At 63.8% G+C, this 56,787-nt stretch carries 51 protein-coding genes (1 of these 51 only partly in view); 27 read left to right on the top strand and 24 right to left on the bottom strand.

Annotated elements, in window-relative coordinates; genetic code table 11:
- The 3 genes from guaD to NKG99_RS15735 form a co-directional block, all read left to right on the top strand.
- Positions 1–150: the end of a guanine deaminase gene (guaD, locus tag NKG99_RS15745; RefSeq protein ID WP_352869257.1), read on the top strand. Its footprint begins 1,164 nt before the window's first position; the window shows 150 of its 1,314 coding nt (coding positions 1,165–1,314); the start codon falls outside the window, past its left edge; the stop codon is at positions 148–150.
- A 65-nt stretch (positions 151–215) separates the two neighbouring features.
- Positions 216–719: a heme-degrading domain-containing protein gene (locus NKG99_RS15740; protein ID WP_352869254.1), complete on the top strand. Its 504-nt coding sequence runs from the start codon at positions 216–218 to the stop codon at positions 717–719.
- Positions 716–1,975: a glycerate kinase type-2 family protein gene (locus NKG99_RS15735; RefSeq protein WP_352869253.1), complete on the top strand. Its 1,260-nt coding sequence runs from the start codon at positions 716–718 to the stop codon at positions 1,973–1,975. The genes NKG99_RS15740 and NKG99_RS15735 overlap by 4 nt, the downstream gene beginning before the upstream one ends.
- Positions 1,976–1,977: 2 nt before the next feature.
- Here the strand turns inward: NKG99_RS15735 and NKG99_RS15730 are convergent, their stop codons facing one another.
- From NKG99_RS15730 to NKG99_RS15720, 3 genes are read right to left on the bottom strand one after another with little or no spacing between them, the layout of a single operon-like run.
- On the bottom strand, positions 1,978–2,658 hold the full coding sequence (locus NKG99_RS15730; protein WP_352869394.1) for a UdgX family uracil-DNA binding protein: 681 nt from the start codon (positions 2,656–2,658) through the stop codon (positions 1,978–1,980).
- Positions 2,659–2,716: 58 nt separating this feature from the next.
- The gene (locus tag NKG99_RS15725) at positions 2,717–4,102 is read right to left on the bottom strand and encodes a glutamine synthetase family protein (protein ID WP_502910890.1); all 1,386 of its coding nucleotides are present in this window, start codon (positions 4,100–4,102) and stop codon (positions 2,717–2,719) included.
- A 32-nt stretch (positions 4,103–4,134) separates the two neighbouring features.
- Complete coding sequence (locus NKG99_RS15720) at positions 4,135–5,514, bottom strand: aspartate aminotransferase family protein (RefSeq protein WP_352869249.1); 1,380 nt, start codon at positions 5,512–5,514, stop codon at positions 4,135–4,137.
- Positions 5,515–5,671: 157 nt separating this feature from the next.
- Between NKG99_RS15720 and NKG99_RS15715 the strand changes: the two genes are divergently transcribed.
- Positions 5,672–6,124 carry a hypothetical protein gene (locus NKG99_RS15715; RefSeq protein WP_352869247.1) on the top strand — a complete coding sequence of 151 codons (453 nt, stop codon included), beginning with the start codon at positions 5,672–5,674 and terminating at the stop codon, positions 6,122–6,124.
- 8 nt (positions 6,125–6,132) lie between these two features.
- On the opposite strand, the gene NKG99_RS15710 is transcribed toward NKG99_RS15715, so the two are convergent.
- The 4 genes from NKG99_RS15710 to NKG99_RS15695 all read right to left on the bottom strand — a co-directional run bounded on the left by NKG99_RS15710 (position 6,133) and on the right by NKG99_RS15695 (position 9,160).
- Complete coding sequence (locus tag NKG99_RS15710; protein ID WP_352869245.1) at positions 6,133–7,107, bottom strand: WD40 repeat domain-containing protein; 975 nt, start codon at positions 7,105–7,107, stop codon at positions 6,133–6,135.
- Between the two features lie 106 nt (positions 7,108–7,213).
- Positions 7,214–7,741: a GNAT family N-acetyltransferase gene (locus NKG99_RS15705; protein WP_352869243.1), complete on the bottom strand. Its 528-nt coding sequence runs from the start codon at positions 7,739–7,741 to the stop codon at positions 7,214–7,216.
- Positions 7,738–8,016 carry a type II toxin-antitoxin system TacA family antitoxin gene (locus NKG99_RS15700; protein WP_352869241.1) on the bottom strand — a complete coding sequence of 93 codons (279 nt, stop codon included), beginning with the start codon at positions 8,014–8,016 and terminating at the stop codon, positions 7,738–7,740. Before NKG99_RS15700 ends, NKG99_RS15705 begins: the two co-directional genes overlap by 4 nt.
- Before the next feature lie 91 nt (positions 8,017–8,107).
- On the bottom strand, positions 8,108–9,160 hold the full coding sequence (locus tag NKG99_RS15695; RefSeq protein ID WP_352869239.1) for a CobW family GTP-binding protein: 1,053 nt from the start codon (positions 9,158–9,160) through the stop codon (positions 8,108–8,110).
- A 200-nt stretch (positions 9,161–9,360) separates the two neighbouring features.
- Between NKG99_RS15695 and NKG99_RS15690 the strand changes: the two genes are divergently transcribed.
- The gene (locus NKG99_RS15690) at positions 9,361–10,107 is read left to right on the top strand and encodes an intradiol ring-cleavage dioxygenase (RefSeq protein ID WP_352869236.1); all 747 of its coding nucleotides are present in this window, start codon (positions 9,361–9,363) and stop codon (positions 10,105–10,107) included.
- Between the two features lie 218 nt (positions 10,108–10,325).
- On the top strand, positions 10,326–10,796 hold the full coding sequence (locus NKG99_RS15685; RefSeq protein ID WP_352869234.1) for a MarR family winged helix-turn-helix transcriptional regulator: 471 nt from the start codon (positions 10,326–10,328) through the stop codon (positions 10,794–10,796).
- Between the two features lie 15 nt (positions 10,797–10,811).
- On the opposite strand, the gene NKG99_RS15680 is transcribed toward NKG99_RS15685, so the two are convergent.
- Positions 10,812–11,684 carry an AraC family transcriptional regulator gene (locus tag NKG99_RS15680; protein WP_352869232.1) on the bottom strand — a complete coding sequence of 291 codons (873 nt, stop codon included), beginning with the start codon at positions 11,682–11,684 and terminating at the stop codon, positions 10,812–10,814.
- Between the two features lie 52 nt (positions 11,685–11,736).
- Here NKG99_RS15680 and NKG99_RS15675 point away from each other — a divergent pair, with 52 nt between their 5' ends.
- The 5 genes from NKG99_RS15675 (at position 11,737) to NKG99_RS15655 (ending at position 15,774) form a co-directional block, all read left to right on the top strand.
- Positions 11,737–12,144, top strand: coding sequence for a DUF2000 family protein (locus NKG99_RS15675; protein WP_352869392.1), 408 nt, complete (start codon positions 11,737–11,739; stop codon positions 12,142–12,144).
- 177 nt (positions 12,145–12,321) lie between these two features.
- Complete coding sequence (locus NKG99_RS15670; protein ID WP_352869230.1) at positions 12,322–13,206, top strand: DMT family transporter; 885 nt, start codon at positions 12,322–12,324, stop codon at positions 13,204–13,206.
- Positions 13,207–13,284: 78 nt separating this feature from the next.
- Positions 13,285–14,307, top strand: a complete 1,023-nt coding sequence (locus tag NKG99_RS15665) for a LacI family DNA-binding transcriptional regulator (RefSeq protein ID WP_352869391.1) — start codon at positions 13,285–13,287, stop codon at positions 14,305–14,307.
- Positions 14,304–15,287: a 2-hydroxyacid dehydrogenase gene (locus tag NKG99_RS15660; protein WP_352869228.1), complete on the top strand. Its 984-nt coding sequence runs from the start codon at positions 14,304–14,306 to the stop codon at positions 15,285–15,287. Before NKG99_RS15665 ends, NKG99_RS15660 begins: the two co-directional genes overlap by 4 nt.
- Before the next feature lie 82 nt (positions 15,288–15,369).
- On the top strand, positions 15,370–15,774 hold the full coding sequence (locus tag NKG99_RS15655) for a hypothetical protein (protein ID WP_352869390.1): 405 nt from the start codon (positions 15,370–15,372) through the stop codon (positions 15,772–15,774).
- On the opposite strand, the gene NKG99_RS15650 is transcribed toward NKG99_RS15655, so the two are convergent.
- On the bottom strand, positions 15,775–16,548 hold the full coding sequence (locus NKG99_RS15650; protein ID WP_352869225.1) for a gamma-glutamyl-gamma-aminobutyrate hydrolase family protein: 774 nt from the start codon (positions 16,546–16,548) through the stop codon (positions 15,775–15,777). It lies immediately after the preceding gene.
- Between the two features lie 267 nt (positions 16,549–16,815).
- Between NKG99_RS15650 and NKG99_RS15645 the strand changes: the two genes are divergently transcribed.
- Positions 16,816–17,925, top strand: coding sequence for a TRAP transporter substrate-binding protein (locus NKG99_RS15645; protein ID WP_126067370.1), 1,110 nt, complete (start codon positions 16,816–16,818; stop codon positions 17,923–17,925).
- Positions 17,926–18,183: 258 nt separating this feature from the next.
- On the opposite strand, the gene NKG99_RS15640 is transcribed toward NKG99_RS15645, so the two are convergent.
- From NKG99_RS15640 to NKG99_RS15625, 4 genes are all read right to left on the bottom strand, one after another.
- The gene (locus tag NKG99_RS15640) at positions 18,184–19,212 is read right to left on the bottom strand and encodes a zinc-dependent alcohol dehydrogenase family protein (RefSeq protein WP_352869389.1); all 1,029 of its coding nucleotides are present in this window, start codon (positions 19,210–19,212) and stop codon (positions 18,184–18,186) included.
- Between the two features lie 19 nt (positions 19,213–19,231).
- Complete coding sequence (locus NKG99_RS15635; protein ID WP_352869388.1) at positions 19,232–21,004, bottom strand: TRAP transporter large permease; 1,773 nt, start codon at positions 21,002–21,004, stop codon at positions 19,232–19,234.
- On the bottom strand, positions 21,004–21,588 hold the full coding sequence (locus NKG99_RS15630; RefSeq protein WP_352869223.1) for a TRAP transporter small permease subunit: 585 nt from the start codon (positions 21,586–21,588) through the stop codon (positions 21,004–21,006). Before NKG99_RS15630 ends, NKG99_RS15635 begins: the two co-directional genes overlap by 1 nt.
- A 190-nt stretch (positions 21,589–21,778) precedes the next feature.
- Entirely contained in the window at positions 21,779–22,684 is a 906-nt protein-coding gene (locus tag NKG99_RS15625; RefSeq protein WP_352869220.1) for a branched-chain amino acid ABC transporter permease, read from the bottom strand.
- A gap of 148 nt (positions 22,685–22,832) precedes the next feature.
- On the opposite strand from NKG99_RS15625, the gene NKG99_RS15620 reads away from it, so the two are divergent.
- From NKG99_RS15620 to NKG99_RS15570, 11 genes are all read left to right on the top strand, one after another.
- The gene (locus tag NKG99_RS15620) at positions 22,833–23,444 is read left to right on the top strand and encodes a CGNR zinc finger domain-containing protein (protein WP_352869218.1); all 612 of its coding nucleotides are present in this window, start codon (positions 22,833–22,835) and stop codon (positions 23,442–23,444) included.
- Positions 23,437–23,985 carry a hypothetical protein gene (locus NKG99_RS15615; protein WP_352869216.1) on the top strand — a complete coding sequence of 183 codons (549 nt, stop codon included), beginning with the start codon at positions 23,437–23,439 and terminating at the stop codon, positions 23,983–23,985. Before NKG99_RS15620 ends, NKG99_RS15615 begins: the two co-directional genes overlap by 8 nt.
- A 185-nt stretch (positions 23,986–24,170) precedes the next feature.
- Positions 24,171–27,665 carry an indolepyruvate ferredoxin oxidoreductase family protein gene (locus NKG99_RS15610; RefSeq protein WP_352869213.1) on the top strand — a complete coding sequence of 1,165 codons (3,495 nt, stop codon included), beginning with the start codon at positions 24,171–24,173 and terminating at the stop codon, positions 27,663–27,665.
- Positions 27,666–27,801: 136 nt separating this feature from the next.
- Positions 27,802–30,117, top strand: a complete 2,316-nt coding sequence (locus NKG99_RS15605) for a putative bifunctional diguanylate cyclase/phosphodiesterase (protein ID WP_352869210.1) — start codon at positions 27,802–27,804, stop codon at positions 30,115–30,117.
- 235 nt (positions 30,118–30,352) lie between these two features.
- Entirely contained in the window at positions 30,353–31,123 is a 771-nt protein-coding gene (locus NKG99_RS15600) for an N-acyl amino acid synthase FeeM domain-containing protein (RefSeq protein ID WP_352869208.1), read from the top strand.
- A 115-nt stretch (positions 31,124–31,238) separates the two neighbouring features.
- Positions 31,239–31,388 carry a DUF3096 domain-containing protein gene (locus NKG99_RS15595; protein WP_013528205.1) on the top strand — a complete coding sequence of 50 codons (150 nt, stop codon included), beginning with the start codon at positions 31,239–31,241 and terminating at the stop codon, positions 31,386–31,388.
- A gap of 216 nt (positions 31,389–31,604) precedes the next feature.
- The gene (locus NKG99_RS15590; RefSeq protein WP_352869205.1) at positions 31,605–31,829 is read left to right on the top strand and encodes an aa3-type cytochrome c oxidase subunit IV; all 225 of its coding nucleotides are present in this window, start codon (positions 31,605–31,607) and stop codon (positions 31,827–31,829) included.
- An 84-nt stretch (positions 31,830–31,913) separates the two neighbouring features.
- Positions 31,914–33,200 carry a Re/Si-specific NAD(P)(+) transhydrogenase subunit alpha gene (locus NKG99_RS15585; RefSeq protein WP_352869203.1) on the top strand — a complete coding sequence of 429 codons (1,287 nt, stop codon included), beginning with the start codon at positions 31,914–31,916 and terminating at the stop codon, positions 33,198–33,200.
- The gene (locus tag NKG99_RS15580) at positions 33,200–33,625 is read left to right on the top strand and encodes a proton-translocating transhydrogenase family protein (RefSeq protein ID WP_502910889.1); all 426 of its coding nucleotides are present in this window, start codon (positions 33,200–33,202) and stop codon (positions 33,623–33,625) included. The genes NKG99_RS15585 and NKG99_RS15580 overlap by 1 nt, the downstream gene beginning before the upstream one ends.
- Positions 33,626–33,631: 6 nt before the next feature.
- The gene (locus tag NKG99_RS15575; protein ID WP_352869199.1) at positions 33,632–35,029 is read left to right on the top strand and encodes an NAD(P)(+) transhydrogenase (Re/Si-specific) subunit beta; all 1,398 of its coding nucleotides are present in this window, start codon (positions 33,632–33,634) and stop codon (positions 35,027–35,029) included.
- A 133-nt stretch (positions 35,030–35,162) separates the two neighbouring features.
- Positions 35,163–36,614, top strand: a complete 1,452-nt coding sequence (locus NKG99_RS15570; protein WP_352869196.1) for a hypothetical protein — start codon at positions 35,163–35,165, stop codon at positions 36,612–36,614.
- Positions 36,615–36,658: 44 nt separating this feature from the next.
- Here NKG99_RS15570 and gyrB read toward each other — a convergent pair whose 3' ends face one another.
- The 3 genes from gyrB to NKG99_RS15555 form a co-directional block, all read right to left on the bottom strand.
- The gene (gyrB, locus tag NKG99_RS15565) at positions 36,659–39,130 is read right to left on the bottom strand and encodes a DNA topoisomerase (ATP-hydrolyzing) subunit B (RefSeq protein WP_352869195.1); all 2,472 of its coding nucleotides are present in this window, start codon (positions 39,128–39,130) and stop codon (positions 36,659–36,661) included.
- A 161-nt stretch (positions 39,131–39,291) separates the two neighbouring features.
- Positions 39,292–41,910 (bottom strand): caspase family protein, encoded by a 2,619-nt coding sequence (locus tag NKG99_RS15560; protein ID WP_352869193.1) that lies wholly within the window; start codon positions 41,908–41,910, stop codon positions 39,292–39,294.
- A gap of 91 nt (positions 41,911–42,001) precedes the next feature.
- On the bottom strand, positions 42,002–42,571 hold the full coding sequence (locus NKG99_RS15555; RefSeq protein WP_352869190.1) for an NADPH-dependent FMN reductase: 570 nt from the start codon (positions 42,569–42,571) through the stop codon (positions 42,002–42,004).
- Between the two features lie 211 nt (positions 42,572–42,782).
- Here NKG99_RS15555 and NKG99_RS15550 point away from each other — a divergent pair, with 211 nt between their 5' ends.
- The gene (locus tag NKG99_RS15550; RefSeq protein WP_352869189.1) at positions 42,783–44,159 is read left to right on the top strand and encodes a cytochrome P450; all 1,377 of its coding nucleotides are present in this window, start codon (positions 42,783–42,785) and stop codon (positions 44,157–44,159) included.
- A gap of 108 nt (positions 44,160–44,267) precedes the next feature.
- Here NKG99_RS15550 and NKG99_RS15545 read toward each other — a convergent pair whose 3' ends face one another.
- The 6 genes from NKG99_RS15545 to NKG99_RS15520 all read right to left on the bottom strand — a co-directional run bounded on the left by NKG99_RS15545 (position 44,268) and on the right by NKG99_RS15520 (position 50,236).
- Positions 44,268–45,245, bottom strand: coding sequence for a complex I NDUFA9 subunit family protein (locus NKG99_RS15545; RefSeq protein WP_352869187.1), 978 nt, complete (start codon positions 45,243–45,245; stop codon positions 44,268–44,270).
- Between the two features lie 536 nt (positions 45,246–45,781).
- Positions 45,782–46,783, bottom strand: coding sequence for an Ldh family oxidoreductase (locus tag NKG99_RS15540; RefSeq protein WP_352869185.1), 1,002 nt, complete (start codon positions 46,781–46,783; stop codon positions 45,782–45,784).
- Positions 46,784–46,885: 102 nt separating this feature from the next.
- Positions 46,886–47,695, bottom strand: coding sequence for an ABC transporter permease (locus tag NKG99_RS15535; protein WP_352869183.1), 810 nt, complete (start codon positions 47,693–47,695; stop codon positions 46,886–46,888).
- Positions 47,695–48,360 carry an ABC transporter permease gene (locus tag NKG99_RS15530; protein ID WP_352869387.1) on the bottom strand — a complete coding sequence of 222 codons (666 nt, stop codon included), beginning with the start codon at positions 48,358–48,360 and terminating at the stop codon, positions 47,695–47,697. The genes NKG99_RS15535 and NKG99_RS15530 overlap by 1 nt, the downstream gene beginning before the upstream one ends.
- 208 nt (positions 48,361–48,568) lie before the next feature.
- Positions 48,569–49,366: a transporter substrate-binding domain-containing protein gene (locus NKG99_RS15525; protein WP_352869181.1), complete on the bottom strand. Its 798-nt coding sequence runs from the start codon at positions 49,364–49,366 to the stop codon at positions 48,569–48,571.
- 54 nt (positions 49,367–49,420) lie between these two features.
- The gene (locus NKG99_RS15520; RefSeq protein WP_352869385.1) at positions 49,421–50,236 is read right to left on the bottom strand and encodes an ABC transporter ATP-binding protein; all 816 of its coding nucleotides are present in this window, start codon (positions 50,234–50,236) and stop codon (positions 49,421–49,423) included.
- A gap of 244 nt (positions 50,237–50,480) precedes the next feature.
- Between NKG99_RS15520 and NKG99_RS15515 the strand changes: the two genes are divergently transcribed.
- The 3 genes from NKG99_RS15515 (at position 50,481) to NKG99_RS15505 (ending at position 53,817) form a co-directional block, all read left to right on the top strand.
- Positions 50,481–51,329 carry a dimethylarginine dimethylaminohydrolase family protein gene (locus tag NKG99_RS15515; protein WP_352869383.1) on the top strand — a complete coding sequence of 283 codons (849 nt, stop codon included), beginning with the start codon at positions 50,481–50,483 and terminating at the stop codon, positions 51,327–51,329.
- Positions 51,326–52,927, top strand: a complete 1,602-nt coding sequence (locus NKG99_RS15510; protein WP_352869178.1) for a 5-guanidino-2-oxopentanoate decarboxylase — start codon at positions 51,326–51,328, stop codon at positions 52,925–52,927. The genes NKG99_RS15515 and NKG99_RS15510 overlap by 4 nt, the downstream gene beginning before the upstream one ends.
- A 182-nt stretch (positions 52,928–53,109) precedes the next feature.
- The gene (locus NKG99_RS15505) at positions 53,110–53,817 is read left to right on the top strand and encodes an SDR family NAD(P)-dependent oxidoreductase (protein WP_352869175.1); all 708 of its coding nucleotides are present in this window, start codon (positions 53,110–53,112) and stop codon (positions 53,815–53,817) included.
- A gap of 106 nt (positions 53,818–53,923) precedes the next feature.
- Here NKG99_RS15505 and rpsA read toward each other — a convergent pair whose 3' ends face one another.
- Positions 53,924–55,621: a 30S ribosomal protein S1 gene (gene rpsA, locus NKG99_RS15500; RefSeq protein ID WP_023811516.1), complete on the bottom strand. Its 1,698-nt coding sequence runs from the start codon at positions 55,619–55,621 to the stop codon at positions 53,924–53,926.
- 208 nt (positions 55,622–55,829) lie between these two features.
- Positions 55,830–56,480 (bottom strand): (d)CMP kinase, encoded by a 651-nt coding sequence (cmk, locus tag NKG99_RS15495; RefSeq protein ID WP_352869381.1) that lies wholly within the window; start codon positions 56,478–56,480, stop codon positions 55,830–55,832.
- Positions 56,481–56,787: the final 307 nt, after the last annotated feature.

Genomic DNA, 56,787 nt, shown 5'->3' with positions numbered 1-56,787 from the left:
GCCAGGGCCACGCCTGCGATGCGGCTCAGGATGGAAACGGTCGAGACACTGGCGCAGGAATTGTTCCTGCTACAAACGCTGGGCGACGACCGCGCCGTGCGCGAGGTCTATGTGGCCGGCCGTCCGGCCAAGACTGATATTGCAATTTAGAATCCTTGCTTGACCCCACGGCAGCCATCGGTCAAAGCGTGCGGCGAAGTTGACAGGGGAACGACATGGCCGTTGCTGACGACATCGCTTTGATCAAGAGACAGGAAGAGACCCTTGTTTTTCCGGCCTTTGACGAGGCCGTCGCGTTCAAGCTCGGTTCGGCCATCCGCGACCGGGCACTGGCCGAGAACCTGCCTGTTATCGTCGATATCAGGACCTTCGACCGGCCGCTTTTCTATGCCGCGATGCCGGGCTCGAACGCTTCCAATCCCGACTGGGCGCGACGCAAGATCAATGTCGTGAAGCGGTTCCTGAAAAGCACTTATCGGATGGTGCTGGAACAGCAGCGCCCTGACCGCACCTTCAAGATCGGTGAGGGCCTCGACATCGCTGACTACGTGCTCGCCGGCGGCGGTTTTCCGGTCACGGTTGAAGGCGCCGGGGTCATTGGTGTGATCGCCGTCTCCGGCCTGCCGGAGCGCCAGGATCACGGCGTCGTCGTCGAGGCACTGTGCGATCATTTGGGCATCGACAAGCTCGGGCTGGTACTGCCCCCGGAAGAAAAATGAGCGACCCCAAATCGTTCCTCACCGCCATCTTCAACGCGGCCGTCGCCGCCGCCGATCCGGAACGAACCATCCGGGATCATTTGCCGGCCAAGCCCAAGGGCCGCACCATCGTCATTGGCGCCGGAAAAGGCTCGGCGCAGATGGCGGCGGCGTTCGAGAAGGTGTGGGACGGCCCGATCGAAGGGCTGGTCGTCACCCGCTATGGTTATGGCGCGACCTGCGAGCGTATCGAGATCATCGAAGCGGCGCATCCGGTGCCGGATGCAGCCGGGCTTGAAGCCTCGCGCCGCCTGCTCGCGAAGGTCCAGGGACTGACGGCGGACGACCTGGTCGTGGCGCTGATTTCGGGCGGCGGCTCGGCGCTGCTGCCGTCGCCGGCCGGCACCCTGACGCTGGCCGACGAGATCGCCGTCAACGAGGCGCTGCTCGCCTCCGGTGCGCCGATCGCGGCGATGAACACCATCCGCAAGCATCTTTCGACCATCAAGGGCGGTCGGCTGGCGGCTGCCGCCTGGCCGGCCAAGGTGGTGTCGCTGGTCGTTTCCGACATTCCCGGCGACAATCCGGCGCTCGTCGCCTCCGGCCCGACGGTGCCGGATACCGGCAGCCGCGCAGACGCACTGGCCTCGATATCAACCTATGGCATGAAGCTGCCGGCCTCGGTGATGGCGCATATCAATTCGCCGGCCGCCGATGCGCCAGACCCGGATGATGAACGCTTTTCGCGCAACGAGGTCCATCTGATCGCCTCGGCCGGCGTATCGCTCGAGGCAGCGGCCGCGGAAGCGAAACGACAGGGCGTCGAGGCCGTCATCCTTTCCGATGCGATCGAGGGTGAGGCGCGCGAGATCGGCGGCGTCCACGCGGCAATCGCCCGCGAAGTGACGACGCGCAACCGCCCATTTCCAAAGCCGGTGCTGATCCTGTCGGGCGGTGAAACCACTGTGACACTTCGTGCCAAGGGCAAGGGCGGCCGCAATTCGGAATTCCTGCTCGCCTTCGCCATCGGCATCAGCGGCGTCGAAGGCATTCACGCACTGGCCGCCGACACCGACGGCATCGACGGTTCGGAAGACAATGCCGGCGCCTTTGCCGACGCTTCGACCGTATCGCGCATGCGGGCAGCCGGGGTCGATGCCAAGGCCATGCTGGCCGGCAACAATGCCTGGACGGCCTTCAATGCGATTGGCGATCTTTTTGTGCCGGGCCCGACCGGCACGAATGTCAACGATCTCAGGGCGATCCTGATCAGGTAGCTTCAGGCGGCCATCAGCCGCTTCACCTTTCTGATATCGTCCAGGAACCGCTCGCGTTCGGCTTGCTTGTCCGCCGGCTCACGAATGCGCAGGATGAGGGAGGGATGGATAGTGACAAAGACGCGCAAACCGTCCTCGCGCTCGATCACCTGGCCGCGCATCTTCATTACCGGGATCGCCTTGCCCAGCAGCGACGTCGCCGCTGTCGCGCCGAGTGCCACCGCGATGTTCGGCTTGATCAGCTCGAACTCCTGGTCGATCCACCAGCGGCAGGCCTGAATCTCGCCGGCATTCGGCTTGGAATGGATGCGCCGCTTGCCTCGGGGTTCGAATTTGAAGTGCTTGACCGCGTTGGTGACGTAAACTTTCTGACGGTCGACCCCAGCGTCATCAAGGATGGCGTCGAACACCCTGCCCGCGGGCCCGACGAAAGGCTTGCCGGCGAGATCCTCCTGATCACCCGGCTGCTCGCCGACGAAGATCACCTTGGCATTGTCCGGTCCTTCGCCGAACACGGTCTGCGTCGCATGACGCCAGAGCGGGCAGCGGCGGCAGCCATTCGCGGCCTCTTGCAGTTCCGTGATCGAGCTGGCTTTAGCCTCGTCCGCTATCGGCTCCGCACGCGCTATGGAAACACGCCGGGCTGGGATCTTCGCTTCGTGCGGAAGGCCCGTGCTCGCCATCATCTTGCCTCGTCCATTTCGATATTGAAATGAACGAGATCGACGATGGTTCCTTTCCTTACACCTCGTGCAGATAGAGGTGGTAATCCAGTTCGCTGACCGTGCGCGCCACGCGCAGATATTCCGACTGCTTGATCGCCACGAAGGTCCGGTGCAGGTCTTCGCCGAGCGCGCCCTTCAGGAAGCTGGATGCTCGCGCGGCTTCGATCGCGGCGCGCCAATCGACAGGCATGGTCGTGCGCGTGACTGGCGCCTCGTAGCCGTTGCCGGTGGTTTCGGGACCAGGGTCGAGACCGTCGTCGAGCCCTTTGGTTATAGCGGCCAGCACCGTTGCCGCGATCAGATAGGGGTTGGCATCGACGCCGGATGGCCGATGCTCGATGCGCCGATTTTTCGCGTCGCCCGCCGGCACGCGCAGCGCCACCGAACGATTGTTCACGCCCCAGGTCGGCGCCACCGGCGCATAGGATTGCGAGACGAAGCGCCGCCAGGAATTGGCGTGCGGCGCAAACACCAGCATCGATTCCGCCATCGTCTGGATCAGGCCGCCAAGCCCCTGGAGCAGCGGCAGCGACCAACTCTCGCCGCCGGCTTCGGCAAAGACGTTTCGGCCAGCCTTGTCCTGCAGCGAGACATGGAAATGCATGCCCGAGCCGGCATATTTCTCGATCGGCTTGGCCATGAAGCAGGCGGTGACGCCATGGCGGCGCGCCTGCGCCCGCACCAGGCGCTTCAGCATGACCAGGTCGTCGGCGGCCCTCATCACGTCCTTGCGGTAGTTCAGCGTCAATTCGTACTGGCCGGGCGCATATTCGGAAATCACCGTCTCGGCCGGAATGCCTTGTGCCTTGGCCGCGGCATAGATGTCGGAAAACAGCGGCTCCATGCCGTGCAGGTGATCGACGGAATAGACCTCGGTCTTGCCCGAGACGCGGCCGTCGAGCACGGCGCGCGCCGGCTGCACCTTGCCGTCGGCATCGCGCTCATTGGCAAGGAGAAAAAATTCGAGTTCGAAGGCGCCGGCCGGATAGAGACCCTTGGCCGCCAGTATGTCGACCTGCCGTGCCAGCGCCAGCCGCGGATCCGATGACATCGGCCGGCCGTCGAGCTGGTACATGGCCATCAGCAACTGGCCGCGCGGCGGGTTCGTGCCGTAGAGCGGCACCAGCGTGCCGGGGATCGGCCAAGCCCTGAGGTCGCCGTCGCCGGTCGTCCAGATCAGCCCGGTCTCGTGCACATCCTCGCCGGTGATATCGAGGCCGAGGATCGAGATCGGCATATGGCGGCCGCCCTCGAAGATGCTTTTCAGCTCATGCCGGCGCACGATCTTGCCGCGGCCGACGCCATTGGCATCGGTCAGCACGATATCGAAGGCTTCGATCTCGGGATGGGCGTCGAGAAAGGCTTGCGCCTCGGTGGGCGTCGAGCCCGAAGGTGAGGTCATCATGGCATTGGGGTTGTCCATCGCCGCTTGTCTCATGCCGCAAGCTTTGCCGCAACCGCGCCGAAGGCGGCAATCAGCCGGTTGACCTGGGCTCCTGAAGTCGCCGGCGAGATCAGCATCATGTTGTGGAACGGGGCGATCAGCACGCCGCGATTGACCAGCGCGACATGGATGGCCGCCTCCAGTTCCGGCGCATGCGCCACTTCCGCCTCGGCGCCATTCCTCAACGGGCCGGGCGCGCAGATGAACTCGACGCGCGCGCCGACGCGGGAAACATGCCAGGGCAGGCGGTAGCGGTCGATCACGCCGGTCAGCCCGGCATCGAGCCGCCGCGCCAGATGATCCATGCGGTCATAATTTTCTTCAGTCATCACCTCTTCGAGCGTGGCGCGCATCGCCGCGAACTGCAGCGGGTTGGCCGACAGCGTCGTGCCCATGCCGGAATAGCCCGGCTCCTTGGTCCTGTTGTAATCCGCGTAGCGCGAGGCGACGTCGTCGCTCATACCCCACACACTTGCCGGCACGCCGCCGGCGATCGGCTTGCCCAGCACGAAAAAATCCGGCTCCAGTCCGTATTTCCTGGTGTAACCGCCCGGACCGGTCGAGATCGTGTGCGTCTCGTCGATCAGAAGCAGTGTGCCGGCTTGGTGCGTTAGTTTGCGCAGCGCGTCATGGTAGCCCGGATCGGCCACCACCATGCAGGAATTGGTCAGCACCGGTTCGGCGATAACGCAGGCGACGTCCTTATTCCCAAGCGCGGCTTCGAGTGCTGGAACATCGTTGAACTCGATGACCTTGGCCGTGCGCGTCAGGTCGCGGAACTCGCCCGCCAGCCCCGGCCGGTTGACGGGCTTGCCGTCGATCAGCCGCACCATCGTCTCATCGACCGAGCCGTGATAGCAGCCATTGAAGACCAGGATATTCTCCCGGCCGGTGACGGCGCGGGCGACGCGCAACGCAAAGCGGTTGGCGTCGGTCGCCGTCGTCGCGATCTGCCAGAACGGCAGGCCGAAACGCTGCCGCAGCAGCGGCCCGATCGCGAGCGCGTCTTTCGAAGGCAGCATATAGGTCAGGCCGCGTCCGGCCTGGCGGCGGATGGCGCGCGCCACCGGCGTCGGCGAATGGCCGAACATCGAGCCGGTGTCGCCAAGGCAGAAATCGTCGAGCCTGATACCGTCGATATCGGTGATGGTCGCGCCCCTGGCGCTGTCGACCAGGATGGGAAACGGCGTCGGCCAGTCGTTCATCCAGTGCATCGGCACGCCGCCGAAGAAGCCGGGCAGGCCATTGCCGGCCTTGGCTTGCGACTTTGGCCGGGCCTTGCGGAAGGCCGCGCCCTCGGTCTCGCGCAATTCGGCAATGCGGTCGCGGCCGATGCCGCCGATGGCCATCTTGGAAGTGTCGCTGTGCATGAAAACCCCTCTGGTCTGTCCCTCTTAGCCAATCCATGTCCGCAACCGCAATTGGCCGCGCATCTGTCCTGCATTGGCTCAGCCCTTGGCAGCGGCGCTTGACCGTGCCGCCGAAGTCAGCGCCAATATGAGCGGGAACCAAGGTAGGGGAGCAAATATGCGGACGATCATCTGTGTGGCGACGCTTCTGTCGTCGGCCAGCGCGGCTTTCGCCTCAGGCGGCATCTGGTGCAACGTTGACGATGCCGCTGTGACATTCGACGTCGGTGCCGGCGTCACCAGAGGCATGGGCGGCCCGACCTTCAACTTTCGCGGCGATCTCGAAATCAAGGCGAGGCCAGTTGGCGATCATCTGCGCAAGACGGTGTTCGAGGATTCCAACCTCACCCAGTACTGGCTGGACGGCAAGGAATTGCGGCTGAACATCTACCGCGAGCATCAGCTCGCGGATACCTACAACTATGTCGAGCTGACGATCCTGACCAAGACCAGCGACGAAGGCGTCTATGACGGCCAGTACACGCTCGCCGTCTATGACCATGCCGCCGACACGGACAAGGACGGCAAGACGGTCGAACTGACCGGAAAGGTCTCCTGCGGGGCCGAATGAACCTGAAATTACGCCGTGATGTCGATGACGCCGCAATCTCCGGCCGCACTGCCGAAAGCGACGCGGCGTTCTTCCTTGTCCCACATCATCGAGGTGATGGCGCCCTTGCCCGGCCGCCGCAACAGCACTTCCTTGGCGTCGGCAAAACGCACCGCCATCACCATGCCGTCATCATAGCCGACGGCGACGACATCCTGGCTCGGGTGGCAGGCGACAGCCGTCACCATGGCGTTGCCGCGCGTGCCGAGTTCCAGCGGTGCCTTGCCCATCGGACCGTCCTTGCCTGAAAACGGCCAGACGATCGCCGCCGGCGCGCCGGAACTCGCCAGCCACTTGCCCTTCGCGCTCCACGACAGACTCTTGACCTTGGCGGGATAACCGCTCATGCGCATGTGCTTGCCGTCGGCGAGCTTCCAGCCGTGCAATGCGTTTTCCTGCATGGTGGTGACCAGGAAGGCGCCATCCGGCGAGAAGGTGATGCCGGTGTGGGCGCCGGCCCATTCGAGCTCCACCGGCTTGCCCTCGGCGGCCGGGAAATGCAGCGTCGCGCCATTGTAGCGGGCAACGCCGAAGCGCATGCCCTTGGGCGAGAACGCCAGCCCCTCGACCGAGCGCGGATGGACGAATTCCCGGGTCTTGCCGTCGGCGAAGCGCACGTAGGCGGTCTTGCCGGTCGCATAGGCGATGGCGCCTTGCGGTCCGGCGGCAACGCTGGTGATCCACTTCTTGGCCGCGCTTGCCAATTCCGTGGCCTCGCCGCCCGCTTTCACGGCAAACACCTTGCCGTCCTCGCCGCCGGTGATCAGCCGGTCATTGGGGGCATCGTGAAAGGCGGCTAGCAGCCCGTCATTGGCCTGCACCGTCTTGTGGCCATGGTCCAGCCGGTGGATGGCGCCGTCGGCCATCGCGAAATGCGGCACGTCGCCGAGGAAGACGGCGGCGATGCAATGGCCTTCGAGATCAAGCGGGGCGACTGTGGGCATGACTATTCTATTCACCTGGACGAGATTGTAGAAACAGCCCGGGCGGCTTACTCGACGTTTGCGGTTCCGGCAACCATGAGGTTCGGCAAGTCCCGAGAGGCGATTGTCAAAGCAGTCCTTTCTCCCGCAGATCGGTTGCAAACGTCGCCAGGGGCATCACCAGGGTCAAATCCGATTCTTGGAGGGGCTCGGCGCCATAGCTGGCATACCACCTTGCCGCTCGCTCGCTCTTGGCGTCGATGATGAGCAGGATACCGCCGCCCTCGCCAGCAAGTCGCAGGCAGCGCAACGCCGCGGCAGCAAGCAACTGGCCGCCGAGCCCTTGCCCTGCGACGGTGCGGTCGGTCGCGAGCCGTGCAAGCTTGAAGCCGGAAACCTCGTGTCGGGCTAAGCCTCTCGTCATGTCTTCGGGCACGGTTTCGTAGGCGATTGCAGACGGTGCGATCGTATAGAAACCGAAGATATGTTCCGAAGCCGCGTCATCGACCGCACAGAAGGTCTTGGCTGCATTCTGATCGTGGCTCTGTCGCGCGAAACGCCGTAGAAAATCGTTCATCTGCGCGTCGCCGCAATCGAAGGAAGCCCGATCATGACGTTTCGCAATCGGTTCTTCGTGCCAGGATGGAAGCGTCACAGAGTAGCCGGCAAGGCAGCGATCGCGGCCCTGAGCTTGGCGTTTGGCTTTGGCGGGTGCTCCAACAGGTCGAGGATGCGCGAGAAATCGCGACCGGACACCTTCGTCACCTCCGCTGCTTCGATCACGGCCTGCGCTTCGGGCACGACCTTGTCGAGGATAAAGTCGGCCATATCCTTGTGCGACAGCGCTGCGGCGCGGGAGATCATCGCCTTTTGCTCAGCCGGAATGCGGATTTGGTAGCGCTCGGTCTTGTTGTCGGCTGATCTAGGCATAGGTCACTCCTCGCCGCTAATATCGTGTACACATGATATGTGTACACGAGGAGATATTCAACCCGCAATGAGCAGCGCTACGAAGGATGACCTAGGCCTGGCAGGCGTCAAAGCTCTTCTTCAGCCGCTCGGCGTCGAGTTCGCGGCCGATGAACACCAGCCGGCTTTCATGCTTCTCGCCGTCCTTCCAGGCGCGCTGGTGGTCGCCCTCGATGATCATGTGCACGCCCTGGATGACATAGCGCTCGTCATCGCCCTTGAGCGCGATGATGCCCTTCAGCCGCAGGATGTTGGGGCCTTCCATCTGGGTGATCTTCTCGATCCACGGGAAGAATTTCTTCGGGTCCATCTCGCCGCCGCGCAGCGACACCGACTGCACGGTCACGTCATGGATGTCGGAAGGATGCGCGTGATGGTGGTGATCGTGTCCGTCATGATCATGATGATCGTGGCCGTCATGGTCGTGGTCATGATGGTCGTGATCGTCATGCGCCTCGAGGAAATGCGGATCGTTTTCCAGTGCCCTGGACAGGTCGAAGGCGCCGCGGTCGAGCACTTCGGACAAAGCGACGCCGGCTCGTGTCGTGCGATGGATCTTCGCCGCCGGATTGATGGCGCGGATCGTCGCCTCGACCTTGGCAAGCTCTTCGGTGGTGACGAGGTCGGTCTTGTTGAGCACGACGACGTCGGCGAAAGCAATCTGGTCCTCGGCTTCCCTGGAATCCTTGAGCCGCAGCGGCAGATGCTTGGCGTCGACCAGCGCCACCACCGCGTCGAGCCTGGTCTTGGAGCGCACGTCGTCGTCCATGAAGAAGGTCTGCGCCACCGGCACCGGATCGGCGAGCCCGGTGGTCTCGACCACGATGGCGTCGAAGCGGCCGGGCCGGCGCATCAGGCCCTCGACGACGCGGATCAGGTCGCCGCGCACCGTGCAGCAGACGCAGCCATTGTTCATCTCGTAGATTTCCTCGTCGGATTCCACGATCAGGTCATTGTCGATGCCGATTTCGCCGAACTCGTTGACGATGACGGCGTAGCGCTTGCCGTGGTTTTCCGACAGGATGCGGTTGAGCAGCGTCGTCTTGCCGGCGCCGAGATAGCCGGTGAGAACGGTTACGGGAATCTGCGTCTGTGCGTCGCTCATGGGTTGCCTCGAACTATCTGGGCCGCGAAAGATCCGGCCATCGAAATGAGATTGTCGGCTCCATATAGGATGTGCGCCGGGCTTTTGCACGAGGCAAACCGATGGGCCAAACAAGCTGCTGCCATTACCGAATTTTGACTGGCGAGAGCCGCTGTGACCGCCTAGATCAGGATACGGGAGGCCAATTCGAGAGGCAGGATATGTCCGGCAAGCCATCCTCCTTCCCATTGAGCCGGCGCCAGGCGCTCGGCTTGATCGCGGTCACGGCCGGCGGTGGTGCCTTCCTGCCCGCCTCCGCGATGGCCGCCCAATCTTCGGCTACCCAAGTTTCACCCTATGCCGGACTGGCTCTGTTCGAAACCGGCGCGGGCGTGTGCGTCATTACGCCTGAGGTGACCGAGGGGCCGTTCTATTTCGACCCGAAACTCGAACGTGCCGATGTCACCGAAGGCAAGAAGGGCATTGCTCTTGCTGTCCGGCTGCAGGTCGTCGACGCTGCCTGCCGCCCGCTTGCCGGCGCTCGCGTCGATATCTGGCATTGCGACGCCCAAGGTGCCTATTCGGGCTATCCGGGACAAGGTGACGGCAGGGATGTCGATACATCGGGCCAGACCTTCCTGCGCGGTTGGCAGAAGACCGATGCAAGCGGCATCGTTTCCTTCGCCACCATCTATCCCGGCTGGTATCGCGGTCGCACCACCCATATCCATTTCAAGGTTTTCCCCGACGACAGTTCGGTGATGACCGGCCAGTTGTTTTTCCCCGACGGTCTCAGCGAGCAGATATTCACCACGGTCGCACCCTACAATGACCGGCCCCGCAAGCGTGACACCTCGAACACCAGCGACGGCATCGCCAGGCAGGCCGGACCGCTGTCGCAGGCCGCACTGCGCGAGGTGGAGGATGTCTATCAGGCGCTGATGATCGTCGCGGTGAAGCCCATCTGAGCGGCATTCCCTCACGCACCCTGCCCACGGCGAAAACTCCGGCCGCGAAAACTCGTTTGTCATCTAACTGAAATAAACATCTGGCATTAGCCACGGCGGACACCACAATTGCTTGCCGGCAAAGCTGTTTGAAGCGCCGGAATCTTTTTGATCGTCGATTGCCAACCGGCCGGCTGCCTCTATGCTACCCGCACCGGTACGGCCGAAGAGGGATGACCATGGCCAAGGCGGACAAGACTGCGACAATGAGCCGGCTGCATTCGGCGGCAAGGCTGGCAAGAACCGCGCTGGCGGCACGGCTTCTGGCGCACGGCTTCTATGCCGGCCAGGACCAGATCATGCTGTCGCTCGACCGTGAAGATGGCCAGACGCCTGGCAATCTGGCAGGACGCCTCGGCGTGCGCCCGCCCACCATTACCAAGACCATCAACCGGCTTCAGGCCCAGGGTTTCCTGGAGAAGCGCGCCTCCGAGGCCGATGCCCGCCAGGCGCATATCTTCCTCACCGACACCGGGCGCGACATCATTCACGCTATCGAGAAATCGGTGAAGAAGACGGAAAAGCAGGCGCTGAAAGGCCTCGACAAGAAGGACCAGAAGACGCTGTTCAAGCTGCTCGCCCGCATCGAGGCCAACCTCTCGAACGAAGAACTGGCGTTGATCGACGACGACGCCGAGCTGGACGACTGATCGTACGGCAGGCGTTCAAGCCGCCGCTGCGGCCGATCCACGGATCAGCGAAGACCAGCGTCCCGGCGTCATGCCGAACGCCTTCTTGAATTGTCTTATGAAATGGCTTTGGTCGCTGAAGCCGGCGTCGACGGCGATCTGCGCCAATGGTTCGCCGGCGGCGATCATCCGCCGCGCGCGCTGAAGCCGGCGCATCACCAGGAAGCGATGCGGGCTGGTCGAGAAGGCGGCGCGGAAATGCCGTGACAAGGCATAGCGGTCGAGCCCGGTGACCGCTTCCAGTTCGCCCGAACGCACCGGCCGGGCGAGGTTTTCCGTAAGATAGTCGCGCGCCAGCATAGCCGCCCGCCACGCCGTTCTGGCCATTGGCTTGGCAGGTTGGCCGGCATGCCGTGTCAGGCTTTGCATCAGTTGCGTCAGGAAGTCGTCGACGAACAATTCGTCGAGTTCCTGCTCCAGCGGCCCCAGCGCCGAAAGCAGCATTGCGCGGAAAGCCGCGTCCGTCACCACGCCATCCCCAACAAAAGGCAGCGAAGCGCCGCCAAGGCAGTCGAGCATCAACGACGGCTCCAGGTAGAGCATTCGGTAGCGCAGGCCGTCCTCGGTGCCCGCGCCGCCGTCATGCAACTCGTCGGGATGCAGCACGATGATCTGGCCGGGCAGGCTGTGGCGCGTCTCGCCGAGATAGCGAAACGTCTGCACCCCGTGCAGCGTCACGCCGATCGCATAGGTATCGTGACGATGCAGGTCGAAGGCGCTGCCATGGAACCGCGCCTCGATGCGCTCCATGCCGGCGGGGTCGGGGGCGGAGATGATGCAGTTTTCCGCCGCATCGACGCACAAACGTCCAAGACCTCTAAAGGCCTGGCTGTCTAGATCGTGAGACATCGTCTCCTTCAGTCCCGAAACCGGGGCGCAACCTCGAATGGTCTATTTTCTCATGTTCGATACGAAATTTGCAATCGTGCTCAGGCAGGATCTGCCGGTCTGGCAGAAACTCAACGTCACCGCCTTCCTGACCAGCGGCATCGCCGCGCAGTTTCCGGACATCATCGGCGAGCCCTATCGCGACCGCGCTGGCAATCTCTACAACCCGCTGTCTATCCAGCCCGTCATCGTGCTGTCGGTCGACCATGCGACGCTGGCCACCATCCACAGGCGCACGCTGGAGCGCGGCGTGACCACCTCGCTCTATGTCGAGGAGATGTTTTCGACCGGCTTCGACGCCGCCAACCGCGCCGTCTTCGCCGAGTTCGCGCCCGAAGACGCCAAGGTGGTCGGTATTGCGCTTCGCGCCGAGAAGAAGCTGGTCGACAAGATCACCAAGGGTGCCCGCATGCACGCCTAGCTTTCCGACGCATGGACCAAGCCTGTCGCCGCGTCTTGTTGTGCCAGGCGCTTTTGGCTTGCCGGGAGCCGGCAATTCCCGCAAAGGTGGGCTTCAGCCAGCTTCCCACCCGGCCTGCAAGTGAGTGCTCCCCAAAGATATCCAGAAAGCGCGACGCCCCCGGTGGCGATCCTGTGCATGCTTTCCACCTATGTCTGCTTCACCTTCCTCGACACCAGCAGCAAGTATCTCGTCCTGGCCGGCGTTTCCGTGCTGATCGTCGCCTGGGTGCGCTTTGCCGTGCATGTGGTGCTGGTCGGCACGCTGCTGCGCGGCTGGCGCCAGCCGGCGCGATTTCGCCCGGTCAATCTGCCGGCACATGTCCTGCGCGGCCTGTTCCTGTTTGGATCGACCATATTCAACGTCCTGGCGCTGCGGTCCCTGCAACTGGCCGAGACCACCTCGATCTATTTCTTCGGGCCGATGGTGATCACGGCGCTGGCCGGTCCGCTGCTTGGTGAGTGGGCCGGCTGGCGCCGCTGGCTGGCGATCCTGGCGGCCTTTGCGGGGGTTCTCATCATCACCCGGCCAGGCGTCGGGGTTTTCGGCATCGGGCATCTCTTCGCGCTCGGCTCGATGCTGTCGAACTGCTTCTACGTCATCATGACGCGCCGCATGTCGGCGACCGAGACGCCGGAGAGCCTGATCCTGTTCTCGGCGCTGGCGCCGGCGCTGCTGCTGTTGCCCTTGCTGCCGTTTTCGTTTTCGCTCCCACATGACGGCTGGCACTGGTTCGTGCTGCTCATGCTTGGCGTGTTCGGCGGCGTCGGCCACTGGCTGCTGGTTCAGGCCTACCGGCTGGCGACGACCACGGCATTGGCGCCCTATACCTATTCCCAGATGGTGTGGATGATCATTTCCGGCTGGATCGTCTTCAAGCAGTTTCCCGACCGCTGGACGCTGGTCGGAGCCGCCATCATCGTCGCCAGCGGCCTCTACATCGTCCACCGCGAGCACCGGCTTCGGCTGCAGAGCCGCGCGGCCTCGGATGTCGAGGCGGAAGCGCTGGCAAAAAAACTTTGATTTGCCTCCGATCGGTGGCATAACGCCGCCTTTAAACAGTTTAGGTCTGAATTCAGGTCGTTCGGGGGGCGCAAGGCGCTGGCACAGAAAATCAAGCTTTCGACGATCGCGGATGCGCTCGGCGTGTCCACGGCCACGGTCTCGCTGGCGCTGCGCGACAGCCCTCTGGTTGCCGGAATCACCCGCGACCGCATCAAGGAACACGCCCGCGCCATCGGCTATATCTACAACCGCCGCGCCGCCAGCCTGCGCACCTCGCGGTCGGGCATTGTCGGCGTTGTCGTCCACGACATCATGAACCCGTTCTTCGCCGAGATCCTGCGCTCGATCGAAAGCGAGCTCGACCGCAGCCGGCAGACCTTCATCCTGTCCAACCACTATGATCAGCTCGAAAAGCAGCGCACTTTCATCGACACGCTTTTGCAGCTCGGCGCCGACGGGGTCATCATGTCGCCGGCCATCGGCACACCGGCCTCCGACATCGTGATGGCCGAGGAGAATGGCCTGCCGGCGGTGCTGATCGCGCGCACCGTCGAGGGCGCCGACGTGCCGGTCTTTCGCGGCGACGATGCCTATGGCACCGGGCTCGCCACCAACCATCTGATCTCGCTCGGCCACAAGCGCATCGCCATGATCGGCGGCACCGACCAGACCTCGACCGGCCGCGACCGTTACCAGGGCTACGTCAATGCCATGGACGCGGCCGGGCTGGAAGTCAGGCCGTCCTGGCGCATCGCCGGCCCGCGCACCAAGCAGGCCGGCTTCGAGGCAGCCGGCCAGTTCCTGGCGCTGAAGGACAGACCGACGGCTGCCTGCTGCTGGAACGACCTTGTCGCCATCGGCCTCATGAACGGCATTGCCCGCGCCGGCCTGGTGCCCGGCGTCGATATCTCCGTCACCGGCTATGACGATCTCGAAGAGGCGGCGATCGCGACGCCGGCGCTGACCACCGTCTGGAACGGACAGCGCGAGGTTGGCCGCCGCGCCGCCAGCGCGCTGCTCGACAAGCTCAACGGGCAGATGGTGCGGCCCTCGCAGGAATTGATCAAGCCGGAACTGCATGTGCGTCAGTCGACCGGCAAGCCGGTGGAGCGTGCATGACCAAGGCCGAACAGCTGCAAACCGTCGCCATCCTGGTGCCGGGCGATTTCAACGATCATGCGATCGACCGCATCAACCGCACATTCAGACGTGTCACAATCGAACGCGCCGATCCCTCCCTGGTCACCGACGAGATGCGCGGCAACGTGCGTGGCATCGCTTCGTTTGCCGGCATCAACGCGGCGATGATGGATGCCCTGCCCAATCTCGAACTCATCGCTTCCTTCGGCGTCGGCTATGATTCAGTCGATGTCGGCCATGCGGCGGCGAAAAACATCATGGTCACCAACACCCCCGACGTGCTGACCGAGGAGGTTGCCGACACCGCCATCGGGCTGCTGATCAACACTGTCCGCGACCTGCCGCGCGCCGAAGCCTGGCTGCGAGACGGCAGTTGGGTGCGCAAGGGCAACTATCCGCTGAGCCGGCTGACCTTGCGCGGGCGCAGTGTGGGTATTTTTGGCATGGGCCGCATCGGGCAAGCCATCGCCCGGCGGCTCGAAGCTTTCGGCCTGCCGGTTTCCTACCACAACCGGCGCCAGGTTGAAGGCTTGAGTTATCAGTATCACCCGACGCTGAAAGGGCTTGCCGAAGCCGTCGATACCCTGATTTCGGTGGCACCTGGCGGAGCTTCGACGGAGAAGGCGGTCAATGCCGAGATCCTGTCGGCGCTCGGCGCCGACGGCGTCTTCGTCAACATCGGCCGTGGCAGCACGGTCGATGAGTCGGCGCTTGCGGCATCACTCGCCAACGGCATCATCGCCGCTGCCGGCCTCGATGTCTTTGCCGACGAGCCGAACGTGCCCAAGGCGTTGCTCGACGCGCCAAACACCTCGCTGTTGCCGCATGTCGGCTCGGCTTCGGACCACACCCGCCGCGCCATGGCCGACCTGTGCGTCGACAATCTGGTGTCCTGGTTCACCGAGCGCCGCCCGCTGACGCCGGTGCCCGAGACGGCTGGGGTCAGGGCTCGTGGCTGAGCCGCGGCTGCCACACTTATTAACGTCAGCTTAACCCTTTGGAATCATTCTTTATCCTGTGCGTGTGCGTGGATGAAGAATGATGAAAGCACTTTCCGCATTGATCGCTGCCGCAGCGCTGTTTGGCGGCATTCAGCTGTTTCACGGTGGCAGCGGTGAAAGTGCCGCCGACGAAGTCGCGCCGTCCAACAGCTACAGGTTGGTCGCCAATGGCCATGAGGCGGCCTGTGCGGTCAGCCGCGGGGCCGAAATTTCGGATGGCTTGGCCCTGCTCACCGTTGCTCCGAAATGCCGCCGGCTCTTGCCGGGCATAGAGCAGGCGAAGTTCTGGCGCGAGCAAAACGACGGCACGGTCGCCTTCAGCGCCAACGGTGTCGATGCGATCGTCACATTCGCGGCTGCCGACGGCGACGGCTATGAATCCTATGCCCCGGCCGCGCCACTTCTGTCGCTGGCGGCTACCGGTGATTCGAAATCCGGCGATTGATTATTCGGCCGCGGCCCGCGCGCCAGCCTTCGCCGCGGCGTGCAGGCGAACCGCATCGCCGAAGGCACGGAATATTTTCGTCGAGTTGCTGTCCGAATTGACCCAATATTCCGGATGCCATTGCACGCCGACGGCGAAGGCGCGGGCATCCCTGACCGACACCGCCTCGACCGTGCCGTCGCTGGCGACGGCCTCGATCTGCAGCTTCGGGCCGAGCCGGTCGACGGCTTGGCGGTGTACGGAATTGACCATGATATCACCCTCGCCGAACACACCGGCCAGGCAGCTTCCGGGCTTGATCGTCACCTTTTGCCGGATACCGAAGCGTTCGTCCTGATTGTCGCTCACCGGCGCACGGTGATCGAGCGAACCCTCACGCTCCTGGATCTCGGTGCCGAGCGTGCCGCCCAGCGCCACGTTCATCTCCTGGATGCCGCGGCAGATGGCGAGCAGCGGCACGCCGCGCTCGATCGCCTGGCGGATCAGCGGCAGCGTCGTGGCGTCGCGCGCCGGGTCATAGGGGCCGTTGGCTTCGCTGGCATCGCCGCCATAGAGCGAAGGATGCACATTGGATTTCGAGCCGGTGACCATGACGCCGTCGACCGACGACAGAAGTTCGCCGAAGTCGAGCCGGTCGCCGAATGATGGCACAAGCACCGGGAACACGCCGGCGCCGGTGATCGCCGCTTCCAGATATTGCTGCGGGGCGGCATGCCAGGTGTAGTTGTCGAACTGACGGACGTCGGTCGATATGGCGACGAGCGGCTGATGCATTTTGGCTCTGTGTTCCATCTGGGCAAGGGAATGTCCTGCCTCTAAAATAGGCGATCCCCGGCTATTTTTCCATGCCAAGTTTCAGCGTGTCGCATGGGCCACGAAACGGCCTGTTAGACTATAGTTGCAGGGCAGCTGGGCTTCGCCGTCAAATCGGGCCGCCGTGCTGGACTCGACTTCTTGCCCGTGTATTGTTTCGAGCGAACCGATATGGGAATCGAGGATATCCCCGAACATCGGTCTGTTGATCCGAAAGGGAGGAACTTCATGGATCGTCGTTCATTCATTCGCAAGGCCGGTGTCACCGGCGTCGGTGCCGCGGCGGCGGCGGCCACGCTGGCGGCGCCAGCAATCGCTCAGTCCAATCCCAAGGTGACGTGGCGGCTGGCATCGTCCTTCCCGAAGTCGCTCGACACTATCTATGGCGGCGCCGAGGTGTTCTCCAAGATGCTGTCGGAGGCCACCGACGGCAATTTTCAGATCCAGGTCTTCGCCGCCGGCGAACTGGTGCCGGGCCTCCAGGCCGCCGACGCCACCACGGCCGGCACGGTCGAGGCCTGCCACACGGTGGCATATTATTACTGGGGCAAGGACCCGACATGGGCGCTTGGCGCGGCGGTTCCCTTCTCGCTCAACGCACGTGGCATGAATGCCTGGCACTACCATGGCGGCGGTATCGACCTGTTCAACGAGTTTCTCGCCACGCAGGGCCTTTTCGGCCTGCCGGGCGGCAACACCGGTGTGCAGATGGGCGGCTGGTTCCGCAAGGAAATCAACACGGTGGCCGACCTTTCCGGCCTCAAGATGCGTATCGGCGGCTTTGCCGGCAAGGTGGTGCAGAAGCTCGGCGTCGTGCCGCAGCAGATCGCCGGCGGCGATATCTACCCGGCGCTGGAAAAAGGCACTATCGACGCAGCCGAATGGGTCGGCCCCTATGACGACGAGAAGCTCGGCTTCTACAAGGTCGCACCCTACTACTACTATCCCGGCTGGTGGGAAGGCGGCCCGACCGTCCACCTGATGTTCAACAAGGCGAAATACGACGAGCTTTCGCCGACGTACAAGTCGCTGCTGCGCACCGCGGCACAAGCCGCCGATGCCAACATGCTGCAGAAATACGATTATTTGAACCCCGCGGCGGTCAAGCGGCTGGTGGCCGGCGGCGCGAAACTGCGCCCGTTCAGCCAGGAGATCATGGCCGCCTGTTTCGAAAAGGCCAACGAGGTCTATGCCGAAATGGAAGCCTCCAACGCCCCGTTCAAGAAGATCTGGGAATCGATCAAGGGCTTCCGCAAGGAGCACTATCTCTGGGCGCAGGTGGCCGAATACAACTACGACACCTTCATGATGGTCCAGCAACGCAACGGCAAGCTGTAGCCCTATCTTATAGATGGATTGCGCCGGCTAAGGACTGAAAGTCCGCGCCGCCCCTCATCCGCCTGCCGGCACCTTCTCCCCGTATAGAGACGGGGAGAAGAGAAACTGGCACCGGCCGCGGCGCCCTGCAACGCGGATGATTGGCGAAATCGGCGATGAAAGCATCCTTCTCCCCGTCACTATACGGGGAGAAGTGCCCGGCAGGGCGATGAGGGGCGGCGCGGACGCTTGTAACTAACAATCTGGGGCGGTAGCCACTCAGCTCCGGCCTGGCACCACCAGCACCTTTACCTCGCCGGGCGCCGGTGGATTGGCAATCACCGCGGCCGCGTCCTCGAGGGCCACCTGCCTGGAGATCAGCCTGTCGATCTCGATGGCACCCGATGCGATGAGTTCGGCGGCGCGGCGATGGGTGTACGGATTGAGGAAGGAACCGAGCACCCTCAGTTCCCGGAACAAAAGGTCGAAGGGCTCGAATTCCGCTTTCATGCCTTGCGGCGTCACGCCGACGATGACGACGGTGCCGCCGGCGCGGGCCAGCCGCATCGATTGCTCGACGGTCTCTCGCACGCCCGCGCATTCGAACACCACGTCGGCTCCGCCCGGCACCATGCCCGCCGGTCCGGCGATGGCTTCGATGACATCGGCGGCGGTCGGATCGACCGTCGCCGTGGCACCGAGTTCCTCGGCGAGCGCGCGCCGCGAGGCTTGCCTGGTCGACAGAATGACGGTGGTGGCGCCTGCCTGTCTTGCCAGTTGCACGGTGAGCAGGCCGATCACGCCGCCGCCCAGAACGACCACCGAGCTGCCCGGTTTGATCCCGGCAAGGTCCACGCCATGCAGACAACAACCGAGCGGCTCGCAGAATGCACCGTGCATCGGATCCAGGCCCACAGGCAGGACAAAAGCCTGCTTCTGCGGCAAGGCAAGGTATTCGGCAAAGCCGCCGTCGCGATGGATGCCGATGGCTTGCAGATTGCTGCAGAGGTTGACCCGTCCGGCATGACAATGCGCGCAACGCCCGCAGGCGATGTTGGGGTCGCCGGTGACACGATCGCCAATGGCAAAGCCGGATACGGATGTTCCGATCGCCTCGACGATGCCGGAGAATTCGTGGCCGGGAGTCACCGGCGGCGTGCAAGGAAATTCGCCGTGAAACAGATGCCGGTCTGTACCGCAGACGCCACAGGCTTCGACACGCACCAGAAGCTCGTCCGGCCCGATATCAGGCTTGTCGACTTCGCGCAGCGCGATGCTGCCCACCGCTTCCAGCCGAACCGCCTTCATGATCTTGCTCATGCCGGGTTCAGTTGAAGCTTGGCGGCTGCGACAGATCCGGCTGCGGTGCTGCCGGTTGGGCCGGCGCCGGTTCGCCGAAGTTCGGCGGCTGCGACAGATCATCGGGCGCGGCGGGAGCGGCTGGTGCCGTGCCGCCCGCAGATGGTGTGCCGAGCGGCGACAGGCCGGGTGCCTCCGGCACCTTGTAATCGATCGTGCCCGGATCGACGGTCGTTCCCTTGTAGTGCATCACCATTTGCGGGAAGGCGATGGTCAGCCCGATCATGATCACCTGAATACAGACGAAGGGCACCGCGCCCCAATAGATCTGTCCGGTGGTCACGGGTGCGATCTGTTTGCCGGTCAGGCGGTCGAGATAGGGCACGCGGGCGGCCACCGAACGCAGGTAGAACAGCGCGAAGCCGAAGGGCGGGTGCATGAAGCTGGTCTGCATGTTGACGCCCAGAAGCACGCCGAACCAGATCAGGTCGATGCCGAGCTTGTCGGCGGCCGGCGCCAGCAGCGGCACGATGATGAAGGCGAGCTCGAAGAAGTCGAGGAAGAAGGCGAGGAAGAAGACGAGCAGGTTGACGCCGATCAGGAAGCCGACTTCGCCGCCCGGCAGCGAGGTCAGCAGGTGTTCGACCCAGATGTGGCCGTTGACGCCGTAGAAGGTCAGCGAGAACACCCGCGCGCCGATCAGGATGAACAGCACGAAGGACGACAGCCGCGTCGTCGAGGTCAGCGCCTGCTTGACCACGTCAAGCGACAGCCGGCCCTTTGCCGCCGCCATGATCAAGGCGCCGACGGAGCCCATGGCGCCGCCCTCGGTCGGGGTGGCGATGCCGAGGAAGATGGTGCCCAGAACCAGGAAGATCAGCGCCAGCGGCGGGATCAGCACGATGATCACCTGTTGCGCGAGCCTGGACATCATGTTGAAGTTCAAGCCTTTGTCGGCAATGGCCACGACGTAGATGAAGAACACGCCGGCAGTGGCGCCCAGAATGTCGGCATTGTCGCCATGGGCCGGCGCGAGATAGCGATACGCCGCGTAGGAAACCGCTGATGTGACCGCCAGCGCCACCAGCAAGGACATCACGCCATGGCCGAGCTTGCGGGCCTCGAGCGGCAGCGCCGGCATCGAGTTCGGCCGGATGATCGACATGATCAGGATGTAGAGCATGTAGAGGCCCGTGAGTACGAGGCCCGGGATCAGCGCGCCCGCATACATGTCGCCGACCGAACGGCCGAGCTGGTCGGCGAGTACGATCAGCACCAGCGATGGCGGGATGATCTGGGCGAGCGTGCCCGACGCCGCGATGACGCCGGCCGCCACGCGCCGGTCATAGCCGTAACGCAGCATGATCGGCAGCGAGATCAGGCCCATGGCAATGACGGATGCCGCCACCACGCCGGTGGTCGCCGCCAACAGCGCGCCGACGAAGATCACCGCATAGGCGAGGCCACCGCGGATCGGCCCGAACAGCTGGCCTATCGTGTCGAGCAGATCTTCGGCCATGCCCGATCGTTCAAGCACGATGCCCATGAAGGTGAAGAACGGAATGGCCAGCAGCGTGTCGTTCGACATCACCCGGCTGCCGTAGAAATTATCCGGCAGTGCGTGCAGAAGCGGCCAGGCGAGATTGATCGATCCACCGGAATAGGGCGAGAGGAGCACGCCGATGAAGAAGAACATCAAGCCGTTCGCGGCCAGTGAAAAGGCGACTGGATAGCCGATCAGCATGAACAGGATCAGCGAAGCGAACATGATCGGCGCCATGTTCTGGGCGATGAACTCCATCACGAGCGCACCTCGTCGGCCAGCGCCTTGGCTTCGAGCTCGGCCTGCTCATGCACCGATATGAAGGGATTGGGGTCGTCCATGTCGCCGCGCATGATGGCGATCTTCTTGATGATCTCGGAGATGCCTTGAAGTGCGAGCAGGAAAAAGCCGACCAGCAGGATGGCCTTGGCCGGCCAGATGATCAGCCCGCCGGAGTTGTTGGACATCTCGCCGCTGCGAAACGACAGCGACACATAGGGAACGAAATAGATCACCATCAGCGTCACGAACGGCATCAGGAAGAGGATATGGCCAAGCAGGTCGATCCAGTGCTGCATGCGGCGCGAAAACAGGCCGTAGACGACGTCGATGCGGATATGTTCGTTCTGCTTCAGCGTATAGGCGGCGGCCAGCATGAAGGCGGCGCCGAACAGATACCACTGCAGCTCGAGCCAGGCGTTCGAGGATATGTCGAACACCTTGCGGATGATGGCGTTGGCTGCGCTCACCAGGATCGCCAGCAGGATCAGCCACGAGACCCATTTGCCAATGAACTCATTCGCGCGATCGATGGTCCTGGATAGAGCGAGAAGCCCTGCCATGCATTCCTCCCTGTGTGTCGGAGGCGTGCCGGCTCCCCCTTATTGCCCGTCACGCCGCGTGGTCCAACGGTATGCCGCGCGTGGACTGACGGGTCAACAAGGATAGCGGCGGCAAAATATCATTGCACGGGAGAGCTGGGCGGATACCGGCTCTCTGCCCGCGCGTCATTCAACCAAAGTCTGATGCGGTTCAGCCGATTTTGCCGGTGTCGCGGCCGGCGCCGATCAGCACCAGGATCGCGACCAGGAACAGATACATCCACGCATCGCGCCATTCGACCGGGAAATAGCCGGCCCACAGCGATTCGGCCATGCCGAAAGCGGCCGCGCCGAGCGCCGCCCGCGGCGGCGAGAGATAGCCGCCGACCGCCGTCACGAACAGGATCTTCAGCCCGTAGACGAGGCCGGAGCCGAAGCTGACATTGCCGTAATAGAGGCCGGCCATGACGCCGGCCAGCGCGGCGCAGAAACCGCCGAACAGCACAGCATGCCGTAACACCGCGCGCACGTCGACGCCGCACATCGCGGCTGCCTTGGGATCGTCGGAGACGGCGCGCCACTGCCGGCCGAAGCTCGAACGGGCAAACGTCCAGCTGGCCAGCGCGATTGCCGCCAGTACCAGCGCGCAGTCGATGAGCTGGATAAGCGTCAGCGTCGCCTTGAAGGTCGCGCCCTGCGCGAAAATGACAGGCTGTGCCAGCATCGGCGGCAGCCACAGATCGTGCGTGTCGGCCGCAATGCGGCTCGCCTCGGACAACAGCAGCAGGATGCCGAGCGTCGTCACCACGATCGCGTTGGGTGTACGGTCGGCCAATGGTTCGAAGACGCTGCGCGACAGCACGTGGCTGAGCAGCGCGGCATAGAGGAAAGCCGCGACGACGCCGAGCGCCACCGCCGCAAGCAGTGTCAGCCAAAGCACCTGATAGCCGAAGGCCGCGGTGAGGATCATCGTTTGTCCGCAAAAGGCGAACAGCGCGCCATAGGCGAGGTTGGTGCGATGCAGGATGCCGTTGGTCAGCACATAGCCGAAGGCGAGCAGCGCATAGAGCGCGCCCGAATGCAGTCCGCTCAGGACCTGCTGGAAGAAGTAGAGCATGCAAGAACCTCGGAACATGTCGCCCAAAAAAGCGAAGTGGTTTTGTGACGACGACATGCTCAAAAGGCTGCGGAGACCGCATCCTGCGGTAAGGTTTGCATCGTCGAATCTAACTTGTCAAATGCGATTTATCGGTTAGATTTCCGATATGACGGTATCCTGGACCCCGCACCGCTTCACCGGCGGCCTGCTTGCGCTCGACACGGCCAACACCGTCGTGCTGCGCGGCGATCCGCGGAGGTCTTTCGACCGCTTCGACGATCCAGCCGAGATTGCCCGCTTCGCCGATGCGGCGAGCCGCTTTCGCGCAGCCGAGCTTGGCGGCAGACCGCTGGCGGCACCGTCACCGGCGACGATTGCACCCGTCGTGCTATCGATCCGCGAGGCGACAGACCGGCTGTTTCGTGGCGCGGTGTCGAAGGGTTCTATTACAGCCTCCGATTTGCCGGGCTTCCTCAAAGCCTGCTCCGATGGCCTGGACGGTAGCCGGACCGAGATCGGTGCGCCGGGAAGGCCGTTCGGCGATCCGGTGACGCCGATCGCCTTCGAGACGGCGCTGGCGGTTTCGGCGCTCTCGCTGCTGTGCGACGACACCGCCGCAAGGCTCAGAATTTGTCCCAACTGCACCTGGCTGTTCGTCGACAGAAGCCGCAATTCCAGCCGCCTTTGGTGCGACATGGCGGTGTGCGGCAACAGGCAGAAGGCTAGGCGTCACTATCGTCGCCGCCGCATGGCGGAAAATGAGGTCAAGAATGCCTAGGGGTCTTTCCCGTTCGATCGTCGTCGGTGCGGCACTCATTGCCGCCGTTGCGCTCGGCGCCTGCCGTGACACCGGCCGCGATACCGGTGAAGACGAAGGCAAGCTGTTCGAGATTTCCGGCAAGATATTCGTCTTCAATTACCGCCTCGCCAGGGCGACCTATGTCGTGACGCTGCGGCCGCTGAAGCCGATGGGAGAAGGCCAGGTAGCGATCGCCAACTTCCAGGATCCCGCCGGCGGCGCGCCATTGGTGGTCGAGCAGAAGGTGTGGCCGAAGCTCGACAAGGTGACGCTGGAGAGCCCGGCACTGACCTGCGTCGTCAAGAACAAGCCCTATGCGATCTCCATCAGCATCAAGGGAGCCGACGGTGCGGTCCTGCAGGAGATCGACACCACGCTGATGTCGACGGAAGACCAGTCGATCCTGCCCGACCGGCCGCTGGTCATCGACCAACTCTATACGGCCAATCCCGATCTCGCCGGCCATCCCGACGGCAAGCTGCCGGGCGAGCCGAAGCCGGATTGCTCGAAGGGCACCTGACGCGTCGCTGCCAGCCCGGCTACAGCGCCGTGCAATGCCCGCGGCGATGGTCGCCGACTGTTCGTCGTGCGTTGCCCGGCACCTGCGATTTTGTTTGACCTGCCTTGCAAGGGAAGAAAGGATGCGTCATCCGACCCCGACGTTGGCTGCCTGCCCCCGCGCGGCCTCCGCAGAGGAAATTCCTGATGACGCTGCATGACGTCGCGCTCGACGATAAGTTCGACCTCGCAAAGGAGCGCATCTTCCTGTCGGGCGCGCAGGCGGTCATCCGCATGCTCCTGATGCAGCGCGAGCGTGACCGCCGCGCCGGCTTGAACACGGCCGGTTTCGTCTCCGGCTATCGCGGCTCGCCGCTCGGCGGCCTCGACATGCAGCTGTGGAAGGCCAAGAAACAGCTCGCTCAGGCCGACATCGTCTTCCAGCCAGGCCTCAACGAGGAGCTGGCCGCCACCGCTTGCTGGGGCGCGCAGCAGACGGAGCTGCTGGGCGAGGGCACCCATGACGGCGTCTTTTCGGTCTGGTACGGCAAGGGGCCGGGCGTCGATCGCTCCGGCGATGTGTTCCGCCATGCCAATCTCGCCGGCTCGTCCAAGCATGGCGGCGTGCTCGCCCTGATGGGCGACGATCATATGGCCGAATCCTCGACGAACGCGCATGCCACCGAATTCCTGTTCGTCGACACCATGGTGCCGATCCTCAACCCGGCCGGTGTCCAGGAGGTCATCGATTACGGGCTCTACGGCTTTGCCATGTCGCGCTTTGCCGGCACCTGGGCGGCGATCAAATGCGTCAAGGACAACATCGAATCGACGGCCTCGGTCGATGCCTCGCTCGAGCGGTTGAACATCGTCGTGCCGGATTTCGACATGCCGCCCGGCGGTCTCAACATCCGCCACGAGATCGATATGCTCGGCCAGGAGGAGCGGCTGCATGAGCATAAGCGCGCCGCGGCTTCCGCCTTTATCCATGCCAACGGGCTGAACCGCATCGTCTATTCGGGCGGCCGCAACCCCAAGATCGGCATCATCACGCTGGGCAAGAGCTATCTCGACGTCCGCCAGGCGCTGGAGGACATCGGCATCGACGAGGCGGCCGCCAACCGCATCGGCGTGCGGCTGTTCAAGGTCGGCTGCCCCTGGCCGCTCGACTTGCATCACATCGCCGACTTCGCCCGCGGCCTCGACACCATCGTCGTCGTCGAGGAGAAACGCTCGCTGATCGAGGTGCAGCTGCGCGAGAGCCTTTACGGCACCGCCACGCAGCCGGTCATTGTCGGCAAGAAGGACGAGCGCGGCGACTGGCTATTCCCGGCCAAGGGCGCGCTCGACCCCAACGAGATCGCCATCGCGCTTGGCGAGAGGATCATCAGGACCATCGGTCCGTCCGAGGAGATTTCGGCACGGGTGGCCAAGCTGCGTCAGTTCCAGGCAATGCTCGCCGACGCCACCGACATCGGCTCGCGCACGCCGTTCTTCTGTTCCGGCTGCCCGCACAATTCGTCGACCAAGGTGCCGGACGGCTCGATTGCCGGGGCCGGCATTGGTTGCCATTTCATGGCGCTGTGGATGGACCGCAACACCGTCGGGTTCACGGCCATGGGCGGCGAGGGCGCGCAATGGGTCGGCCAGGCGCCGTTCTCGAAGCGTGGCCACATCTTCCAGAATCTCGGCGACGGCACCTACAACCATTCCGGCACGCTGGCGATCCGCTTCGCGCTGTCGACCGACGCCAACATCACCTACAAGATCCTCTACAACGACGCCGTCGCCATGACCGGCGGCCAGCCGCACGAAGGCGGTCTGACCGTCGATATGATCGCCAGGCAGGTGCGGGCCGAGGGCGTCGATCGCATCGCCATCGTCACCGACGAACCCGACAAATATGCCGGTAAGGCCGAATTCCCGGCCGGCGCCACCATCCATCACCGCGACGATCTCGATCTCGTCCAGCGCGAACTGCGGGACGTCAAGGGCGTATCGGTCTTGCTCTACGACCAGACCTGCGCCGCCGAAAAACGCCGCCGCCGCAAGCGCGGCACCTTTCCCGATCCCGACAAGCGCGTCTTCATCAACGAACTTGTCTGCGAAGGCTGCGGCGATTGCGGCGTGCAGTCGAACTGCGTCTCGATCCAGCCGGTCGAGACCGAATTCGGCCGCAAGCGCAGGATCGACCAGTCGAGCTGCAACAAGGACTTCTCCTGCGTCAACGGCTTCTGCCCGTCCTTCGTCACCGTGCATGGTGCCAAGATTCGCAAGGCCGAAGGCCTTGCCGGCAAGGCCAACCCGCTCGACGGCGTGCCGACGCCCGCCGAATTCCCGCTGGGCGAGCAAGGCTGGGCAGCGATCATCGATGGCGTCGGCGGCACCGGTGTCGTCACTGTCGGTGCCGTGCTCGGCATGGCCGCCCATCTCGAGGACAAGGGTTGCGGCATGATCGACATGGCCGGTCTTGCCCAGAAGGGCGGTTCGGTGTTCACCCATGTCCGTATCGCCCGTACTCCGGACGACATCCATGCCATCCGCGTTTCGGCGGGAAAGGCCGATCTCGTGCTTGGCTGCGATCTCGTCGTGTCGGGCGCCAAGAAGGTGCTGACCGCGGTGCGCGAGGGCCATACCATCTTCCTCGCCAACACCGCCGAGATCATGCCCGGCGAATTTGCCCGTTCGGCCGATTTCTCGTTGCCGACAGAGCGCCTGAAGAAGGCGATCCGCACCGCTGCCGGGGACGACAAGGCGCATTTCTTCGACGCCACCCGCACCGCCACGGCACTGTTCGGCAACTCGCTCGGCGCCAACATGTTCATGCTCGGTTTTGCCTTCCAGCATGGCGGCTTGCCGCTCTCAGCCGAAGCCGTCGAGAAGGCGATCGAGCTCAATGGCGAAGCCGTGGCGATGAACATCGCCGCCTTCCGCTGGGGCCGTCGGGCCGCCCACCAGCCGGACTTCGTGCGCGGCCTTGTCGCCCAGCCGGGCCCAACCGTCGCTGGAAAGACCGGCCAGGCCGCCGATGTCGCCGAGACCCTGGACGACATCATTGCCCGTCGCGTGGCATTCCTGACCGCCTATCAGAACGGCGCCTATGGCAGGCGTTATGCCGAAAGACTGGCCCTATTGCGCGCCGCAGAAGCGAAGGCCGTGCCCGGTTCGACCGCGGTGTCGGAAGCCGCCGCCAGGAACCTGTTCAAGCTGATGGCGATCAAGGACGAGTACGAGGTGGCGCGGCTCTATACCGACGGCTCGTTCGCCGCCGAATTGGGCAAGCAGTTCCAGAGCTACGACAAACTCGAATTCCACCTTGCGCCGCCGATCATGGGCCGCCGCGGCAATGACGGCAAACCGAGGAAATCGAGCTTCGGCCCCTGGATGATGAAGGGATTTCGCCTGCTGGCGGCGATGAAGGGCCTGCGCGGCACCGCCTTCGACCCGTTCGGCTACACCGCCGAGCGGCGCATGGAGCGGCAGCTCCTGGCACAGTACGAGGCGGATCTGGAGCTAATCGCCGGGGCGCTGGCGCCGGCCAGGGTCGATGCGGCGGTTGCCCTTGCCTCGGTGCCCAGCCTCATTCGCGGCTATGGACACGTACGGCAGGCCAGCGCCGAAAAGGCAGCCGGCGAGCGCTCCCGGTTGCTCCAGCGCCTCGCAAACGCACCGGCGGGGGCGGCACTTCAGGCCGCCGAGTGAAGGCCTTGTTTACCTGAAGCTTGATTTTCCGGTCTGTCCTGCTTTTGCGCTCCTTCGGCAACCGGGCCAAAGCCACTGTTCTAAGCCTTTCTTAAGGCGGATGTGGGATGACGAGGCCTAGCGTTGGGCCGACGATATGGGCAGAACAAAGACCGAAAACATCCCGGCGGATGTTTATATCCAGTTTGTGCGGTCGTTGTTCGACAACGCTCACATGCTGGTGATTGGCGGCGTGTGCTACTGGATCCTCGGATTCATGATCTACTTGCGCACGCACAATTCATTGTTCCTGGCTTTCTCTTTTAGTCTGCTGTCCATCAGCCTTTTCCGCTACTTCGGCATTCGCGACTTCCGGAAGGCGGGCGGTGTAATAGCCAATGTCCAAGAGGCGCGGCGGTGGGAGCGCAATTATATCCTCAAGGGCAGCCTGCAGGGCCTCGGCCTGGGCGCGCTGTGCTTCATATCGATCTATGTCTATCCCGATCCCTTTGCCGAACTGGCCGCGACGTCGCTGGCCATCGCAACCTTGGTGACGGTTGTTGGCCGGAACTACGGATCTCCGCTCATGGTGCGGATTTTTTCCGTGACCTTCATTGGTCCGGCAGCACTTGCACTCTTGCTGCGCATGGATATCCCCTCGGTCGTTCTGGGGCTGATGATCATCCCGTTGACGTTTATCACGATCAACAGCGCCGACCACGTCCGCGACGTGCTTTTCTCGGCGGTCATCGGCCACAAGGAAGCAAAGAAGCTCGCGCACAGGTTCGATCGCGCCCTCAACACCATGTCACACGGCCTGGTCATGCTCGGCCCCAACGGCCGCGTGGCGGTAGCCAATGCCGAAGCCGCCCATCTGATGTCGCTCAAGTCCGGGGATGCGCTGCTTGGGCGGTCCATCCACGGTCTTTTGATGCGCGGCGTCGCCGCCGGCATGTTGGCACCGAAGGATTGCCGCTACATCGAGGCCCAATTGACGCGCGCGCTGCGCGAGGGCCGCGACCGCAAGGTGCTGGTTTCCCTCGCCAACGGCCAGCACTATGAATTCTCGGCTCGCGAAGGCAGCCAGGAGCTGGGCGTCATCACCTTCGAGGACGTGACGGCGCGCGTCGAGGCGGAAGACAAGATCCGCTTCATGGCGCGTTACGACAATCTTACCGGCCTGCCCAACCGTGCCTATTTCCACGAGTTGATCGGCGAGGCCATGGCGTCCGGCGATCGCGACCGGCTCTGCGGCCTGGCGGTACTCGACCTCGACGATTTCAAGAGCGTCAACGACACGCTCGGCCATCCGATCGGCGACGGCTTGATCTACGCCGTTGCCGAGCGGCTTGCCGCCATTGCCGGGCAAGGCATAACGGTCAGTCGTTTCGGCGGCGACGAGTTCATGATCTTCTTCGACCGCGTCGAGGATGAGAGCCATCTGACCAGCCAGCTCGACGAGATTTTCGCCGGCCTGCAAGGAGAAGTCGACGTCGCCGGTCACGGCCTGCGGGTCCAGGCCAGCGGCGGCGCCGTGCTGTCGCGGGTGAAGGATACCGATGTCGACGCCATGATCGTCAAGGCGGACCTGGCGCTCTACAAGGCCAAGGAGCTCGGCAAGAACGGCTGGCGGCTGTTCGAGGCGGCAATGGACGCCGCGTTCCGCAACCGTCAGCTGATGAAGGCGGATCTGCGCAGCGCGGTGGAAAGCAAGGAATTGCGGGTAGTCTACCAGCCGATCGTGGCAATGAACACGATGCGCATCGCCGGTTGCGAGGCGCTGTGCCGCTGGGACCATCCCGATCTCGGGCCGATCTCGCCCAGCATCTTCATTCCGCTGGCCGAGGAAATGGGCATCATTTCCGAGATCAGCACCTTCGTGCTGCAGGCAGCCTGTACCGAATGCGCCAACTGGCCCGACCAGACCAGCGTCTCGGTCAATCTCTCCGCCAAGGATTTCCGCAGCCGCGATGTCATCCAGAAGGTTCGCGACGCGCTGGCGAGTTCCGGTCTCGCCGCTGGCCGGCTGGAAATCGAGGTCACCGAAACGGCGCTGCTCGACGACAAGTCGCTGACACGCCAGTACATCGAGGAATTGAAGCAGATTGGCGTGCGCATCGCGCTCGACGATTTCGGCACGGGCTATTCGAGCCTGAGCTATCTGCATAAGCTGCCGCTCGACAAGATCAAAATCGACCGCTCGTTCCTGATGGACGTTACCCAGAACCCGCGTTCATTGGAACTGCTCAAGGGCATCGTCAACCTGTCGCGGCCGCTGGGACTTTCCGTGACCGTCGAAGGCGTCGAGACCTTCGAACAACTCAAGATCCTGGCCTCGCAGGTCAAACCCGATCTCGTGCAGGGCTTCCTGTTCGGTGCCGCGCTCAGTGCGTCGGGTATCGAGACGATGTCGAATGTCACTTGGCCCTTCGCCGCTGACCTGCGTCTCATCGGCAAGCGGACAGCCATTTAGCGCCGTGACCGACAGCTCAAGCGTTGGCTTAGCTCACGCACCTTTATTGACGGGGTGCGATGCCTTGGAGGCAATGATCCAAATCCTTTTCGGGGCGTAATCCCCACTAAGACGTTCTCAAAGGGGCGGGTCCGGCTGTTAAGGTTAACAGAAGGTAAATCAACAACATCCAAATTTCAGCTTGTGTCTCACTTCCACTCGAATAGCTTGTCCGTAGGCGGAATTTCGAGGACAGATGATGGATGCTGCAAGGGGTGCAAGGAATGCGCCGGGCGCGATCAGCGCGGCCGGGGATTCGGTGCTGAACCGATCGATCATGCAACAGCTGGAGCATGTCGATTATCGCCTCATTACCGGAGGCGAGGATCTGGAGGCGATTTACCGGCTTCGCTATAAATCCTACCTGCGCTCAGGCATGTGCGGCCCAATCGCCAGCGGAATGTTCGAGGACCGTTGGGACGATCTGCCCAATTCCTACCGGTTCGGTGTCTATTGCTATGGCGAATTGGTCAGCACGATCCGCTTCCATTACATTTCCAGCGAGCACCCGCATTCGCCCTCCGTCGATGCCTATCCGGAAGTGCTGATCGAGCGACTTGCCCGCGGAGAAACCTTCATAGACGGAACCCGCTTCGCAACCGATCCCGACAGTGCACCGGCGCCCGGAGTGTTGCCTTTCCTGACACTCAGGCTTGCCATGGTGGCCTCGCGCTACTTTGGCCAGAACTCGGTCCTTACGCCGGTCAAGATCGAGCATTCCAATTTTTATTCCCGTTACTTCAATGCCGTGCAGAGAACCGAGGGAAAAGTATTTCCGGGCGTTCTTGCCCCGATCGCTCTGTTCGAAATCCCCGCCGGCGAGAATATGCGACTGACGCTCGAACGGTTCCCATTCTTCAGGTCGACGTCGACGGAACAGCGGCTGATGTTTGCCAATCCGGCCATCAACGGACTGACACCCCTGTCCATCGTGCCGACAGCGAAATATTATCGCGACGCCGCCTGAGGCTTCCGATTTTTGCGGAGCGTCTGGAGCTTTCCAGCCGGACAGGCGTTCTGATGATGGCGCGTTTTGACGCTCGGCATCTGCATTTCGACGGATCTCCCAGAAGGAACCCGACATGACCATTTCCACGCTTGCGCTCACCCCGCTCATCTCGCTGATCGCCGGCGTGCTGATCCTCGTCATGCCAAGGCTATTGAACTACATCGTCGCGCTCTATCTGATTGTCGTCGGACTGCTCGGGCTTTTCCCGCACCTTGCCGGCTGACAGCGCCACTTGAGGCAGCGCAACCGTCTGCCTCGACCCCCTTTCTGAGCATCTTCGCATCAGGCGCCCGAATCCGGGGTCGGGCTCCGGCGTCATGTCGGCACCGGCTTCAAATTTCCGTTGAGGCAGTTGTCGCTGCGATGCGGCAATAGCGCCATTGCTCTCGGCCCGGCTTTTCGCTATGTGCCTGAAAGATGTCTTCGAAGGGGTATTCCTATGGCTGATCACTCGCCGACCGGTCCTGTCGAACTGGGCGCGAAGATGGACTATGCCGAGCATGACCGCACCTATGCGGGCTTCCTCATGCTGGCCAAATACGGATCACTTTTCTGCGGAGCCCTGCTCCTGGCGATGGCCTTCGGCTTCTTCGCGGGCGGCTTCTTCTCGGCGACCATCCTGTTCGTGCTGATTATGGCCGCCGGCGCCTTTATCCTCCGATAGATTTTCCGACACCTTGTCCACGCCGCCGCCGCGAGGCCGGCCGGCATCTTGCGGGAACGAGCTTCCCGCCGAAAGGATCACGCGGTGGGACAGACGGTATTCATCCCTCGTGAACTCGATGCCAACGAGCCGCGCGTCGCAGCCTCGCCCGATACGGTGAAACGGCTGGCGGCGCTGGGCTTCGAAATCGTCGTCGAGACCGGTGCCGGCACCCGGTCGCGCATCCCCGACGAGGAATTCGCCAAGGCCGGTGCCGCCGTCGGCAAGGTTTCGGATGTCGCCAAGGCCGATGTCGTGCTGAAGGTGCGTCGACCGACGGATGCCGAGCTGAAGAGCTACAAGCCGGGCACAGCGGTCATCGCAATCATGGATCCCTATGGCAACGACGCCGCCGTGGCAGCCCTGGCCAAGGCCGGCGTCACTGCTTTCTCGATGGAATTCATGCCGCGTATCACCCGGGCGCAGTCGATGGATGTTCTGTCCTCGCAGGCCAACCTGGCTGGCTACCAGGCGGTCATCGACGGCGCTTCGGAATATGACCGGGCGCTGCCGATGATGATGACCGCGGCCGGCACGGTGCCGGCGGCAAAGGTCTTCGTCATGGGCGTCGGTGTTGCCGGCCTGCAGGCGATCGCCACCGCGCGTCGGCTTGGCGCGGTCGTCACCGCCACCGACGTTCGCCCCGCCGCCAAGGAACAGGTCGCCTCGCTTGGCGCGAAGTTCCTCGCGGTCGAGGACGAGGAGTTCAAGGCTGCCGAGACGGCCGGTGGCTACGCCAAGGAAATGTCGAAGGAATACCAGGCCAAGCAGGCGGCCCTCACCGCCGAGCATATCGCCAAGCAGGATATCGTCATCACCACGGCGCTGATCCCCGGCCGTCCGGCGCCGAAGCTGGTTTCGGCGGCGATGGTTGCCTCGATGAAGCCGGGCTCGGTGCTCGTCGACCTGGCGCTCGAGCGCGGCGGTAATGTCGAGGGCGCCGTGTCAGGCCAGGTCGTCACCACGGCCAACAACGTCAAGATCGTCGGCCATCTCAATGTGCCCGGCCGCATCGCGGCGTCGGCATCGCTGCTTTACGCCAGGAACCTGTTCGCCTTCCTCGAGACGCTGGTCGACAAGGCGACCAAGACGCTTGCCATCAATCGAGACGACGACCTGGTCAAGGCGACGATGCTGACCGATGGCGGCAAGGTGGTTCATCCGGCCTTCGCCAAGGCCGACCAGCAGCCGCCAAAGGGCCAATATGTCGAGCCGGCGGCAATTACGGCCAAGACCATGGTCGCCGACGCTTCGGCCAAACCGAAGAAGGCCGCTCCCAAGAAGGCAGCCGCGTCCAAGTCGCCTTCGTCGAAGTCGAAAGGCATTGCGTGATGGATCAGACCCTGCAGAAAGCCCTCGATCAGCTCGACCAGGCCTCCGCCGCCGTTCGGCTGGCGGTGCACAATATGGCGACCGCGCCTGGTGGCGCCGAGGCGGCGGGTGATGCCGCGCACGCTTTGTCCGGCGGCGCCATCGATCCCTTCGTCTTCCGATTCGCCATTTTCGTGCTGGCGATCTTCGTCGGCTATTATGTCGTCTGGTCGGTGACCCCCGCTTTGCACACGCCGCTGATGGCCGTCACCAACGCCATCTCCTCGGTCATCGTCGTCGGCGCATTGCTTGCCGTCGGCATCGCGGCCTCCGGCATCGCCGCGGGCTTCGGCTTCGTCGCCTTGATGCTGGTTTCGGTCAACATCTTCGGCGGCTTCCTCGTCACCCAGCGCATGCTGGCCATGTACAAGAAGAAGGACAAGTAGAGCGCCATGAACGCCAACTTCGCGTCCTTCCTCTACCTTGTTTCCGGCGTCCTGTTCATCATGGCGCTACGCGGGCTGTCGCACCCGACCACCAGCCGCCAGGGCAACCTCTACGGCATGATCGGCATGGGCATTGCCATCGCCACCACGCTGGCGCTGGCGACCCCTTCGGCCGGACGCTTCGGCCTGATCGTGCTCGGTCTTGCCCTTGGCGGCGGTGTCGGCGCCGTCACCGCGCGCCGCATCGCCATGACCTCGATGCCGCAGCTTGTCGCCGCCTTCCACTCGCTCGTCGGCCTTGCCGCCGTGATGGTGGCGGCTGCGGCGATCTATGCGCCTGAGAGTTTCGGTATCGGCACGGTCGCCGACATCCACGCCCAGGCGCTGATTGAGATGAGCCTCGGCGTCGCCATCGGCGCCATCACCTTCACCGGCTCGGTCATCGCCTTCCTCAAGCTCGATGGCCGCATGTCGGGCAAGCCGATCATGATCGGCGGCCGCCACTTCATCAACGCAGCGCTTGGCGTGGCACTCATCGTGCTGATCGTGCTCCTGGTCACCACCGAGTCGAAGCTGGTGTTCTGGCTGATCGTCGTGGCCTCGCTCGTCCTGGGGGTCCTTCTCATCATCCCGATCGGCGGCGCCGACATGCCGGTCGTCGTCTCGATGCTGAACTCCTATTCCGGCTGGGCGGCGGCGGCCCTCGGCTTCACGCTCGGCAATCTGGCGCTGATCATCACCGGCGCGCTGGTCGGCTCGTCCGGCGCGATCCTGTCCTACATCATGTGCAAGGGCATGAACCGAAGCTTCATCTCCGTCATCCTTGGCGGCTTCGGCGGCGAGACGGCAGCCGCGGCCGACGACGGCCTCGAGCGCACGGTCAAGCAGGGGTCGGCCGACGACGCCGCCTACCTGATGATGAACGCGCAGAAGGTCATTATCGTGCCGGGCTACGGCATGGCGGTCGCCCAGGCCCAGCACGCGCTGCGCGAAATGGCCGACAAGCTCAAGGCCAATGGCGTCGACGTGAAGTACGCCATTCATCCGGTCGCCGGCCGCATGCCTGGCCACATGAACGTGCTGCTCGCCGAAGCCAATGTGCCCTACGACGAAGTGTTCGAGCTCGAGGACATCAACTCCGAATTCGCGCAGGCGGACGTCGCCTATGTCATCGGCGCCAACGACGTCACCAACCCTTCGGCCCGTGACGACAAGTCGTCGCCGATCTACGGCATGCCGATCCTCGACGTCGACAAGGCCCGTACCTGCCTGTTCGTCAAGCGCTCGCTCGGCTCCGGCTACGCCGGCATCGACAACACGCTGTTCTACAAGGACGGCACGATGATGCTGCTCGGCGATGCCAAGAAAATGACCGAAGAGATCGTCAAAGCGATGGATCACTGATCGGGAATCAGCACCGAGACACGCCAAGGAACGCCCGGCTCGCGCCGGGCTTTTTCTTGGCTTGACGGCGATTTCCAGGCTACGATGACGAAATCCCGTCTCGCTGACGGGATTGTCGTCAACGGAGACGTTGGTGCCCGACCCCATCGCATCGCCGCCCACCGGGAAAGCGCCGCGCAAGCCCAGTCAGGCGGTGGTGATCGTGCATGGCATGGGCGAACAGCGGCCGATGGATACGCTGCGCGGCTTTGTCCAGGCTGTCTGGAGCCACGATCCCGCCCGCGCGCCGTTCTATGCCCATGTCGCCGATCCGGCCGACCCCGCCGGCGCGAAGATCAACCGGAGCTGGATCACACCCGACAGCCGGACCAATTCATACGAACTTCGCCGCATCACCACGCCCTACGACGTCGATGGCCGCCGTACCGATTTCTACGAGCTTTACTGGGCCGACATCACGCAGGGCACGACGCGGGGCCGGCTTGCCGCCTGGGTGACGAATCTGCTGTGGCGCAAGCCCACCGACATTCCGCGCGACGCCCGCAAGCTCTATCTCGTCACGCTTCTTGCCGTCATCGTCGTCCTGTGCGCGGCGCTCGCGCTCGCGACGTCGGTTTGGCAGCAGTATATCTCCTTGGCCGCCGGCCTGCTCGTCACCATCCTGGCCTCATTCATCATCTGGGCGGTGGACCGGTTTGGTCTTCCCTATTTCGGCGATGTCGCTGCCTATGTGCGCGCGGAAGCGGCGACGGTCGAGAAGCGGGCGCTGATCCGCGACCGCGGCCTGAGGCTGCTGAAAGGGCTGATGATGGACGATGCCTACGACCGGATCGTGCTGGTGTCGCACAGCCTTGGATCGATGATCGCCTACGATCTGTTGCAGATATTATGGGCCGATTTCAGACCCCGAAAACTGGAGGCCATCCGCGACAAGACGAAACTGAAGGCCATCCACGCCATCGACAAGGCCACGCTTATTGCCGACGGTTCGGCATGGCCTGACAGGCTGGACGACCTCGCCGGCTTCCGGCGCGACCAATGGGAGCTCTACCGACAACTGCGCACTGGCGATGCCGACCATCCGTTGCCATGGAAGATCAGCGATTTCATCACGCTAGGCAGTCCGCTGACCCATAGCGAGTTTCTGGTGACGCATGATCTCGCCGAATTCAGGCGCGGTATCGCCGAGCGGCTGTTCTCGGCATGCCCGCCGATCGCTGACACGGCAGCCGGCGGGATCGTGCCTTATCAGGAAGGGCGCAGCCGTTCAGGCAAACCACAGCGGGCGGCGCATCATGGCGCGGTGTTCGCCGCGACGCGCTGGACTAACATCTTCGACCACGGCAATGGCTGGCTGACAGGTGACCCGATCTCCGGCCCGATGACGGAAAATTTCGGCCCGGGCGTGGAGAATATCCAGGTCGAGCTGCGCGGCTCCCGCGGCCGCATCTTCACCCACACGCTCTATTGGTCGTTGGCGGCGACCGGTGTCGAGGTCACCGCGCCGGCCGGCGTTGCGCCGCGCTCGCATCTGGAGGTGTTGCGCGACGCTATCGACCTCGGCCGCAAGCTGGAGCCGAGCTAGGCGGCTCCGGCGGCGAGCCCGCAAGCGTAGAAGCGGATCGGGGCTCAGATATCCAGGTTGGCGACCGACAGCGCGTTGTCCTGGATGAATTCGCGCCTCGGTTCGACTTCATCGCCCATCAGCCGCGAGAACAGACTGTCCGCATCCGTCGCGTCGTTGACCTTGACCTGCAGCAGCGAGCGCACGTTCGGATCGAGCGTGGTTTCCCACAGCTGTTCGGCGTTCATCTCGCCGAGACCCTTGTAGCGCTGCATGGTCAGGCCCTTGCGGCCGGTCGCAAAGACGGCGTTGAGCAACGCCAGCGGCCCCGAGATGGTTTCGGAGACATCCTTGCGGCGCAGCACCGGCGGCGACCCGTAGACGTCGCTAAGACGTTGTGCGTAGCGGTCGAGCTGGCGTGCATCGGCCGAGTTGATCAGCGCCAGATCGAGATGCGCGTATTCCTTGACGCTGCGCACCGTGCGCTCGAACACATAGCCGCCGACGCCTTCGTTCGAGGTCGACATACGGCCGGTCCAGCCGCGCTCGGTGTCCTCGGCGATGATGTCGAGGCGTTTTGCGACCCGGTCGGCCATGGCGTTGGCGCGGCCAAGATCGGTGAAGACGTCCGGGTTGAGCCCGCCGGCGATCGCCGCCTGTTCGACCACGCCTCTGTTGTAGCGTGTGTGCAGGCCGTTGATCAGCTGACGCACGGCCAGCGCGTCGTCGATGGCGCCGCGCAAATCCTGCCCGGCACGAACCTCGCCCGATCCGAGCGAAAGCGATGCTTCTTCCAGCCCCGAGCCGATCAGGAATTCCTCGAAGGCGCTCTCGTCCTTGATGTATTGCGAACTCTTGCCGCGCGTCACTTTGTAGAGCGGCGGCTGGGCGATATAGAGATGGCCGCGCTCGATCAGCTCCGGCATCTGCCGGAAGAAGAAGGTGAGCAGCAAGGTGCGGATGTGGGCGCCGTCGACGTCGGCGTCGGTCATCAGGATGATCTTGTGGTAGCGCAGCTTGTCGGCGTTGAATTCATCCTTGCCGATCGAGGTGCCGAGCGCGGTGATCAGCGTGCCGATCATGTCGGAGCCGAGCATGCGGTCGAAGCGCGCCCGTTCGACATTGAGGATCTTGCCGCGCAACGGCAGGATCGCCTGGTTCTGGCGCGACCGGCCACCCTTGGCCGAGCCGCCGGCGGAATCACCCTCGACGATGAAGATTTCGGATTTCGCCGGGTCGCGTTCCTGGCAGTCGGCCAGCTTGCCGGGCAGCGAGGTGACGCCGAGCGAGCTCTTGCGGGTGATGTCGCGTGCCTTGCGCGCCGCTTCACGCGCCGCCGCCGCCTGGATCACCTTGTCGACGACCACCTTGCCCTCTGCAGGGTGCTCCTCCAGCCAGGTGCCGAGCGCTTCGTTGACCAAGCCTTCGACGACGGGGCGGACTTCCGACGAAACCAGCTTGTCCTTGGTCTGCGAGGAGAACTTCGGATCGGGAACCTTGACCGAAAGCACCGCCGTCAGGCCTTCGCGGCAGTCATCGCCGATCAGCGAGACTTTTTCCTTCTTGGTCAGGCCCGAGGATTCGCCATAGCCGGTGATCTGGCGCGTCAGTGCGCCGCGGAAGCCGGCCAGATGGGTGCCGCCGTCGCGTTGTGGGATGTTGTTGGTGAAGGCCAGCACGTTCTCGTGGTAGCTGTCGTTCCACCACATCGCCACTTCGACGGTTATCCCGTCGCGCTCGGCCTTGATAGCGATCGGCTTGTCGATCAGCGGCTTCTTGACCCGGTCGAGATATTTGACGAATTCTTCCAGCCCGCCATCATAGTGCAGTTCATGGCGCACGACGTCGGCGTGACGGGCATCGGTCAGGACGATGCGCACGCCGGAATTGAGGAAAGCAAGCTCACGCAGCCGGTGTTCCAGCGTCCCGAAGTCGAATTCGACCATGGTGAAGGTCTCGGTCGACGGGAAGAAGGTGATCTCGCTGCCGCTGCGCCCTTCATAGGTGCCCGGCTGCTTGTCCTGTTTATAGCTGCCTGTCGCCTTCAGCGGCGCGTCGGCATTGCCATGCGTGAAGCTCATTTCGAAGATCTGGCCGTTACGGCGGATTTTCAGTTTCAACCAGGCCGAAAGCGCATTGACCACCGAGACGCCGACGCCATGCAGGCCGCCCGAGACCTTGTAGGAATTCTGGTCGAACTTGCCGCCGGCATGCAGCTGAGTCATGATCACTTCAGCCGCCGAAATGCCTTCTCCGGTGTGGATATCGGTCGGAATGCCGCGCCCATTGTCGATCACGGTGACCGAACCGTCGGGGTTCAGCGTCACGGTGACGAGGTCGGCGTGACCGGCCAGCGCCTCGTCGATCGCATTGTCGACCACCTCATAGACCATGTGATGCAGGCCAGAACCGTCGTCGGTGTCGCCGATATACATGCCGGGGCGTTTGCGCACGGCATCCAACCCCTTCAAAACCTTGATGGAATCGGCGCCGTATTCGGCTTCAGCGCCGTTGATGTTGTCGATCTGATCGCTCATGAAAACCTGTTGTCTGGATGCCGCTCGCACGGCGCGAAAAATCGGCCCCGAATCGCGCCTCTAATATACATTAGATATAGGCGCTAAAGGCGGTTTTTCCAAGGTTTGCAGGCATTTCCCCGGGAACGGGCCGGCTGTCCATGACGCGCTCTCTCCAGGCCTTATCTGGCCTTGGCCAGCCGGTCCCTGAGAAACTTGATCATGAACTTGTATCGCGGCGCCAGCCGCCCGGTCCGATCAAGTTCCAGCGTCATGTCGAGCGCCTGGGAAAGCACCGCCTTGGGGTTCTTGGCGACCTGAGCATAGTCGATCATGGCCACCACAAGGTCGCGCTGCCAGGTGGCATTGTTGGGGTCGGACTGGGCAAGCTGCTGGCGGATGTCGAGGCTGTCCTGGAAGGCCCGCCGCGCGCCCTTGAAGTCGCGCTGCTTGCCCTTGAGCATGCCGATTTCGGACAGCGTGATCGACAGGTCGCGCTGCCAGTCGGCATTGGCAGGATCGAGCTTGGCCAGCCGGTCGGCGATGACGAAACTGTCGGTGTAGGCCTTGAGCGCGCCCGCCCGGTCGCCTCGTATTTCCAGAATGCCGGCGACCTTTTCGAGGCTGACGGAGAGGTCGCGCTGCCAATCCGTATTGTTCGGGTCGCCGGCCGCCAGCACGCGGGCCAACGAGAGGGCTTGCCTGTAAGCCGACAGCGCATCCGGCCATTTTTCCTGGTCGCTCAGCGCATTGCCGATCTTGGCATTGCCGACAGACAGGTCGCGCTTCAGCTCGGTGTTGTCCGGGTCGCGGTCCACCAATCGTTCGACAATCGCCTGGCTTGCCCGATAGGCCGCGAGTGCGCCCACCGCATCGCTCCGCTCGCGCTTGAGGTTGCCGATCGTCGTATGGCTGACCGAGACATCGCGCTGCCGCTCGGCATCCTGCGGCTTCTTTTCGGCCAGCGCCAATCGGACCTTCAGGCTCTCTTCATAGGCCGCCTGGGCGTTGTCCAACTGGCCGGCGGTGCGCGCCAGCGCGCCGATCTCGTCATAGCTGATGGTCAGGTCGCGCTGCAGCTCGGCGCGCTCGGGTTCGTTGTCGGCAAGCTGCTTCTTGATCGACAGGCTTTCCTGGTAGACCCGCGAAGCTCCAGCCAGATCGCCTTGCGTCACCAGCACATCGCCGATCTTGTCGTCGGCCATGGCGAAGTCGCCGAACCACGGCAGACGATCGGGCTCGGCCGCAGTCAAATCCCTGAGCATGGTTCTGGCGGTCTGATAGTTCTCAAGCGCTTCCGGCAGGTCGCCCTGCGCCAGCCTGATGTTGCCGAGCTTGATGTGGCTGACGGCGAAATCGCGCTTGACGCTCGGATCGGTTTCCTGGGCCGAACGCAGCTCGAGATTGGATACCAGTGCCGCAAAGGCGCGGCCTGCCGCATCGGTGTTGCCGATAAGGGTGTAGAGCTTGCCAAGGTCGTCCAGCGTCCGGATCTGGCGATCGGCGTCGTCCAGCGTCAGCGAGGTCTGTCCGGCCTCGCCGTAAAGGGCCAGCACCGATTCATAGTCCTTGATGGCCGTGGCGTAGTCGAGATCGGCGCGTGCCGCACCGCCGGACAGAAAACGCGTCGCCGCCTCCGACAGCGTGCGGCTGACGAAATTGACCTTCAAGGCGTTGCGCGAGACATTGTCGATGTCGGCGGCCCTGGCGAGGATGGCGCGCGCGCCATCGAAGGCGCCGAGCGATAGCTGCACCTCGGCCTGCCGGCGCAGTTCCGTCACTTGCGGATCGTCGGAGGCGAGCGTCCTCATCTCGCCGCGCACCTTGACGAAGGCGTCGGCCGCCTCGTGCAGCCTGGCATTCAGGCTGTCCGCCGAGAGGTGGCTGGCGTCGGAGCTGATCAGCGCGCCATAGAGTGGCGCCAGCGGCATGTCGGCATCGCTGGCAATCTGCTCGACCTCGCCGCGCATTTCCGGTGTCACGTCGGCCATGGCGAGCAGCAGGCGCTCGCGCTCAGGCAGCTGTTCCTTGGCCGATGCGGCAAAGAACAGCTTCGGCAGGCCACTCTCGACATAGGGTAGCTGTTTGCCGCGAGACAGGTCATAGACCTCCTGCTGCACCAGTGTCAGCACCGAGCGGATCTCGAGCCCGTCGGTGCCGAGATATTTGGTCAGCGCTGTCGTGAACGGCGAATTCTGGCCGGTCCCGTCGGCCGCCGTCTCGCCCGGTGCGGCCGAGAACGCGAACAGGATGTTTTCGGCGCGGCCAATCCGGCCGAGACCCGGCCGGACTTTTTCCGCGACATCCTTTGCCAGCGATGTCGCGCCTCGCCCTTCGCCCATCGTGCCCGAAAACGGATCGCTGCGGCAGGCATCGAGCATGATCAGGCCGACCTTGGCAGTGGCCGCCACGGTGTCGCGCACCTCTTCCAGCGGCAGGCTGGTCTTCTCCAGCGCATCGAGCGAGGAGGCGTCGGCGTCGACCGGCAGCAGCCGGTTGTCGCCCGAGATTTCGACGCCGTGGCCGGAGAAATAGACGAGCGCCACGTCGGCGCCTCTGGCATCCTCGCGAAAATCGTCGAGCGCGCGGCGCATCCGTCGCAGATCGCGATTGGTTTCGAGGACGACCTCGAAGCCGAGCTTCTTCAATGCCGCTCCCATCGCCTCGCCGTCATGGACCGGATTGGCGAGTGGCCGGACCAGGCGGTAGTCGTCATCGGCGATGACCAGCGCCACGCGCCGCTCCGCCACCGCGGCGGCGGTGGCCGTGAGCATCAGCAGCAAGGCAAACAGCAAGCGCAAGTCGAACTGCCCCCCGGCTCGTTCATTTGCGCGAACATTCCACCTCTTTATGGCATGAGCAAGCCAAGCTTTTGGCGGAAAGCCGATGCTTTCAGGCAGCCCGCATCGGCTTCAAGGCCTCGCTCCAGCGCGACAGCTCGTCCAGCATGGTCTTGGCGCCGCCGCGCACCTGCTCGCTGGCGCTGAAAGCGCCTTTCTCGTCGAGCAGTTTCTGATACATCGGCAGCGCGACACCTTCCGGGATCGGCATGACGCCCACCGAGGTCAGCAATGGCTTCAGCGCCTGCGCCGCGCGCAGACCGCCGGAGACGCCGCCATAGCTGAAAATGCCGGCGGGCTTGTATTTCCATTCGCGCAAGAGATAGTCGATCGCGTTGACGATCGCCGGCGCCACGAAATAATTGTATTCCGGCGCGACGAAGACAAAGGCGTCGGCGGCATCGATCGCCTTGGACCAGGCCTTGGTATGGTCGTTCTGGTAGTTGCCAAGCCTTGGATGGTGCGGTTCGTCCAGCACCGGAAGCTTGAACGTATCGATGTCGGTCAGCACCGGCTCGAATTTTCCATGCTCGCGCGCGAACCTCTCCAGCCACTCGGCGAAAACCGGTCCGGCGCGGCCGGGCCGCGTGCTGCCGATGATGATGTTCAACTGGTGCTTCAAGGCGGGCTCCTTCGTTTGGCGGTATCTGTTGGTGACCGTGACCTACGGCAGGCCATGGCCGCGGACAAGGCGACACCGCCAGGGAGGCGGTCACAATTGCCTGAACGGACTGTCTGCCGCACGTCCCGGGTCGCATGGTTCGTGCCTGCCGTTCGGTCCCATGGACGCCCGGATTGCCAGCCACTACATTGGTGTATCAGCGGAGCAGCCCATGGACATCCAGCCCGCCCCCTTCGTCCCCCCGGCGCCAAAGCCGCGCACGACGCCTCCCTCGACGCTGGAGATGATCCGCATCGTCTACCGCAACCCGCTCGAACTGTGGGGGGAGCATACCTACAACGAGCCCTGGATCTCGGCGAGTGGCGTTGGTGGACATCTCATCGTTGCCAACGATCCGGGCCTGATCCGCCACGTGCTGGTCGACAACGCCAAGAACTACAAGATGGCGACGGTGCGCCAGAAAATCCTGCGGCCGATCTTGCGCGACGGCCTGCTGACCGCCGAGGGCGAGGTCTGGAAACGGTCGCGCAAGGCGATGGCGCCGGTGTTCACGCCGCGCCATATCTTCGGTTTCGCCCAGCCGATGCTCTGGCGCACGCGGGAGTTCGTCACCCGTTACGAAGGCGGCGGCATATCCGACATCGCCCATGACATGACGCTGCTCACCTACGACATCCTGGCCGAGACGCTGTTTTCCGGCGAAATCGCCGGCGTGCCGGGCAGTTTCGCCAACGAGATCGACCGCCTGTTCGAGACGATGGGCCGCGTCGACCCGCTGGACCTGTTGCGCGCGCCCGACTGGCTGCCGCGTCTCACCCGCATCCGCGGCCGCAAGACCATGGCCTATTTCCGCAAGATCGTCACCGACACGGTCAAGATGCGCGAAGAGAAATTCAGGCGGGATCCCGATGCCGTGCCGCAGGATTTCCTGACGCTGCTGCTCAAGGCCGAGGGCCCCGACGGGCTGACGCGGGCAGAGGTCGAGGACAACATCATCACCTTCATCGGCGCCGGCCACGAGACCACGGCGCGCGCGCTTGGCTGGACGCTCTATTGCCTTGCGGAATCCCCGTGGGAGCGCAACCGCGTCGAGCAGGAGATCGACCGGGTGCTGGCGCGCGAGCCCGATCCGACGAAGTGGCTCGATGCCATGCCTTTCACGCGTGCTGCCTTCGACGAAGCACTCAGGCTGTATCCGCCGGCACCGTCGATCAACCGCGAGCCGATCGAGCCGGAAATGTGGAAGGATCTCTATATCCCGAAACACGCCGCCGTGCTGGTGATGCCATGGGTCGTCCATCGCCACCGGAAGCTTTGGGATCAGCCGAATGCCTTCCTGCCGGAGCGCTTCCATCCGGGAAACCGCGAAAAGATCGACCGCTTCCAGTATCTGCCGTTCGGTGCGGGCCCGCGCGTCTGCATCGGCGCCAGCTTCGCCATGCAGGAGGCGATCATCGCGCTGGCGATCATGCTGTCACGCTTCCGCTTCGACACCACCGCGGAGACAAAACCCTGGCCGGTGCAGAAGCTGACCACCCAACCGCAAGGCGGTTTGCCGATGCAGGTCACGCCCCGCCAGGTGTGGTGATATTCAGGTGATGCCGGCCTGCGAACGCTCCGTTCCGGTTCTCGGTATCCACCGCTCTCGGCTCGGCCTGACCTGAATCTCAACACAACTTCAAGCTGTGGTAATGAATTAAGCTGCGGGTTTGCGCTGCTGGAACTGGCCGGCGGCGCGGTAGCGCCAGAGGTAGCTGGGCAGGATCGTCGCGATCGATTGCGGCTGGATGCCGAGGCCGGCGAGCGTCCTGTTGGCCTTGGCCGCCGCGTCCGACACGATGTTGTGCTCGCGCAGCTGTATCACCTGGTCCTTGGTCAGCAGCGGATTGGGCAAGAGGCCGAGGATCGAGGCCTGGATGTTGGCCACCCACCACGGCACCGGCACCAGCAGGCGCTTGCGCTCGATCACCTCGAGCAGCTCTTCCATGCACTCCTTGAAGGTGAGCACCTTCGGCCCGCCGAGTTCATAGATCTGGCCGCCCTCGACCTTGCCGTCGACCGAGCGTGCCACCGCTTCGGCGACGTCGCCGACATAGACCGGCTGGAACTTGGTCTGGCCGCCGCCGATCAGCGGCAGCACCGGCGAATAGCGGGCCATGTTGGCGAAGCGGTTGAAGAAGGCGTCCTCGGGCCCGAAATTGATCGACGGCCGGAAGATCACGGCGTCCTTGATCGTCTCCAGAACGGCCTTTTCGCCGAGCGCCTTGGTGCGCGCGTAGTCCGATCCGGAGTTCAGATCGGCACCCAGCGCCGAAATATGGGTGAGACCGGCGCCGACGGCGCGCGCTGCCTCGGCCACGGCGCGGGCGCCGAACTCGTGGACGGCGGAGAATTTCTGCCGGCCGCTCTCATGCAGGACGGCGACCAGATTGACGACATGGTCGGCGCCCTGCACGGCGCGGTCGACTGACCAGCGCACGCGCACATTGGCCTGCACCGGCTGGATCTGGCCGACATTGCCGAGCGGCTGCAGATGGCCGGCGAGATCGGGCCGCCGGCAGGCGACGCGGATGCGATAACCGCGTTTGGCCAGCGCGCGCACGACATGGCGACCGACAAAGCCTGACCCGCCAAAGACGACGACGAGCTTTGGGGTCTGCAGGATTTCGGTCATGGCTGGCTCCGGCGCTCGCAGGCTTGGCTGAAGCCGTTTCATAATCGGTTTCGCGCCAAAGGCAAAGGGTGACGCGTGGTCGCTGCCAGCCTTATCGGAACACCTTGCCGATGCAGGGTCGGCCGAGTGGCGGTTGCCGCCGCGAATGACGAAGAACAGCAGGATCGCCGCCTGAAGACGTGGATGCAAAAACGCAGAAAACCCCGCCGAAGCGGGGTTTTCCGGGCTGCATCCATGCGAAGCCAGGGGCCGCCGGAGCGGCCTGACCTGAGACGGTATCAGGAGGGCGTGAAGCAAGTACGCCCACCCCAGCCCTGAACATCCGACATGGTGCCGCCGACCTTCTTGCAGGCGGCGGCGAAATCGACGCTGCAGTTGGCGGTCCCCCAGTGTGGATCGGGCAAGGTCGCCTTGCCCCGGACAAAGCTGGGTCGCGGTAACGCGCGGAAAGGTTCAGCGGGGCGCGAAGAAAATTGCACCACGCCGCGCCTCAAGCGGGAAAATGCGAGATAACTATCTGATATCTAACGGATTATTCAGGAAGAATAGCGGGCGGCGAATTCGGAAATGCGCTGCACCACGGCCTTGGACGCGCTGATGCCCCGCGCTTGCGCCTTCTCGGCGGCTTCGGCCCGGGCACGGCCGGGCACATGCACGCCGAAGCGCCGCCGCAGGCGGTCGAGCTGGTCCTTCATCCGCTGCTCGAAATCGGGATCGAGCAGCTTGGGTTCGATCGCAAGCACAAACAGCCCGGTGCCGGGGCTGTCTGGTCCACCACTGAACCATGGCGCGTCGAGCGACCAGTTGGCGCCCGACAGGCCCGCCGCCAGCACCTCGACCATCAGCGCGATGTTGGCGCCGCGCTGGCCGCCGAAGGCAAGCATCGCGCCCTTCATGGCGGCGGCCGGATCGGTGGTCGGATTGCCGCTGGCGTCCAGCGCCCAGCCTTCGGGGATTGTCTTGCCCTCCTCGGCCGCCTTGCGGATGTTGACGAAAGCGGTGGCGCTCGACGACTGGTCGATGACCAGCGGCGCGCCATCGGCGGCGGGTGCGGCAAACGACATCGGATTTGTGCAGTAGACCGGCTTCACCGAGCCGGAGCCGGCGAGCACGGCGGGGCCGTTGGTGGCGGCGAACGACACCAGCCCTTGCGCTGCCAGCCGGCCGGTGAAATAGCCGAGCGCGCCGCATGTATAGGCGTTCTTCTGCGAGAAGATGGCGACGCCAAACAGCCTTGCCGCCTTGGCGAGGTCGTCGATGGTGCGGTCGAAGCCGGTGTGCGCCAGCCCGCCGCGTGCATCGGAGAGGTAGATCGCCAACGCCGGCCGGGTGATCACCGGGTCTGCGTTGCCGTCGATGCGGCCGGCTTCCAGAGCCTCGAGGTAATCGATGAAATGCGAAAGCCCGACGGAGGAAAGCCCTTCCGACTCGGCGGCGATGATCGAAGCGGTTAGCGATTGTGCCGCTTCCTCATTGGCCCCGGCGCCGAGTGCCGCCATCCGGCACAATCCTTTTGCCTGGTCGAGACTGAGTTGCATCGCAATGAGTTCCTAAGCGAGTGGCGAGTGGCGAGTGGCGGAAATAGCGGAAATAGCGGGCGCTTGCTATTCGCTATTCCCTATTCCCTATTCGCTAACTCACTAACCGATCTTGTTCGGGATCCTGGCCTCGATCCTGCCGAAGGCGAGGACCAGAATACCGGTGATCGTCATGTAGATCAGCGCCAGCAGCAGCAGGGGCTCATAGGTGAGGTAGGTATCCTGCCGCACCTTGGACGAAACGGCGAAGATGTCGATGACGCTGATCGTCGCCACCAGCGGCGTCGACTTCAATTGCAGCACGGTCTCGCCGGTCAGCGTCGGCAGCGCCCGGTAGATGGCTTGCGGCAGCCAGATGCGCCGGAATGCCTTCCAGCGGCTCATGCCGAAGGCGCGGGCGGCCTCGAGTTGCCCCTTGGGCACGCCGGCAAAGGCGCCGCGCATCACTTCACCTTCATAGCCGGCAAAAGACAAGGTCAACGCCAGCACGCCATAGGGCCAGGCTTGCCGCAGATACGGCCACATCCAGGATCCACGGATCCACGGATATTGCGGGAACAGCGAGCCCAGCCCGTAATAGAGCAGCCACAGCTGGATCAGCAGCGGCGTGCCCCGGATCACCGTGCAGAACGCCTTGGCGGGCGCGGCGAACCAGAAGGAGCCGGTGGCCTGCGCCAGCCCGAGTGGCACGGCAAGCAGGAAGCCCAGCACGCAGGTGACGGCCAGGATCCACAGCGAGCGCCAGATGCCGATCAATCCCATTTCATAATATTGCGGCAGCCAGTCCCAGCGCATGAAAAAGGCCGCCGACAGAACCAGGCCGAGCGCGATCAGGATCAGCATGATGCGGTGCGGCTGCAGCCACAGCGACGTTCGCGCGACGACGTTGATGATGGCCGCCTCGTTGGCCATCAGCGCGCCTCTCTGAGCGAAGGCATGCCGCGCCGCGACCAGGCCTCGACACGGCCGATGAGGAGGTTGGAAAACAGCGACAGCAGCAGATAGAGCACAGCCGCGGCGAAGAAGAAGGTGAAATAGGCTTTGGTGACGCCGGCGGCCTGCCGCGTTGCCAGCGCCAGCTCGTAGAACCCGACGACCGCCAGCAGCGCGGTGTCCTTGGTGGCGATCAGCCAGAGATTGGCGAGGCCCGGTATGGCGAAGGGCAGCATTGCCGGCAAGGTGATGCGCCGCAGAAGCAGGCCTGGAGACATTCCATAGGCGCGCGCGGCTTCGATTTGCCCTTGCGGAATGGCCAGGATCGCGCCGCGTATCACCTCGGTCGAATAGGCGCCCTGGACAAAGCCGAGCACGGCGATGCCGGCGGCAAGGCCGCTAATGTCGACGCGCTGATAACCCATTGCCGTCAGCGCCTGGTTGATGAGGTCGGTTCCGGCATAATAGAGCAGCAGGATCAGCACCAGTTCGGGCACGGCGCGCACGATGGTGGTGTAGACCGCCAGCAGATCGCGCACCACCGGGCCGCCATAAAGCTTGCCATAGGCGCCGCCAGTGCCGATCAAGAGACCGAGACATGTGGCGCCCAGCGCGATCTCGATCGAATGGAGCAGCCCAACCAAAAGGGTCCCGCCCCAGCCCGGCGGATTGGGCGAGAGAAGTTCGATGATGCCGGCCGCCGAGGCCGAAAGAAATGCGTCGATCAGCGTCGCCCCCGGATTGCTGGCTCTAACCGCCGACGGCTGCGTCTGCGGCAAACATGCCTGGGAAAGATCGGGCAGGAGGGGCATGGCGCTGACGCCATGCCCCTCAGCTCATGCGAGAGGATTGTCAGTTCGACTGCGCGCCGCCGCCGCCGTAAATGTCAAAATCGAAGTACTTCTTCGAGATCTCGTCGTATTTGCCGTTGGCGCGGATCGCCTTGATGCCGGCGTTGATCTTGTCCTTCAACTCGGTGTCTTCCTTGCGCACGCCGGCCCCGACGCCCGGTCCGAGCACTTCGTCATCCGGTGCCACCATGCCCTTCAGATCGCAGCAGGCCTTGCCTTGGTCCGATTTGAGAAATTCACCAAGCGCGATGGAATCGGCCTGCACCGCGTCGAGGCGGCCGGCCGCCAGATCGTTGTTGGCTTCGTCCTGGGTCTGGTATTCCTTGATTTCCGCCGCTCCGGTGAAGTGCTTCTTGGCGTAGACAGCGTGCACGGTCGACACCTGAACGCCGATGACCTTGCCCTTGAGGTCGTCCGGAGTGGCGCCGAATTTCTGGTCCTTTGGCCCGATGATCGCCGTCGGCGTGTTGTAATACTTGTCCGAGAAGTCGATCGTCTTCTTGCGCTCGTTGGTAATCGACATCGAGCTGACGATGAGGTCGATCTTCTTCGTCGTCAGCGCCGGAATGATGCCGTCCCAGGCAACCGGGGTGATGACGCAGTCGAGTTTCTCTTCGGCGCAGACGGCGTCGATGAACTCGATTTCCCAGCCGACCCACTTGCCCGATGCATCCGGCGAGGTGAAGGGTGGATAGGGCTCGGCGGCGACACCGATCTTGACCGGATCGGCCTTGGCCACGCCCATGGCGGCAATGCCGAGCAGCAGCGCTGCGGCGAATGTCTTCAGAACGGTCTTCATTTCACGACTCCCAGTTTGTTGTTGGTTCCCGGTTTTCTTCCGTCCCGGCCTGTCCTAGCCGATGTTGCGGATGAACTGCTTCAGCCTTTCGGATTTCGGCGCGCCGAAGATTTGCTCCGGCGGCCCTTCTTCCTCGACCAGCCCGTTGTAGAGGTAGACGACATGCGTCGCGACCTCCCGGGCAAACTTCATTTCATGGGTGACCAGCACCATGGTGCGGCCTTCGCGCGCCAGGTCGCCGATCACCTTCAGCACCTCGCCGACTAGCTCAGGGTCGAGCGCCGAGGTCGGCTCGTCGAAAAGCATGACGCGCGGATTGATGGCTAGCGCCCGGGCGATTGCGGCGCGCTGCTGCTGGCCGCCCGACAGATAGGCCGGATAGACGTCGCGCTTTTCGGCAAGGCCGACGCGGGCGAGCAGCTTTTCGGCCTCTGCGATCGCCACATCGCGCTTGACACCAAGCACATGCACCGGAACCTCGATGACGTTTTCGATCAGCGTCATGTGGCTCCACAGGTTGAAGTTCTGGAACACCATGCCGAGCTTGGAGCGGATGCGCTCGATCTGCTTGCGGTCGGCCGGAACCGTGTGGCCGTGGCTGTCGGCCTTGAGCTTGATCTCTTCGCCATTGACGCGGATGATACCGCTGGTCGGATTTTCCAGGCAGTTGATGCAGCGCAGCAGCGTCGACTTGCCCGAGCCTGAGCCCCCGATAATGGCGATCACCTCGCCGTCACGCGCCGACAGCGACACGCCCTTCAGCACATGCAGCTCACCGAACCTCTTGTGCAGGTTCTCGACATGAATGGCTTCGGCGGCGCCGCCCTGCGCCGTCTGTTTCAATGCGGATGCGGCGCCTTGCGCTATCATCCCGGATGCGGCACTTGTAGCCGTCATCCCTTCGACGCTCCGCGGAGCGGTCGACCTCGTCGCTGCTGGTATCTTTTACCCATTACCCATCACTGGACAGAGTTCCCATTCTCAGGATGGACCGTTCCGCTTGCCTCCGTCAACCATGGTTTTTGGACTATTGATCACAGCCTGCCGTAGTGGTTAGTGGCGGCAACGGACGTTTCGGGAGAATTTAGTGGGCAAATCATACGGGTCGCAGTCCATGGCCGGACCCTTGAAACGCGTGCTGATGCGGTCCGCCGCCAGCGCCATGCGTCATGCAAGGGCACAGGAATGGCACTATGGTCCGGGTTTCGATCCGCAAAAGGCCGCAACCCAGCATGAGCAATTGACCGGCATGGTCGCGGCCTCCGGCGCCGAGATCGAATGGCTGACGGATGCCGATGACGGGCTGGCCGATTCCGTCTTCACCCACGATCCGTCGCTGATGACCGATCATGGCGCGATTATTCTCTCGATGGGCAAGGCGTTGCGCCGGGTCGAGCCCGGCCTGCATGAGGCAGCCTACGAGCGCATGGGCATTCCCATTCTCGGCCGCATCGACGATCCGGGCCAGGTGGAAGGCGGCGACTGTGTCTGGGTCGATGCGACCACGCTGGCCGTCGGCCGTGGCGCGCGCACCAACCAGGACGGTATCCAGCAGCTTTCGAACCTGCTTTCGCCCAAGGGCATTTCGGTTTTTGGCTTCGACCTGCCGCTCTGGCATGGGGAGGAAGCCTGCCTGCATCTGATGTCGGTGATCAGTCCGCTCGCCGACGATCTGGCGCTGGTCTACGCGCCGCTGCTGCCGGCCGCCTTCTACCAGCTGCTGCGGGCGCGCGGCATCACGCTGGTCGAGGGTGACGCCGACGAGTTCTTCATCTCCAACGGGCTCAGCCTCAACGTGCTGCCGACCGCGCCGCGCCAGGTCATTGCCGTTGCCGGTTTCCCCAGGACTGCGGCTGCCATGCAGGCTGCCGGCTGCGTGGTTTCCACCTTCGAGGCGGACGCACTCTGCATCGCCTGCGAGGGCGGCCCGACCTGCCTGACGCGCCCGGTGCTGCGCCAATGACCACCATTGGGACCATCACTGGGACGACTGTCGGTGAGGCGCTTATCTCGCTGCTCGAAGCTCATGGCGTCGACACGGTCTTCGGCATTCCCGGGGTGCACACGGTCGAACTCTACCGGGGGCTGGCGCGCTCGACGATCCGCCATGTCACGCCGCGCCACGAACAGGGCGCCGGCTTCATGGCCGACGGCTATGCACGCGCCAGCGGCCGGCCGGGCGTCGCCTTCGTCATCACCGGACCGGGGCTCACCAACACCATCACCGCCATGGGACAGGCACGTGCCGATTCCGTGCCGATGCTGGTCATCTCCGGCGTCAACGCCATGCCGACGCTGGGCAAGGGGCTGGGTTTTCTGCACGAACTGCCCGACCAGCGCGGCATGATGGAGAAAGTGGCGCTGTTTTCGCAGCGCGTTACCGAGGCCAGGGAATTGCCCGGTGCCCTGGCGCAGGCCTTCGCCCTGTTTTCATCGGCCCGGCCCGGCCCGGTGCATATCGAGATCCCGACCGACGTCATGGTCAAGCCGGCGGATGGCATCGCTGCCATGCTGAGCAATGTAACGCCGCCCGCGCCGGAAGCTGCCGCAATTGCCAGCGCCGCCAAGCTCATCGCTGCCGCGCGCCGCCCCCTGATCCTGGTCGGCGGCGGTGCCAAGCGTGCCGAAGCGCCATTGCGCCGCCTGGCCGAACGGCTGGGAGCGCCGGTCGTCCAGACCGCCAATGCGCGCGGCCTGCTGCATGGTCATCCCCTTTGCGTGCCAGCCAGCCCGAGCCTGAAGGCGGTGCGGGCGCTGATGGCCGACGCCGATCTGGTGATTGCCGCCGGCACCGAATTCGGCCCCACCGACTATGACGGCTACAGCGATGGCGGCTTTGTGCTGCCCGCCAATCTGATCCGCATCGATATCGGCGCGGATCAGCTTGCCCGCCGCCCGGCGACGGTTTCGATCCAGGCCGATTGCGCCGAGGCGCTCGAAGCGCTGCTCCCGCAAATCAGCCATGTCCCGGCAAGCGAGGACGGTCCGCCGCGCGCCGCCGCCGCGCGGCAAGCGGCCTTTGCCGAGCTCAATCCGACGCTGCGGGAGCAGGTGCGCGCCGTCGAGGTGATCCGCGACACTTTGCCGGGCGCGTTCATCGTCGGCGATTCAACGCAGCCGATCTATGCCGCCAACCTCTATTACGACCATGATCGGCCAGGCGGCTGGTTCAATGCCGCGACCGGCTTCGGCGCGCTCGGCTATGGCCCGCCGGCGGCGATCGGTGCTGCTCTTGCCGTGCCCGAGGCGCCGGTCGTCTGCCTCACGGGTGACGGCGGCTTCCAGTTCACGCTGCCGGAACTGGGCGCCGCGCTCGATGCCCGGGCGCCCGTCATCTTCGTCGTTTGGAACAATCGCGGCTACCGCGAGATCGAAACCTCGATGCTCGATGTCGGGGTCGAGCCGGTCGGCGTGTCGCCGGCGCCGCCGGATTTCTGCAAGCTGGCTGAGGCCTATGGCATCGGCGCCGAACGGCTGTCCGATATCGCCGCTCTAACGGACGCGCTGAAACGCGCTCGCGCAACCGGACTGCCACGCGTCATCGAAATCACGGTTGACTGAATATCGGTGGCCCGACTTCCCGCCTCGGCCATTGCCCACGGCTAGCCGGTGGCGGACGCATGCAAAGACGCGACAACTGCCATGTCGAGATTTCAATTGAGTGATGGCGAGAAAGGCGCGACGCTTCGCGTCGGCGGCGCAAGAAACGACCTAACGATAAAAAATGACAGGAGCGGTCCAAGATGACGGAAACCCTTGAAGGCAGGCATATCGTCGTGACCGGTGGAACCGGTGCGCTCGGCGGTGCGGTTGTCGGCAAACTTTTGAGTGACGGCGCGATCTGCCATGTGCCCAATGCCCATGCCGCCGCACCAGCCCATTTCCCTTTCACCGCGCATGATCGTGTCGAGCTGGTGCACAATGTCGATCTCTCGGACTCCGCCAAGGTCGAGGCGTTCTACAGCCAGGTTCCCGGCCTGTGGGGGTCGATCCACCTGGCCGGAGGCTTCACGGGAGCGCCGGTGGAAAAGATCGAGTCGGCGTCGTTTGCCGAGATGATGGACACCAATGCGCGCACCGCCTTCCTGTGCTGCCGCGCGGCGGTACGCTCGATGCTGGCATCAGGCACGGCAGGCCGCATCGTCAATATCGCTGCACGGGCGGCATTGGAGCCGCGCAAGGGTGCGGGCTCGGTCGCCTACGCGGCAAGCAAGGCGGCGGTGGCGGCGATGACGGTGGCGATGGCCGAGGAGCTGAAGCACAAGGGCATCCTGGTCAACGCCGTGGCGCCGTCGACGCTCGACACGCCGGCAAACCGCGCCGATATGCCGGATGCCGATGTCACCAGATGGGTCAGTCTCGAAGCCGCCGCCGAAGCCATCGCCTATCTCGCCTCGCCGGCCAATCAGGCGATGAGCGGCACGCTGGTGCCGCTTTACGGCAGGGCCTAACCTTCCGACCTTCCAACCTTCACGTCGATCAAAGAAGAACCCCGCCGGATTGCTCCGGCGGGGTTTTGTTTTCGAGCTTATGCGAAGACTTCGCTGTGCGAAGGACTTAGCTGCCCTGCTTCTTCAGCGCGGCACCCAGGATGTCGCCCAGCGAAGCGCCGGAGTCGGTCGAGCCGTACTGAGCGACCGCTTCCTTCTCTTCGGCGATTTCCAGCGCCTTGATCGAGACCTGCAGCTTGCGGGTCTTCTTGTCGAAGGCGATGACGCGGGCGTCGACCTTCTGGCCGACGGTGAAGCGCTCGGGGCGCTGCTCGTCGCGGTCGCGGCTCAGATCGGAGCGCTTGATGAAGGTCTCGATGCCGCTGTCGACCAGCCGCACTTCCAGACCGCCATCCTTGACGCCGATGACTTCACAGGTGACCACCGCGTTCTTGCGCAGTTCGCCTGAAGTCGCCGCTTCGCCGACCGTATCCTTGGCCAGCTGCTTGATGCCGAGCGAGATGCGCTCCTTGTCGATGTCGACGTCGAGCACCTGCGCCTTGACCATGTCGCCGCGATTGTACTCTTCGATGACCTGCTCGCCCGGACGCGTCCAGTCGAGGTCGGAAAGGTGGACCATGCCGTCCACGTCGCCTTCGAGGCCGATGAACAGGCCGAACTCGGTCTTGTTCTTGACCTCGCCCTCGACCTGGCTGCCGACCGGATGGCTCGAGGCGAAAGCCTGCCACGGATTCTCGAGCGTCTGCTTGAGGCCGAGCGAGATGCGGCGCTTGGCCGGATCGACCTCAAGCACCACAACGTCGACTTCCTGGGTCGTCGACAGGATCTTGCCGGGATGCACGTTCTTCTTCGTCCACGACATTTCCGAAACGTGGATGAGACCCTCGATGCCCGGCTCCAGCTCGACGAACGCGCCGTAGTCGGTGATGTTGGTGACGGTACCCTTGATCTTCTTGCCGATCGGGAACTTGGTGCCGATCTCGGACCACGGATCGCTCTCGAGCTGCTTCATGCCGAGCGAGATGCGGTGGGTTTCCTGGTTGATGCGGATGATCTGCACCTTGACCGTCTGACCGATGTTGAGGATTTCGGTCGGATGGTTGACGCGGCGCCATGCCATGTCGGTGACATGCAGCAGGCCGTCGATGCCGCCGAGGTCGACGAACGCACCGTAATCGGTGATGTTCTTGACGACGCCTTCGACAACTTGGCCTTCTTCGAGATTCTGCACGATTTCCGAACGCTGTTCGGCGCGGCTCTCCTCGAGCACGGTACGGCGCGACACCACGATGTTGCCGCGGCGGCGATCCATCTTGAGGATCTCGAAGGGCTGCGGGTTGTGCATCAGCGGGGAGACGTCGCGGATCGGGCGGATATCGACCTGGCTGCGCGGCAGGAAGGCCACGGCGCCGTCGAGGTCGACGGTGAAGCCGCCCTTGACCTGGTTGAAGATAACGCCTTCGACGCGCTCACCCTTGGTGAACTTCTCTTCGAGACGGACCCAGCTCTCTTCGCGGCGGGCCTTCTCACGCGAAAGCATCGCTTCGCCAAGCGCGTTCTCGATGCGCTCGACATAGACTTCGACGGTGTCACCGACCTTGAGGGTGGTGTCCTTGCCCTTGACGCCGAATTCCTTCAGCGGCACGCGGCCTTCGACCTTGAGGCCAACGTCGATGATCGCCATGTCTTTTTCAATGGCGGTGATGATGCCCTTGACGACCTGGCCTTCGCCGGAATGGCCGGCGGTAAATGATTCTTCGAGCAGGCTCGCGAAATCATCGCGAGTGGGATTTGCAGCTGACATTGTTTCTCCTGGAGTGCCCCGCATCTCAAGCGGGACGGGCGCCGTGGGTTAGCGTTGCGTTAGCCTGCCGGCGTTCCGGGCTACAAAAGCCCTGGGCCGCTCTTTAAGCGGCAATTCCGGCGCATGAAGAATGCTGGCAGGCTGGTTCGTGCCCGATATGGGTGTCTTCTTCGCCTCCGACAATGGAAACGCGAGGGAAAAACCCGGATCAGGCGTTGTCTCTCTTGGCCAGCACGTCGTCTATGATCGCCTTGGCTGCGAGAAACGCGGCTTCTATAGCCATTTCGCTGGTATCAAGCAAGTGCGCGTCGGCGGCGGGCTTCAAAGGCGAGTCGGCGCGACCCATGTCGCGCTCGTCGCGGCGCACGATATCGGCAAGGATCTCGGCGAAATCGGCGGTGCCGCCGATGCTCTCGATCTCGGCCAGCCGGCGCCTCGCGCGCACCTCGGCGCTCGCCGTCACATAGAGTTTGATGTCGGCGTCAGGGCAGACGACGGTGCCGATGTCGCGCCCGTCGAGCACGGCGCCCGGTGGTGTCTGAGCGAAGTCGCGCTGCTTTTCGACCAGGATGCGCCGCACGGTCGGGAACACCGCCACCTTCGACGCCGCCTCGCCGACCGCATGCGCCGACAGCACCGCGCGGTCGAGCTTGGCCAGATCGACCTGGCGGGCAGCGGTCTCGGCGGCCGAGACATTGTCGAGCGGCAGCGCGTGCTGAAGCAGCGCATAGGCGACGGCGCGATAGGTGAGGCCGGTGTCGAGCAGGTTCAGCCGATAGTGGTCGGCGAGCCGCCGGGCGAGTGTACCTTTGCCGGCGCCCGCGGGTCCGTCGATGGCGATGGTGAAGGGGATGCTCATTGGCTGGCCGCCGCGATCGAAAGGCGCGATGAAAAAGACAAGCGCCGCGATCCGTCGCACCCCCCTCTGTCCTGCCGGACATCTCCCCCGCAAGGGGGGAGATCAGCCGTCACCGCTGACTTCGCCAATCGCCAATGTTGCAGGACTGAGCGGAGCGTCAAAGCTGCCAATCTCCCCCCTTGCGGGGGAGATGTCCGGCAGGACAGAGGGGGGTGCTGTCCCGCCGACGTCTCTGCCAGAGCGCAATCTTCAACGCTAGCGATTGCCATGAACGTCACCCAATCTCCGCGCCCAACGCCTTCATCAG

The organism is Mesorhizobium sp. M1409 (genome assembly GCF_040317535.1).
Lineage (GTDB): Bacteria > Pseudomonadota > Alphaproteobacteria > Rhizobiales > Rhizobiaceae > Mesorhizobium.
This window is presented reverse-complemented; position numbering and strand designations above follow the sequence as displayed.

Excerpts from the sequence above, each read along its gene's own strand:
- NKG99_RS15740 (WP_352869254.1), top strand. The coding sequence starts at position 216 with ATGGCCGTTGCTGACGACATCGCTTTGATCAAGAGACAGGAAGAGACC.
- NKG99_RS15735 (WP_352869253.1), top strand. The coding sequence starts at position 716 with ATGAGCGACCCCAAATCGTTCCTCACCGCCATCTTCAACGCGGCCGTC.
- NKG99_RS15730 (WP_352869394.1), bottom strand. The coding sequence starts at position 2,658 with ATGGCGAGCACGGGCCTTCCGCACGAAGCGAAGATCCCAGCCCGGCGT.
- NKG99_RS15725 (WP_502910890.1), bottom strand. The coding sequence starts at position 4,102 with ATGACCTCACCTTCGGGCTCGACGCCCACCGAGGCGCAAGCCTTTCTC.
- NKG99_RS15720 (WP_352869249.1), bottom strand. The coding sequence starts at position 5,514 with ATGCACAGCGACACTTCCAAGATGGCCATCGGCGGCATCGGCCGCGAC.
- NKG99_RS15715 (WP_352869247.1), top strand. The coding sequence starts at position 5,672 with ATGCGGACGATCATCTGTGTGGCGACGCTTCTGTCGTCGGCCAGCGCG.
- NKG99_RS15710 (WP_352869245.1), bottom strand. The coding sequence starts at position 7,107 with ATGCCCACAGTCGCCCCGCTTGATCTCGAAGGCCATTGCATCGCCGCC.
- NKG99_RS15700 (WP_352869241.1), bottom strand. The coding sequence starts at position 8,016 with ATGCCTAGATCAGCCGACAACAAGACCGAGCGCTACCAAATCCGCATT.
- NKG99_RS15695 (WP_352869239.1), bottom strand. The coding sequence starts at position 9,160 with ATGAGCGACGCACAGACGCAGATTCCCGTAACCGTTCTCACCGGCTAT.
- NKG99_RS15690 (WP_352869236.1), top strand. The coding sequence starts at position 9,361 with ATGTCCGGCAAGCCATCCTCCTTCCCATTGAGCCGGCGCCAGGCGCTC.
- NKG99_RS15685 (WP_352869234.1), top strand. The coding sequence starts at position 10,326 with ATGGCCAAGGCGGACAAGACTGCGACAATGAGCCGGCTGCATTCGGCG.
- NKG99_RS15680 (WP_352869232.1), bottom strand. The coding sequence starts at position 11,684 with ATGTCTCACGATCTAGACAGCCAGGCCTTTAGAGGTCTTGGACGTTTG.
- NKG99_RS15675 (WP_352869392.1), top strand. The coding sequence starts at position 11,737 with ATGTTCGATACGAAATTTGCAATCGTGCTCAGGCAGGATCTGCCGGTC.
- NKG99_RS15670 (WP_352869230.1), top strand. The coding sequence starts at position 12,322 with ATGCTTTCCACCTATGTCTGCTTCACCTTCCTCGACACCAGCAGCAAG.
- NKG99_RS15660 (WP_352869228.1), top strand. The coding sequence starts at position 14,304 with ATGACCAAGGCCGAACAGCTGCAAACCGTCGCCATCCTGGTGCCGGGC.
- NKG99_RS15655 (WP_352869390.1), top strand. The coding sequence starts at position 15,370 with ATGAAAGCACTTTCCGCATTGATCGCTGCCGCAGCGCTGTTTGGCGGC.
- NKG99_RS15650 (WP_352869225.1), bottom strand. The coding sequence starts at position 16,548 with ATGCATCAGCCGCTCGTCGCCATATCGACCGACGTCCGTCAGTTCGAC.
- NKG99_RS15645 (WP_126067370.1), top strand. The coding sequence starts at position 16,816 with ATGGATCGTCGTTCATTCATTCGCAAGGCCGGTGTCACCGGCGTCGGT.
- NKG99_RS15640 (WP_352869389.1), bottom strand. The coding sequence starts at position 19,212 with ATGAAGGCGGTTCGGCTGGAAGCGGTGGGCAGCATCGCGCTGCGCGAA.
- NKG99_RS15635 (WP_352869388.1), bottom strand. The coding sequence starts at position 21,004 with ATGGAGTTCATCGCCCAGAACATGGCGCCGATCATGTTCGCTTCGCTG.
- NKG99_RS15630 (WP_352869223.1), bottom strand. The coding sequence starts at position 21,588 with ATGGCAGGGCTTCTCGCTCTATCCAGGACCATCGATCGCGCGAATGAG.
- NKG99_RS15625 (WP_352869220.1), bottom strand. The coding sequence starts at position 22,684 with ATGCTCTACTTCTTCCAGCAGGTCCTGAGCGGACTGCATTCGGGCGCG.
- NKG99_RS15620 (WP_352869218.1), top strand. The coding sequence starts at position 22,833 with ATGACGGTATCCTGGACCCCGCACCGCTTCACCGGCGGCCTGCTTGCG.
- NKG99_RS15615 (WP_352869216.1), top strand. The coding sequence starts at position 23,437 with ATGCCTAGGGGTCTTTCCCGTTCGATCGTCGTCGGTGCGGCACTCATT.
- NKG99_RS15610 (WP_352869213.1), top strand. The coding sequence starts at position 24,171 with ATGACGCTGCATGACGTCGCGCTCGACGATAAGTTCGACCTCGCAAAG.
- NKG99_RS15605 (WP_352869210.1), top strand. The coding sequence starts at position 27,802 with ATGGGCAGAACAAAGACCGAAAACATCCCGGCGGATGTTTATATCCAG.
- NKG99_RS15600 (WP_352869208.1), top strand. The coding sequence starts at position 30,353 with ATGATGGATGCTGCAAGGGGTGCAAGGAATGCGCCGGGCGCGATCAGC.
- NKG99_RS15595 (WP_013528205.1), top strand. The coding sequence starts at position 31,239 with ATGACCATTTCCACGCTTGCGCTCACCCCGCTCATCTCGCTGATCGCC.
- NKG99_RS15590 (WP_352869205.1), top strand. The coding sequence starts at position 31,605 with ATGGCTGATCACTCGCCGACCGGTCCTGTCGAACTGGGCGCGAAGATG.
- NKG99_RS15580 (WP_502910889.1), top strand. The coding sequence starts at position 33,200 with ATGGATCAGACCCTGCAGAAAGCCCTCGATCAGCTCGACCAGGCCTCC.
- NKG99_RS15575 (WP_352869199.1), top strand. The coding sequence starts at position 33,632 with ATGAACGCCAACTTCGCGTCCTTCCTCTACCTTGTTTCCGGCGTCCTG.
- gyrB (WP_352869195.1), bottom strand. The coding sequence starts at position 39,130 with ATGAGCGATCAGATCGACAACATCAACGGCGCTGAAGCCGAATACGGC.
- NKG99_RS15550 (WP_352869189.1), top strand. The coding sequence starts at position 42,783 with ATGGACATCCAGCCCGCCCCCTTCGTCCCCCCGGCGCCAAAGCCGCGC.
- NKG99_RS15545 (WP_352869187.1), bottom strand. The coding sequence starts at position 45,245 with ATGACCGAAATCCTGCAGACCCCAAAGCTCGTCGTCGTCTTTGGCGGG.
- NKG99_RS15540 (WP_352869185.1), bottom strand. The coding sequence starts at position 46,783 with ATGCAACTCAGTCTCGACCAGGCAAAAGGATTGTGCCGGATGGCGGCA.
- NKG99_RS15535 (WP_352869183.1), bottom strand. The coding sequence starts at position 47,695 with ATGGCCAACGAGGCGGCCATCATCAACGTCGTCGCGCGAACGTCGCTG.
- NKG99_RS15525 (WP_352869181.1), bottom strand. The coding sequence starts at position 49,366 with ATGAAGACCGTTCTGAAGACATTCGCCGCAGCGCTGCTGCTCGGCATT.
- NKG99_RS15520 (WP_352869385.1), bottom strand. The coding sequence starts at position 50,236 with ATGATAGCGCAAGGCGCCGCATCCGCATTGAAACAGACGGCGCAGGGC.
- NKG99_RS15515 (WP_352869383.1), top strand. The coding sequence starts at position 50,481 with ATGGCCGGACCCTTGAAACGCGTGCTGATGCGGTCCGCCGCCAGCGCC.
- NKG99_RS15510 (WP_352869178.1), top strand. The coding sequence starts at position 51,326 with ATGACCACCATTGGGACCATCACTGGGACGACTGTCGGTGAGGCGCTT.
- NKG99_RS15505 (WP_352869175.1), top strand. The coding sequence starts at position 53,110 with ATGACGGAAACCCTTGAAGGCAGGCATATCGTCGTGACCGGTGGAACC.
- rpsA (WP_023811516.1), bottom strand. The coding sequence starts at position 55,621 with ATGTCAGCTGCAAATCCCACTCGCGATGATTTCGCGAGCCTGCTCGAA.
- cmk (WP_352869381.1), bottom strand. The coding sequence starts at position 56,480 with ATGAGCATCCCCTTCACCATCGCCATCGACGGACCCGCGGGCGCCGGC.